Raw genomic sequence first — 57671 nt, 5'->3', positions numbered from 1 at the left:
AGTCCAGACCGCTGACCCGCTCGCTGGCGGCGTTAATCGCATTGACCCGCACTCGTTGCAACTGATTCGGATCGATGGCGGCATTCCCCGGATTGCGGTCGATGCGCGCCAGGGTCGACTGGCAGTTGGCCGACTTGATGTCCTGGGTGCCGTTGCGGCATTCGTTCTCTTGCTGCAACAGGCGGTTTTCGTCGACGGTAGTCAGCAGATCGTCGATCTCTACACGCCAGAAATCGGTGGAGAAATCGAAGTTGCGCGAGGGCGACCAGACAAAACCATAGGTCCAGGATTTGCCGCGTTCGGACTCAAGATCCGGGGTGCCGCTCTGGGTGTAGTCGACCCGCCCGCGATCACACGCACCCTGCACGCCCTGGCTGCAACCGTAGTAGTCGATCTGCGCCGGGTAGTAACCGTTGCTGTCGGACTGGTAGATGTAGTTCAGGTCCGGCGCGCGGAAACTGGTGCCGTAACTGCCGCGCAGCAAAAGACTGGTGATCGGGCGCCATTCGAGGCCGAGGTTATAGGTTTTCTGCTGCTCGCTGCGGCCGCTGAATTTGTATTGGTCCCAACGCCCGGCGGCGGTGGCCAGCACGGTGTCGGTGACCGGAATACTGAACTCGCCGCCCGCCGCGTAGCGCTTGCGCGAACCGCCGGAGCTTTGCGCCGGGCTCACGCCATAAAAGGTGCCGTTATTCAGAGCGTCATCCGGGTCGACGCGATATTCCTGCTTGCCCGCTTCCAGCACGCCGGCGAATCCGACCGGGCCGGCCGGCAGGTCAAACAAGTCGCCATTGATCGAGGCGTTGTAGCTGGTGGAAACCGACTTGCTGCGCTGGGTCAGGTTGCTGCGAAACTGCTCCCACTCTTGTGGCGTCAGCGGGCGATCGAGGCGCGAGGCGTCCGGGGCGAACACCGGATAACCGCCACTCACGCCCAATTGCGGGCCGAGGTAGAAATCCTGAATCGATGACAGCGGCGTGTAGCGCGTGGTTCTGACGCTGCGATATTCCGAACGGTTGGCCGCCAGATCGTAGCTCCAGCCGGTGTCGGCGATCTTGTCCGAGAGGCCGAGGGTGCCGGTCCATGAAGTGTCGGTCCACTTGCTGTTGTTGCTGGTGCGACCACCGATTTCCTCTTCACCGTAACGGCGATACCAGCGCTCGAGATTGCCGCTGTTCTGGTTGATGAAGTCCGGCGAAGTAAAAGTCGGGCCACGGGTGTTGTTCTGGATGTGATCGAGGCCATACATCAAGTCGGCAAACACCTGACCGCTGTCGCTGAAGTGCCAGGTGCCGCGGGTGTAGCCGTCGTAGTTTTCCTTTTGCGTCTGGATCGTCCAGTAATCGTTGTACATCTGATCGGTGCGGCAACGACCCGCGTTGTTCAACAGCTTGTTGTCGAAGGTGCCTTGATAGGCGCCGCAACCGGGGCCGAGGTAGCGGTTGTTGCTCAGGTCGCGACGGTAACCGACATCCGCCAGCGGGCCGCTCTGCATGAAGCCGCGATCATCGGCCCAGATCGGATCGCGGTTGGTCAGCTCCAGGCCGAACAAGCCGTCGAAGTCGCCCCAGCTGCCACCGCCGCTGATTTGCAGACGCTGATTGTCGCCACCGCCGCGCTCGCTGGTGCCGCCCTTGAGATTGACGTCGATGCCATTGATCTGCTTCTTGAGGATGATGTTGACCACCCCGGCAATCGCGTCCGAACCGTAGATCGCCGAGGCGCCGCTGCTGAGAATTTCGATACGGTCGATGACTGCCGAGGGAATATTCGCCAGGTTGGTGAAGTTGACCTTGCCATCGTATGGCGTCGGGTAATCGGCGACGCGCCGGCCGTTGATCAGCACCAGCGTGTGATTGGGGCCGAGGCCACGCAGGTTGATTGCGCTGGCTGCTGGCTGCCAGGTGTTGCCGTAGTCCTCGCCCTGGGTCATGCCGGTGTTTTGCGTCTGCGTTGCCAAGGCGTCGTAGACGTTCTTGTAGCCGCGCGCTTCCATTTCTTCATGGGTGATGACGTTGACCGGGGTCGCGCCATCACTCTGCGCACGGGCGATTCGCGAGCCGGTGACGGTGACTTTTTCCATGCGGTAATCGGCGCTGGTGGCTGGGGCCACAGCGCTGACTTTGGCCGCCACCGGCGTACTCGCCGCGCCTTCACGCACGCTCAGGCCCTGGGCACTTTGCTCGACGTGCAAGCCGCTGCCGCGCAATGCCTTCTCGACGGCCTGACGCCCGCCCAACGCACCGCGTACCGCACTGCTGCGCTTGCCTTGCACCAGATTCTGGCTGAAGGAAATCGGTACGCCGGTCTGGCGTGAGATGTCCAGCAAGACCTCATCCAACGGGCCGCTGGCGATGTCGAAGGTGTAGACCTGGGCCGCAGAATCCTGCGCATACACCGCGATCGGCCCCAGCCCCATCGCCAGTGCGGCGGCGAGGGTCAGGCGCGGTAATTGTTGTTTGAATGAAATCATCAAGGGCTTCCCTGTTGAAGGCGTCTGCAGGGAATGAGCAGCGGGCCGGCGCTTTTTATAGGGCGGCGATTAGGCCAAGAAGTTATGACGCTATAACCGCGCGCCGATGCTGACCCAATAGGGGTTGTGCCAGGTGACGCGGATCGGCAGCGAGCGCTCCAGCAGTTGCAGGGTGCGGTCGCTATCGTCCAGCGGATAGAGGCCGCTCAGGCGCAGATCGGCCACCTCGGGACTCAGGTGCAGAATGCCCCGGCGATAGCGGCGCAGGCTGTCGATCACTTCACTCAGCGGCCGGTCGCGCACTTCCAGACGACCTTGCACCCAGGCACTTTCCTGGCCGGTGCTGCGCTCCAGAGCGAGAATGTCCTGAGCGTTGAACAGCAGGCTCTCCCCCGCCTCCACCACTTGCCGCGCACCACCAGCGGTGACCACTTCGACCTGCGAATGCAGCATCACCAGCCGCGTAGAATCGTCGCCCTGTTGCACCAGAAATTTCGTCCCTAGCGCCCGCATCCGCCCATGTTCGGTCTCGACCACGAACGGCCGCGCGGGATCCTTGGCGACGTCCACCAGCAACTCACCCGAGCGCAACGCCAGCAAGCGTTGAGTCGCATCGAATCGCGCCACCACCCGCGTCCGCGCATTCAGGCTCAGCGCACTGCCATCCTCCAGGGTGAAATCGCGCCGCTCGCCGGTGCCGGTCGCCAACTCCCCCACTTCCGGCAGCCAGCCATAGCGGCGCCCGAGCAGACCGGCCAGCACCGCGATGCCGAGCACGCTCAAGCTGCCACTGACAAAGCGCCGCCGGCTCGACGGCGCATTCAGGCTGTGCAGCAGACTGTTGCGCGGCAGCCCGCGCAAGGTCGGATTACGCAGCAGGTTAAGGCCGCCGCCCATTTGCTCGATGATCCGCTGGTGCCTCGGGTCAGCCGCGCGCCACGCTTCGAACGCCGCACGCTCGCCAGCGCTGGCCTCGCCGGACTGCAACAGCGCCATCCACTGCGCCGCCTCGTCGATCACCGCTTCGTCCGGCCTCATGCCTGCATCGCCTGATAGCAACGCTTGAAGGCCTCGACCATGTACTGCTGCACCCGGCTGGTGGAAACCCCCAGCCGTTCGCCGATTTCGCTGTAGGTCAAACCGTCGAGCTGATGGTAGAGAAACGCGGCTTTGGCCTTGGCCGACAAGCCATTGAGCAAGCGATCGACCGCCAGCAGCGCCTCGATCACCAGTGCGCGTTCTTCCGGTGATGGATGCACCGGTTCCGGCGCCAGCGCCAGGCTTTCCAGATAGGCGCGTTCCAGGTCCTGGCGGCGCCAGCCTTCATAGACCAGCCGCCGGGCGATGGTGGTCAGCAGCGCCCGCGGCTCGCGAATGGCGCTCGGGTCCGGCAAGGCCAGCACCCGTAAAAAGGTTTCCGAGGCGATGTCCTGTGCGCTGTGCGGGCAACCCAGCGTGCGGCCAACGGCGGCGCACAGCCAGCGATAGTCCTTTTGGAACATGTGCCCAATCATCCGGTAATGCGGGTTCTGAACATCACCCATGCCTTGCTCCCTGAAACGGGTCCCACCCGCTGCGAAAAACCATCGTTCTGCCGGGATCGTCCGGCTCTTGATCAGGCGCGACTGTGCAATAGCGTTGCGGACATTTGAAGTAATTAAAAATCAGGATAAGCAAACCTTTGAGAATAAGGCGCTCCGTCGCCGCAGAAATATTGACTGACACAACGTTGACCCTGATCAGTTGCCAGCGCGCAGCCACTCTCTAATCTGCGCGCTTCATCGAACGCCAAGGACGGCTCACCGGGAGCCCGCGGCTATCCCTTCAAGGAAGAAAACCATGCGATCACTGAAGATTATTCTGCTGTCATCGGCCTTCAACGGCCTGACCCAACGTGCCTGGCTGGAACTGCGTCAGGCCGGGCACTCGCCCAGCGTCGTGGTGTTCACCGACGAGGCGTCGGTGTGCGAACAGATCGAACACAGCGGCGCCGATCTGGTGATCTGCCCGTTCCTCAAGGACCGCGTACCGCAGGCGTTGTGGAGCAATGCGCGGCGCCCGGTGGTGATCATCCACCCGGGCATCGTCGGCGATCGTGGTGCCAGCGCGCTGGACTGGGCGATCACCAACGAACTCACACGCTGGGGCGTGACCGCGCTGCAAGCGGTGGAAGAAATGGACGCCGGCCCGGTCTGGGCCACCTGCGAATTCAATCTGCCGTCGGGCTTGCGCAAGTCCGAGCTGTACAACGGGCGGGTCAGCGATGCGGCGATTCGCTGCATTCGCGAAGTGGTCGAGAAGTTCATCGACGGCTTCGTTCCGGTCGCACTGGATTACACCGACCCAAAAGTCCGGGGGCGCTTGCAGCCAAACATGAAGCAGGACGACCGCACCTTCAGCTGGCACGACTGCTCGCGCTTCATCAAACGCTGCATCGACGCCGCTGACGGCCAGCCCGGGGTCTTGGCAAGCCTGGCCGGCGGGCAGTATTACGTGTACGACGCGCACCTCGATCAGCGCACCGGCATTCCCGGCAAGATCCTCGCGGTGCATGACGACGCGGTGCTGGTCGCCACCGGCGATCACAGCCTGTGGATCGGCTCGTTGCGACGCAAACCACTGCCCGGCGAAGAGACCTTCAAGCAACCGGCGCGGCATGTGCTGGCCGGGCAACTGGACGGCGTGCCGACCCTCGACTGGTCGATCGCCAGCGAGCCGTTCAACGACGAGGCCTATCAGCCGATCCGCTACCGCGAATCCGGGCATGTCGGCGAGCTGACTTTCGAGTTCTACAACGGTGCGATGAGCACCGAACAGTGCCAGCGCATGGTTGAAGCGCTGCGCTGGGCCAAGTCTCGGGACACTCGCGTGCTGTTGATCAAGGGCGGGCGCGGCAGCTTCTCCAACGGTGTGCACCTGAACGTGATCCAGGCGGCGCAGGACCCGGGCGCTGAAGCCTGGGCGAATATTCAGGCAATCGACGATGTCTGCGCCGAACTGCTCAGCGCGCGGCAACTGGTGGTCAGCGGCGTGACCGGCAATGCCGGGGCTGGCGGCGTGATGCTCGCACTGGCTGCTGACATCGTGTTTGCCCGCGCGGACATCGTGCTCAATCCGCATTACAAGAGCATGGGCCTGTATGGCTCGGAATACTGGACCTACAGCCTGCCCCGCGCCGTCGGCCCGGCGATGGCCGAGCAACTGACCCAGGCCTGCCTGCCGGTCAGTGCCACGCAGGCGCTGCAACTGGGCATGGTCCAGGAAATCGGCCCGCGCTGCCCGGATGAGTTTTCCTTGTGGTTGTTGCAACGGGCCAACGCGGCACTGACCGACCCGACCTACGCTGCCGTGCGCGAGCGCAAGTTGCGCGTGGATCAGGTGCTGATCCAGCAATGTCGGGAAAGCGAACTGCAAGAGATGCAGGAAGACATGCTCTATAACCGCAACCAGTTTGCCGAGAAGTGCAGTAACTTCGTCTACAAGCGCAAGGCCTGCGGCACGCCGGCGCGATTGGTCGAGGAATGGGCGCGGGTGCGCAAGGTTGAGTTGGCGGGTTGAGCTTCACCGCCACTACGGCCTCATCGCTGGCAAGCCAGACTCCCACAGGTTACTGCGGCGCTCACAGAACTTGTGAGCGACATAAAACCTGTGGGAGCTGGCTTGCCAGCGATGGCGGTGGGTCAGGCAATGCTGGTTTGGCAGCCAGACACCATTCGCGAGCAGGCTCGCTCCCACAGGATTTCGGGTCGTTCGCGAAATCGATGGGCCAGCGCAGGACCCTGTGGGAGTGAGCCCGCTCGCGATGAACGATGACGCGGTGGCGAGCCGGCACTTACAATGCCCGCACCTCAGACACCGGCCCGCCCATGGACATCGACCTCGCCCGCACCTTTCTGGAAATCGTCCGTCACGGCAGCCTCGCGGCGGCGGCGCAGAAGCTGTTCGTCACGCAGACGGCGATCACCGCCCGGGTGCAGAAACTCGAAAGTCAGCTGGGCAGTACGCTGTTCGTGCGCAACCGCGCCGGGGCGAAACTGACCGCAAACGGTGAGGCCTTCGTGGTCTACGCCAATCAACTGGTGCAGACCTGGGAAGCCGCGCGGCGCGACCTGCCACTGCTGGACGGCTATCACAACGTGCTGCACATCGGCGGCGAAGTCAGCCTGTGCAACCCGTTGATGCTCAGCTGGGCCGCCGAACTGCGCGAGAAGATTCCCGGCCACGCCCTGCGCATGGAAATCCGCGACGGCGAAAACCTGTTGCGCCAACTTGAACTCGGCGTGCTCGATGCCGCGCTGGTCTATCAGCCGGAGTACTGGCCCGGCCTGCAGGTCGAGCAGGTGCTGGAAGAAAAACTGATTCTGGTGCGTGCGCCGAACCGCCCGGATCCCTACGTCTACATCGACTGGGGGCCGGATTTTCGGCGCCAGCACGACGCTGCCCTGCCGGACAAGGCCAAAGCCGCGCTGAGTTTCAACCTCGGCCCGCTGGCCCTGCAATACATCCTCGAACATGGCGGCAGTGGCTACTTCCGTACCCGTGTGGTGCGCAGCTATCTGGAAACCGGCGCCCTGGAAGCGGTCACCAAAGCCCCGGAATTCGGCTATCCAACCTATCTGGTGTATGCACGCGAGCGCGACTCGGCGACGCTGCAACAGGCGTTCGATCTGCTGCGCCAGGTAATCGCCACCGATGACGACTGGTCGCAACGCTGGAACCCGCTGAGCTGAGTCGGCCGCTTTACACCGGAGCATGGCGCAACTGACCTCAAGGTGCGGCCTGCACAAACGGCCGGATCGGCTAATCTGCCGGGTATAACAACAATACCCACAGGTGAACGCAGTGAGGCAGACCACCGAGGCATTTCGCAGCCGCTATCGTGCGGCCATTCATCCGTTGTACAACCCGTGGCTGCACGGCGCCTTCGTGCTTCTGTTCGGCGTGCTGGCGATCGGCGCTTTCTGGAGCAGCGCGCATCAGGTGCAGCCGCTGGAATGGCTGAGCGTGCCGCTGACCCTGCTGCTGTTCAACTTTGGCGTGTACACGGTTCATCGCCATCTCGGTCACCACAAAAAGACTTTTGCCAAGCTGTTCTATGCCCGACATGCCGGCGACCATCACAGCTTTTTCACCCCCGGCCACATGACTTACGACAGCGCCCGCGACTGGCGGGTGATTCTGTTTCCAGCCTGGCTGATCGTCGTGCATACGCTGGTTTTCACCCTGCCGCTGTGGTGGCTGGTCGCGCAGTTCAACACCAATGTCGCCGGGCTGTTCGGCGGCTGCATGGTGCTGGGTTATCTGACCTACGAAGTGTTTCACGCCTGCGAGCATCTACCGCCGAATAATCCGCTGACCCGCCTGCCGTGGATCCGCCAGATGCGGCATCTGCACGAATTGCATCACCGCCGCGAGCGCATGCAGGAGCGCAATTTCAATATCGTTTTCCCCCTGATGGATTACCTGTTCGGCACCCTGTACTGGGAGCCGCAACCCGCCCCGTTGCGCTATTCGAGATCGCCCATGACCCGCATGCAGCACCACATCGATATCGCCGGCGAACCGATCGCCGTGCTCCGCTACGCCGCCAGCGTCAACCACTGGCCCGAGTGGCACCCGTCGTCGCTGAAAATCGACGGACCGCAAGGCCCGCTGCATGCCGGCGCGCGTTTCGAAGAAGACATTCATGCCGGCGGGCGCGCCGGCCATTTGCGCTGGGAGGTCACCGAATACCTGCCCGGTCGCCGTTGGTGCGCTCAGGCGCGGGGCGATCATGGCTTGTCGCTGTTGCTGACTTACGAGTGTGCTGCGCAAGGCGACGGCACACGGTTCGTGCGCACCCTGGATTACCGGTTCGATGGCCTTGGCATGCGCCTGGCCAATCTGCTGCTGCTCAAGCGCCGCATCGAACGTGAATCGGCGACCTCGATGCAGGCCCTGCGCGACATGGCGCTCAGGCACCTGACGCTGACGGGGCACCTTTCATGAAGCGTCTGCTGTTTTTGCTGGTGATCCTCGTCATCGCGTTTCTGCTGCTGATGCCGACCAAGGTGCAGCCGGTGGCGTGGAAACCGCCAGCGGCGCCGTCACTGAACGAAGGGGTCTACGCGGAAAACCAGCGGCTCAAGGCCGTCGAACAGGTTGGCCCGAGCGACATCGACGGCCCCGAAGCACTGCTGCTGGAGGGCGATTACCTGATCACTGGCCTGCATGACGGGCGACTGATCCGCACGAGCCTCGATGGCAAGGAGCGCAAGGTGCTGAGCGACACTGGCGGCCGGCCGCTGGGCTTGGCGCGGCATCCCAATGGTTTGCTGGTGATTGCCGACGGGGTCAAGGGTCTGCTGTCGCTCGACGCCCAGGGTCAGTTGATTCCTCTGACCACCGAGGCCAATGGCCTGCCTTTCGGTTTTACCGACGACGTGGCGATCGACAAGTCCGGGCACTACGCCTATTTCAGCGATGCCAGCAGCCGCTGGGGCTACGGCCATGACGGTGAGGCGATCATTGAACATGGCGGTGACGGGCGCCTGCTGCGCTATGACTTTCAGACCGGCAAGACCAGCGTGCTGCTGGACAAACTGCAGTTTGCCAACGGCGTGACCCTCGGCCCGGATGACGCTTATGTGCTGGTCAACGAAACCGGCGCCTACCGCATCAGTCGTTACTGGCTGACGGGACCCAAGGCCGGCACCCATGACCTGTTCATCGACAACCTGCCCGGCCTGCCGGACAACCTCGCGTTCAATGGCAGCAACCGCTTCTGGGTCGCGCTGTACGCGCCGCGCAGTGCCTTGCTCGATGGGACCGCCGGGCATCCGCGGGTGCGCAAGATGATCGTGCGCGCGCTGACGGTGCTGCCAAAACCGGTGGAGAAACGCGGGTTCGTCCTGGGGCTGGATCTTGAGGGCAAGGTCATCGCCAATCTGCAGGACGCCAGCAGCGGCAATTACTCGCCGATTACCACTGCGCGGGAGTATGGGGACTGGGTGTATCTGGGGTCGCTGAAGGCTACGCACATGGCGCGGTTGCCGTTGGCGGATGCGTTGAAGTGAGCCTGCTGGTTTTATGTTAGATCAACTGACGTCATCGCGAGCAGGCTCACTCCTACAGTTGATAGCATTCCAACTGTAGGAGTGAGCCTGCTCGCGATAGCGGACTGTCAGTTACCGGATCTGTCGAACTTGTCCGGATCTTCGTCTTCAGGAAGATCTTCGTCCGGCTCTTCGGGAAAAGTGGTGGTGTGCGCCGGGCTGTTGGGCTCAGGGTGAGTGGGAACCGGGTCGAAACCGCCCTGCTCTTCACTGGGGAATCTGGGTGTGTTCATGTGGCACCTCGCAGAGAGTCGCTGAATGAAGACTCTGAACATTCGAGGTGCCGAGGGTGGTTGTCGTTCCAATCAATCCGCAACCGTGGGTCGGCGGATCATCCAGGAATCAGGACGGTGCCTGTAAATGGCTGACAATTTCGTCCTTGACCTTCAGACGCTTCTCTTTGAGTTTTTTCAATGCGTCGTCGCTGGGGGCGTCCGAGGTGGCCGTTTCGGCCTTGACCACGTCGGCGTCAGCCTGGGAATACTTGTTGATCAGTGAATCCAGTCGTGGATCCTGGGTGCGTTTTTGCTGGATCTCTTCCTTCGTGCAGCTCAAGTCCTGAAACAGGTCATGGGGAACCGGCATGGAACACCTCCGTCAGTTGATCGGCAGCCGACGCGACCGATGCGTCAGCCCCTATCAGAATGGCCTTGGTTGAGAGGTTCTGTCGACCACCTGTCAGACCAGCGGTTGCCGTTCGTCGCCCTGTCGGAAACGCGATCAAACCTTTTTCCGCTGTGCTCCCTCCATTGCATAACGTCAACAAAAACCTGTGTGGAGATACATCAATGGACGGATTCAACCTGCGTCATCTCGTTCTGGCTGTCGCTCTGAGCAGCGGCATGGGCAGTGCCTTCGCCGCCACTTCCAATGACTTCGTCGACAACGCCGCCGCGGGTGGCATCGCGGAGATCGAGACCAGTCGCCTCGCCCTGGAAAAAAGTCAGTCGGCCGACATCAAGGCGTTCGCCAACATGATGATCACCGACCACAGCAAGGCCAACGACGAACTGGCCAGCATTGCCAAGGCCAATGACATCGAAGTCCCGGACACCACGACTCTGGTCAAGCAGGCCAAGGAAAAGATCCTCGACATGCGCGATGAGTCCTTCGACGCGGCCTACGCCAACAACCAGGTCAAGGCCCACGAAGAAACCATCGAATTGTTCAAGAAAGAAGCCAACACCGTCACCGACGATAAGACCAAAGGCGCTACCGAGCTGAAAGCCTTTGCGCAGAAAATGCTCCCGGCATTGGAAAAACACCTGACCGCCGCCAAAGAGTTGCAAGCCAAGCACCCGAGCAAGTAACCCGGGCGCTGTACAGCAAAAGGCCGCATTGATTAATGCGGCCTTTTTTTGTTTCAGCGAGATCAACCGCCGTCAGTATCGATGTCGGCATCGGTTTCTTCACCGGGCTTCGGACGATCGGGCTCAGGTTCGAAACCGGGGCTGAATTCGTTGTCGTTGTCGGTGTGTCTGTTCTTCTGGTCCACCACCGGATCGGCGCTCTGCGCCTGCTCGGCGCCACCCGAGGGTTGCGTTGGCGGGTTCTGCCCCGGCACTTGCGGATCGATGGCCGGGTCGTTGCGATTGATCGGTTCGGCGTCCGGTTTCTGCTGCTGTTGCGATTGCTCGTTCATAGCCACCTCGTTTTTCAATGCTGGCGCGACTCAGACCCGTCGGCCTTGTATATTCGAAGCCGCTACGGTGCCAACGTTCAAAACATCGCTGGTTTGAAGGGCGCCGACTAGAGTTACCGGGGCATTTCTTGCGCCGGATCAAAAATATCCCTGAGCAACCGAACAACTATTTTGAACGGCAAAGGTCACTGACTTCGCACCGGTCACTTTTTACAGAACCGGCCCCAATACGCTACGGAGCAACAGGCACATGGCAGCACTGCAGAACAGCACATTCGATGCGATGAAAAACAAACAACCACAACTGCTGAGCGAATGGATCAACGGCCTGGAAGCCAGCGGCGCCACCCGCAACCTCAAAGACCATGACCTGCAACAACAGACCAGCGAATTCCTGCAATTGGTGATCAATGGCCTGCAGGATGACAACGGCACCAACATCAATGCGCCGGGTTGGGAAGCCACCCGCCAGTTCCTCGAAAAGCTCTCCCACAGCCGCGCCCAGCTCGGTCAGGATTCGCAACAGACCGCCAGTTTCATCTTCGCCCTGAAGGGCCCGCTGTTTGCCCTGCTGCAAGCGCACTACAAAGAACAGCCAGCGCTGCTCGCCGAACAACTCTGGGAAATTTCCGAACTGTTCGACGCCTTCGGCATGCACACCATCCGCACCTTCCAGAAGTCCCGTGAAGCGGTGATCAAACGCCAACAGGAAGAACTGCTGGAGCTCTCCACGCCGGTGGTCAAGCTGTGGGACGGCGTCCTGGCGCTGCCGATGATCGGCACCCTCGACTCGCAACGCACTCAAGTGGTGATGGAGTCCTTGCTGCAACGCATCGTCGACACCGGTTCGGAAATCGCCATCATCGACATCACCGGCGTCCCCACCGTCGACACCTTGGTCGCGCAGCACCTGCTGAAAACCGTGACCGCGATTCGTCTGATGGGTGCTGACTGCATCATCAGCGGCGTGCGTCCGCAGATCGCCCAGACCATCGTCCACCTGGGCCTCGACCTGCAAGGCGTGGTGACCAAGGCCAACCTGGCCGACGCACTGAAGCTCGCCCTCTCCCGCCTGGGCATCAGCCTCGGCAAAGCGGTCTGAGCCGATGGAACGTATCCCGATTCTTCAAATGGGCAAGTTTCTGCTGGTGACCATTCAGGTCGACATGCATGACCAACTCGCCCTCACCTTGCAGGACGACTTGTCCGAGCGCATCAGCAAGACCTCGGCGCGTGGTGTGCTGATCGACATCTCGGCGCTGGACATGGTCGACTCGTTCATTGGCCGGATGATCAGCACGATCTCCGGGCTGTCGAAAATCATGGACGCCGAAACCATGCTGGTCGGCATGCAGCCGGCCGTGGCGATCACCCTGGTCGAACTCGGCCTGACCCTGCCCGGCGTCAGCACCGCACTGAATGTCGAGCGCGGGATGAAACTGCTGCAGGAACGAGTAGACCGGCAATGACCGTACGCAGCAGCGGTACTCAACCCATCCATATCGAGCAGGATGTCGTGCTCGCACGCCAGACCGCCCGCAAACTCGCCACCGAATGCGGGATGCGCCTGATCGACCTGACCAAAATGGTCACGGCGGTCAGCGAACTGGCGCGCAACACCATGGTGTACGGTGGCGGCGGCGACATGGACTGGCAGATTCTCGATGAAGATCACAAGGTCGGTCTGCGCTTGACGTTCCGTGACGAAGGCCCCGGTATTGCCGATATCAAACTGGCGATGACCGACGGCTGGACCTCCGGCAGCGGCATGGGCCTGGGCCTCACCGGCGCCAAACGGCTGGTCGAGGAGTTCGAACTGGACACCGAGCCGGGCAAGGGCACGCGAATAACGATCACCCGATGGACATGAATATCGCTGGGTCGCTGACCCAGGTACTGCTGATCGAAGACAGCAGCCAGATCGGCCATGCCCGGCGCACCGCGCAACGGCTCGCCGAGCAACACGGTTTTGATGCGACCGATGCCGGACGGGTAGCACTAGTCGCCACCGAACTGGCCAGCAACGTGCTCAAGCACGCCAGCCGCGGCGAGCTTCATCTGCGGTTGTTGCCGCGCCCCGGCGGATTCGGCATCGAGATGCTCGCGGTCGATCGCGCACAGGGCTTTGACCTCGACGCGTGCCTGACCGATGGCTTTTCCACCGGCGGCACCCAAGGCATCGGACTGGGCGCCGTGGCCCGTCAGACCGAAGTCTTCGACGTGCACGCCGACGCCCGTGGGGCGGTGCTGCTGGCGCGTCTGTATCCGCGCGGCGACCGTCAACCGGACTTGCGCTACGGCGTCAGCCAGCACTCGTTGCACAACGACCCGGCGTGCGGCGATACCTGGCACCTGGCGTACAACGGCGCGAATGTCAGTGCGCTGGTGATCGACGGCCTCGGCCACGGTGAGGATGCCGAACGCGCGGCCAAGGCCGGCGAGCGGGTGTTCGCCGAGACGCCGTTCGCCAGTCCGGTGCTGCTGATGGAGGATATGCACCGCGACATGATCGGCAGCCGTGGCGGCGCAGCCGCGTTCGCCCAGTTCAATGCCGCCCGCGACGGCCTGACCTTTACTGGCGTGGGCAACATCGGCGCCAGCCTGATCACCGCCGACAAGTCGCGGGGCCTGGCCTCGCACCCGGGCATCGTCGGCGGCCAATACCGGAAAGCCCAGCCTTTTGACTATGCTCACGTGAACGGACATCTATTGATCATGTACAGCGACGGCTTGCAGTCCCGTTGGAATCTTCAAGACTACCCCGGTCTGGTGCACCGCCATCCCGCCGTGATAGCCAGCGTCCTGCACCGCGACTTCTGTCGCGGGCGCGACGACGTCACGGTACTGGTCGTTGCCCTGGAGGCCGCCCATGGCTGAGTCGCCAATCCTGAATGCCGCCGAACAGGCTGCGCTGATCGCCCGATTGCAGAGCGAGACCGCCGCCCTGCGCGCAGAACTCGACGAGACCAACCAGGGCGTGCTGGCGCTCTACGCCGAACTCGACACCCAGGCGGAAGAACTGAGGCAGGCCTCGGACCTGAAAAGCCGCTTTCTGTCGTACATGAGCCATGAGTTCCGCACCCCGCTCGGCTCGATCCTCAGCATCAACAGCCTGCTGGCTGACGAACTCGACGGCCCGCTCAGCCCCGAGCAGCACAAGCAGGTAGCGTTCGTCAGCAGCGCCGCGCGTGAACTCAGCGACATGGTCGATGACTTGCTCGATCTGGCGAAGATCGAAGCCGGGCGGATCACTATTTCCCCGGCATGGTTCGACATGTTCGACCTGTTCTCCGCCCTGCGCGGGATGTTCCGGCCGATCGTCGATGCGTCGGCGGTGGACCTGATTTTCGAAGAGCCGGTCGGCCTGCCACGCCTGTACACCGACGACAAAAAACTCGGGCAGATTCTGCGCAACTTCATTTCCAACTCGCTGAAATTCACCACCCGCGGTGAAGTGCGGGTTTCGGCGCGCTTGGAAGGCTCGGACAAAGTACGTTTCGCCGTCAGCGACACCGGTATCGGTATCGCGCCGGAGCTGCACGGTGCATTGTTCGAGGACTTCTCCCAGGTCGACTCGCCGCTGCAGAAACGTCTGCGCGGCACCGGCCTCGGCTTGTCCTTGTGCAAGCGCTTCGCTGCCCTGCTCGGCGGCGAGGTCGGGATGGACAGCACACCGGGGGTCGGCTCGACCTTTTTCGTGATCATTCCGCTGGCGCTCGCCTTGGAGAACGTCGATGAAACGTGACATCCGTCTATTGATCGTCGACGACAACGCCGCCACCCGCTACGCCTTGCGCCGGCGCCTGGAGCGCCATGACTACGAGGTGCTGGAGGCCGGCACCGGCAGCGAAGGCCTGGCACTGATCGCGAGCGAGCCACTCGATGCGCTGATCCTCGACGTCAACCTGCCGGACATGAGCGGCTTCGACATCGTGCGCATCTTGCGTGCTGATGCACGCACCGCGCTGCTGCCGGTGATCCACGTGTCTGCGGCGTCGATCCAGACCGGCGACATCATCACCGGCCTGAACGCCGGGGCGGATGCTTACCTGATTCACCCGGTAGACCCGGACGTGCTATTGGCGACCCTGCGCACTCTGCTGCGGGTACGCGATACCGAAAACGCGCTGCGTGAGAGCGAGGCCCGGTTTCGCGAGATTTTCGTCAACGTCTCGGCGCCGATTGCCGTGCTCGATGCCAACCTGAAAGTGCATGAATGCAACCACGCCTTCACGCAGATGATTCAAGACAACCGCAACCCGGAAACGCTCAGCGAGTGCTTTGACCAAGACCAGGGCGCGATCCTCAACGAGTTGCGCCTGCGGCTGGTCGATGGCGAGCGCTGGAAAGGCACGTTGAACATGCGCGTACAGGGCGAGGTCCGCGAAACCGAGTGGCAGATTTCGCCATACCGCACACCGCAGCTGAGCCTGGTATTCGTCGAAGACGTCACCGAGCATCGCCACCGCGAGCGCTCGCACCTGGCACAGCTGGACGACACCACCACACAACTGGCCAAGGAAGTTGCCGAGCGGGTGCGCGCCGAATCGCAGTTGCTGCAAGTGCAGAAGATGGACGCACTGGGCAAGCTCACCGGGGGTATCGCCCACGACTTCAACAACCTGCTGACCGGGATCATCACCAGCCTCGAACTGATCCAGAAACGCATGGCCGATGCACGGCCGGACAAGGTGCAGTTCTACGCCGAAGCCGCACTGAATTCAGCGATGAGTGCGGCGTCCCTCACTCATCGTCTGCTGGCCTTCGCCCGCCAACAGCCACTGGATACCCGACCGGTGGACATCAATGAGCAGGTGCGCTCGCTGGAAGAATTGCTGATGCGCACCATCGGCGAACGCATCACCCTCAAGCTTGAACTGACCAACAAACCGGCGATTGCCCTGGTCGATCCTGTGCAGCTGGAAAGCGCGGTGCTGAATCTGGTCATCAACGCCCGGGATGCGCTGCCCCGAGGCGGCAATATCTGGGTCAACACCTATGCCGCGTATTCCCACGGCGACCCGAACATGGCCGATGGTGCGTATGTCGCGCTGTCGGTGCGCGATGACGGCACCGGTATCGAGCACAGTGTGATCGACAAGGTGTTCGATCCGTTCTTCACCACCAAACCGCTGGGCCAGGGTACTGGTCTGGGGTTGTCGACGATCTACGGTTTCGCCCGCCAGTCCGGTGGCGATGCGCACATCCGCAGCGTGGCACGGCGTGGCACCGAAGTGACCATCATGCTGCCGGCGACGAACGACCCGACCGGCGCCGACATCCCGGCGCCGAAGGTGGATCCGCAGGGTGCCGGCGAGCATGTCCTGATTGTCGAAGACATGCCGGCAGTGCGTATGTTCGTCACCGAAGTGCTGGAAGACGCAGGTTATCGCTGCACGCAGGCGGCGGATATCGAAACCGCGCTGGAGCGTTTGCAGAATGATCCGACGATCGACCTGCTGCTGAGCGACGTCGGCCTGCCGCGCATGAGCGGCCGGGAACTGGCGGACGTGGCGCGGGGCTGGCGTGAAAGCCTGCCGATTCTGTTCATGACCGGTTATGCCGAGACCGCGATCAATCGCCAGGTGTTCCTGGGCAGTGGTATGGAAATGCTGGTCAAGCCGTTCCAGATCAGCGAACTGCTGGACAAGGTCCGCCGCACGCTTGATGGTGCCTGATACACCGCCATCAGGTTGCTCGGTTGAGAACACAGACCCTGTAGGAGTGAGCCTGCTCGCGATGGCGTCAGGTCAGTCAATTCATTTCTGGCTGACACTCCGCTATCGCGAGCAGGCTCACTCCTACAAGGGATTGCGGTGTGACATCTTCCGAGTACACCGCAGCCCCCTGTGGGGCCAGTAGGAACGGCGTCGCTATCGGCTCAAGGCCCGGGCCAGAAACGGTGCGGTTCGGCTCTTCTTGCTCGCGGCAACTTTCTGCGGCGTGCCGGCGGCGACGATTTTGCCGCCCTGATCCCCGGCCCCCGGGCCGATGTCGATCACCCAGTCACTCTGCGCCACCACGCGCATTTCATGTTCGACCACGATCACCGTGTGTCCTGCCGTGACCAGCGTATCCAGTTGCTCCAACAACCGATCAACGTCCCGCGGATGCAGCCCGGTGGTCGGTTCATCCAGCACATACAGGGTCGCGCCGCGCTGATTGCGCTGCAGCTCAGTGGCCAGTTTGATTCGTTGCGCCTCGCCGCCCGACAACTCGGTGGCCGGTTGCCCAAGCCGCAGATAACCGAGGCCGATGTCACGCAGTACCTCCAGCGAACGACGAATCCCCGGCTGCCCGCTGAATACCTCTACCGCCTCTTCCACGGTCAGTTGCAGCACCTGCGCAATGCTCAAGCCTTGCCACTGAATCGCCAGAGTCTGCGGGTTGTAGCGCGCGCCATGACAGGTCGGGCACGGCGCATACACGCTCGGCATGAACAGCAACTCGACGCTGACAAAACCTTCACCCTCGCAGGTCGGGCAACGCCCCTTGGCGACGTTGAAGGAAAACTGCCCGGCGTCATACCCCGCCGCCCGTGCCTCGGGCGTGGCGGCGAACAGTTTGCGCACGTTGTCAAACAGCCCGGTGTAGGTCGCCAGATTCGAACGTGGCGTGCGGCCGATGGGCTTTTGATCGACCTGCACCAGGCGCTTGATCGACTCCAACCCCGCAGTCACCTGACCAGTGCTGGCCTGCGGCGCATCGTCTTCGAGGCTGAGCTCTTCCGGCTCGTCCTCAACCAGCGGCCGCCCGAGTTGCGCACCGACCAGTTCGAGCAACGACTGACTGACCAGACTCGACTTGCCCGAACCGGACACCCCGGTGACCGAGGTGAAGCAGCCCAAGGGAAATTCAGCGCTGAGGTTGTGCAGGTTATTGCGGCTGATGCCATCGAGTTTCAGCCAACCGCTCGGCTTGCGCGCGGTGCGGGTCTGCCGCTGGCTCTCGGCAAACAGGTAGGCGCGGGTCTGCGATTCGTCGATCTCGGCCAGCCCGGCCGGAGGGCCGCTGTACAACACCCGCCCACCCTTCTCTCCCGCCGCCGGGCCGACATCGATCAGCCAGTCGGCGCGGCGCATGGTTTCCAGATCGTGCTCGACCACAAACAGCGTATTGCCATCGGTCTTCAAGCGCTGCAAGGCTTCGAACAGCGCCTCGCCATCGGCCGGATGCAGACCGGCGGACGGCTCGTCGAGCACATAGATCACGCCGAACAGTTGCGAGCCCAATTGCGTCGCCAGGCGCAGGCGCTGCAACTCGCCGGACGACAGTGTCGGCGTGCTGCGCTCCAGCGCCAGATAACCGAGGCCCAGATCGGTCAGGGTGCTGACCCGCTCCAGCAAGTCCTCGGCAATCCGCTGCGCTGCCAGGCGTTTTTCCAGCGACAGGTTTGGCGTGTGGCGTACGTCCGGCGCACTGGCGTGGCCGCTGGCACCGTGGGCCACGCGCTGCTGGCGCGCCTCGCGGGTTTGCGCATGGCTGAGGGTTTCGCCGCTTTCTTCGGCCTGCTGCAGATAGGTCGCCGCAGCCACGGGTTTCAATACTTCGGCCACTTGCAGCAGTGGCATCTGCGACAGTTCACCGATGTCGTAACCGGCAAAGGTCACCGACAACGCTTCACGCTTCAGGCGCTTGCCGTCGCACAACGGGCACGGGCTGCCGAGCATGAATTGCGAAACGCGCTTCTTCATCAGCGCACTTTGCGAATGAGTGAAGGTGTGCAGGATGTAGCGGCGGGCACCGGTGAAGGTGCCCTGATAACTCGGTTCCATCTTGCGCTTGAGGGCGACCCGGGTTTCCTCCGGGGTCAGCCCGGCGTACACCGGCACGGTCGGGGTTTCTTCGGTGAACAGAATCCAGTCACGCTGCTTTTTCGGCAGTTTCTTCCAGGGGATATCGACGTCGATGCCCATGGTCACGAGGATGTCGCGCAGGTTCTGCCCCTGCCACGCCAGCGGCCAGGAGGCCACGGCGCGTTGGCGGATGGTCAGGTTCGGATCGGGCACCATCAGCGCCTCAGTCACCTCGTAGACCCGGCCCAGACCGTGGCACTCCGGGCACGCGCCTTGCGGGGTGTTCGGCGAAAAATCCTCGGCATAGAGCATCGGCTGCCCCGGCGGATAACTGCCGGCGCGGGAATAGAGCATGCGGATCAGGCTCGACAAGGTGGTCACGCTGCCCACCGACGACCGCGTGCTCGGCGTACCGCGCTGCTGTTGCAGGGCCACGGCGGGCGGCAGGCCTTCGATGGAATCGACATCCGGCACCCCGACCTGATCGATCAGCCGCCGCGCATACGGCGCCACAGATTCGAAATAACGCCGCTGGGCTTCAGCGTACAACGTTGAAAACGCCAGCGACGACTTGCCCGAACCGGAAACGCCAGTAAACACCACCAGCGCATCGCGGGGGATGTCGACGTCGACGTTCTTCAGATTGTGTTCGCGGGCGCCACGCACCCGGACCATGCCGGTAGGTGCTTTGGAATTACGCTTGGAAGTCATTGGCTGTCCCTGCAGAAAAATGGGGTCGAAGCTGAACCCTGTGATGAGGGGATTTATCCCCGATCGGCGGCGCAGCCGGCGCAGTTACTGCAAATTCCATATAGCTGGGAAAATGCTGGGGAGTGCTGGGGAGGGCTGCGCACTCCATCGGGGATGAATCCCCTCGCCACAGGGAATCAGGCACTCAGCACCGAGCGAATCATCTGCAACAACGCCTCCGGGCCATACGGTTTGCCGAGCAAGTGCGTGTCCGGGCTCAACTGGTGGTTGCGTGAAATGATGTCGCGGGTGTGGCCGGAGGTGAACAGCACCGCCACCGGTGGTGTCTGCACCTTGGCCCACGCCGCCAGATCGGAGCTTTTGATCAGCCCCGGCATCACCACGTCGGTGAAAATCAGATCCACTTGCGCGCCGTCCAGCAGCAACTGCATTGCCACGTCGCCATTGCTCGCAGTCAGTACGCGGTAGCCTTCCTCGCGCAGCAACTCCACGGCCGAAGCACGCACTGCGTCGTTATCCTCGACCACCAGAATGGTCTCGTGGCCGCCGCTCTGCTGCGGGTCGACGCTCGGCGTCTCATCGAGAACCGGACGCAGGCTGCGCGGAAAGTACAGTTGCACCCGCGTGCCTTCGCCCACGGTGCTGTCGATCTCGACGTGGCCACCACTCTGTTTGACGAAGCCGAACACCATGCTCAGACCGAGCCCGGTGCCCTGGCCGTCAGCCTTGGTGGTGAAGAATGGCTCGAACACCTGCTCGAGCATTTGCGGCGCAATGCCGACGCCGGTATCGCTGACCACCACCCGCACGAAATCGCCGGCGACGATGCCTTTGCCCGCGCAAAAAGTGCTGTCCAGCCGAGTATTAATGGCACTGAGGACAATCGTACCCTCGCCTTTCATCGCATCGCGGGCGTTGATCGCCAGATTGAGAATGGCGTTTTCCAGTTGATTGCGGTCGACGTTGATGTGCCACGGGTCCTGCGGCAATTGCACGTCGATCTGAATGGTTTCGCCCAATGCGCGCTGCAGCAATTCACCGACGCCGTCGAAGATCTGCCGCGGATCGCACACCGCCGGCGACAACGGTTGGCGCCGGGCAAAGGCGAGCAGTTGCGACGACAGCTTGGCGCCGCGCTCGACCGCTGCCAGCGAGGCGCTGACCCGGCGTTGCACGTTGGCATTGTCCGGCTCATGCCGCGCCAGCAGGTGCAGGTTGCCGGCGATCACTTGCAGCAGGTTGTTGAAGTCGTGGGCCACGCCGCCGGTCAGTCCGCCGATGGCTTCAAGCTTCTGCGACTGGCGCAGTTGCTCTTCCGCCGCCAGTCGAGCATCCACTTCGTTGGCCACCCGCTGCTCCAGGTTGCGCGTGAATTTGAGCAGGGATTCTTCGGCAATCTTGCGTTCATGGATGTCGATCAACACCCCGGGAAAACGAAACGGCGCACCGTGTTCGTCGAACTCGCAGGCGCCACTGGCGAGCACCCACAGGTAGCTGCCGTCCGCACGCCGCACGCGGTATTCGGCATTGTACGGCTCACCGGTCTGCAGCGAATGACTGACCCGATCATGCACCCACGCCAGGTCGTCCGGGTGGATCCGCGACTCATTGACGGATTGCGGCAGGTTGCTCAAGTCCTGATCCGGCGGATAGCAAAAGGTCCGGGCGAAACGCTCGTCGGCCGACAGCACATTGTTCTTCACGTCCCAGACGAACGAGCCGAGCAAGGCCCCGGCATTCAGCGCCAGACGCACCCGTTCGTTGTCGGCCCGATAAGCGTCTTCTGCCGCCTGACGCAGGCGCTCGGAACGCACCAACTCGGTGGTCTCGACCACCATCGCCATCACTCCTGAAGGCACGCCGTCATCGTTGGCCACCGGGCTGTAATACAGATCCATCCAGACATCTTCGGGCACGCCATCGCGCAGCAGCACCAGTTCCTTGTTGCGGTAGGACAAGGTGCCGCCCGCCAGACAGGTGTCGACCACATGCCGGTTGAACTCGGCGACTTCCGGCCAGCCCAGCTCCACCGGCACCCCCAACAGATAGGGGTGGCGGCCACCGGCAAACTGCGAGTAAGCGTCGTTGTAGATCATGTAGCCGGCGTGGCCCCAGAGCATGACCATCGGCAAGGGCGAGGCCAGCATCAATTGCACGGTGCTGCACAAGCTGGCAGGCCAGGTGTCGAGCGGGCCGAGTTCGGTGAGGCGCCAGTCGAACGCGCAAATGCGTTCGGCCATCTCGCCTTTCCAGCCGTCACAACCGTGGCTATCGGATAAAAACTGCATCGATTGACTCGGTGTCCTGTGGTGTTTGCCCGATACATCGCGACGGCAGAACGCCGCGACGCCCGTCTGTTTCGAGCCTCATCGGCCGTAATGGTTTCATTAGAGGTATAGCCGATTTCAGACCAGGCCCGGATCAGACCCCGATCAGGTGCTTGAGGGGATGGTAGCCAGTTTTCATCTTCGCCGCGACGTCGAGAATCGCCTTCTCGATGCCGTTCAAATGCGTGCAGGTCAGTTCGATGGCGGCGCTCTGATCGCCCGCCTCGATGTATTCGATCAGGCGCAGATGTTCGTTGTCACGGCAGGCTTCATGGCTGTCATCATCCAGTGCAGCGACATACAGCGAGGCGCGGGAAATCAGCTTCTGGAACCAGTCGAGCAGCACCGGGTTGTTGAGGCTGCGCGCCAGTTTGAGGTGGAACTCGCCGAGCAGGTAAATCAGTTGCTCGTGATCGCCTGCCGCGTGGGCTGCGTCCTCCAGTAGCAGGTGCTCGCGCAAGACCTGCATGGCGGCGGTGTCCTTGCGCCGACAGAGTTCGGTGACCATGCCGATTTCGATCAGCCGCCGGGTTTCGAACAGCGAGCGGATCTCTTCGTTGCTCGGCAGCGACACCGATGCACCTTTATTCGGCTCGGTGGTGACCAGCCCCTCGGCTTCCAGTTGCTTGAGCGCGGCGCGTACCGACGTGCGGCTGACATTGAACAGTTCGGCCAGGGACGCTTCGCCCAGCTTCATCCCCGGACGCAGCGAACGCTTGCTGATCGCCTGGTAAACCCCTTGGTAGACGCGGTCGACCGTGGTTTCCAGTTTCTTCTCGGTCATTCGAACACTCCTTTAGCCTCGGGCAAACACGGTGTTGCAGCGTTATTCGCCGTTTGCGCAGATAAGTGTGGCGCAGGATATCGCCTTCGGCGTCGAGATGCAGGGTCTGGATACGATTGGTCGGCGGGATGATTTCGATTTGCCGACCCGCTCATTGCAAGCGTGGACGGAAGCAGCGGGCGGTGGCGAGCGGTTTTGGCGGTCGCCAAATAAATCGGCTGCGAAACGCCTTCCCCTTGTGGGAGCGGGCTTGCTCGCGAATGCGCCGGGTCAGTAAAACATTTGGCGACTGACCCACCGCATTCGTCGGAACGCCGCCCGGAGCAAGCCCGCTCCCACAGAGGATTTCAGGCGTGCCGGTAATTGTCAGTCAGTACCGTATTTCGGCGAGCGCGGGCCGTACAACAGGCCGGCGTGCTGACCGGCCGACAACAGGCGATTGCTCGCCACGCCGGCAATCGGATACCCGGCGTCGGTCGAACTGTTGATCACCTGCTTCACCGCGGCGGTGATCAGCATGCCGACCAGGCCGCCACCACTGTTATTGCCGCCCTCTTCGCTCGACGCCCGTGCCGAACCGGTCCACAGCGTGGTGCCGGATTTCAGATCGACCAGCTTGGCGGTGGCGGTTACCGCGGTTTCGCTGCTGATCACCATGTAGCGCGTACCGTACTCGGTCACGGTGATGTACAGCGCAGCGTCGGCGCCGAAGATTTCCTTGAGCTTGTTGGCCGGCGCCTGATGAATGTCATCCGGGGTGGTCAGGCCGTTCTGACGGAAGGTTTCGTCCACCAGGGTGATCGGCAGCACGTAGTAACCGGCCTCGGCCAATGGGAACGTCACCTGCGACAGCAAGCTGTAGGAAGCCTTGACGTCCGGCGAGGTGTTCAGCGGTGGCAGCACCAGAATGGTCTTCGGCCGTGCCTGTTTGTACGCCGAGTAATCCACGGTTTTCGGCGCGACGCAGCCACCGAGCACGGTCAAGGCCAATCCGGCGGCCAGCAGTTTCAGGGTGCGCGAAATCATTTGGCGTCTCCGGTCTTGGCGTTTTTAAGCAGAAAATCCATGTATGGGCCGGACTCGGGGAACAGCGCTTTTTCGGTGCGGAACTGCTGCACCATCTGATCGTCCTTGCCCATGCTCAGGTACAGCAGACCCAGGTGCGCGTGGTAACCCGGCGGCACCGCCTTGCCGGTGGAACGGATCTTCTGCAGGTCGCGCTCCAGCACTTCGGCCTGGGCTTCTTTTGGCTCTTCGCCTTTGAAGTATTCGTAAACCTGCGGTTGGTAATCTTCCCACTGGTACAGGGTTTTCGGGCTGCTGCAACCGGCCAGCAAGGCGCTGGCGGCCAGCGTCAGGGCCAGCAGCGACCGCGACAAAGTCAGATTCATGGGTGTTGCTCCTTGCAATGAATAGCGATCAGTTGCCCGGTTTCCAGGCGCCGGCGTTCATGCCATCAACCAGACGATTGATCGCCTCGCGCATGGCCAGATCGAGGACTTTGCCGTTGAGGGTGGAGTCGTACGCGGCGGTGCCGCCGAAGCCGATGATTTCGCGGTTGGACAAGGCGTACTCGCCGGCGCCCTGGGTCGAATACACCACTTCGGAGGTGCTGATGTTGACGATGTTCAGGTTGACCTTGGCGTAGGCGACCTGGGTCTTGCCACGGCCGAGAATACCGAACAGCTGGTGGTCGCCGGTTTCCTTGCGGCCGAACTCGGTGACGTCACCGGTGACCACGTAATCGGCGCCCTTGAGGCGCTGGGCCTGGCCCTTGATCGCCGCTTCCTGCTGGATCTCGCCCATGTTGTCGCGATCCAGTACCGAGAAACGGTTGGTCTGCTGCAAGTGAGTGATCAGGATGGTCTTGGCCTGGCCGCCGAGACGATCAACGCCATCGGAGAAGATCCCGCGCATGTAGCTGGAGCGGTTATCGAACTTGCCCACCGCCATCGGCACGCGAGCACCGGTCCAGACTTGCGTGGCGCTCTCGACCTTGGCCACCGGCAGTGCGCGGGAGCTTTCGGTGGCGCACCCGGCAAGGGAGCTGGCGAGGGTGCCGAGCACGGCAATCGCAACGCCTGAGACCAACATCCGGGAGATCATTCTCACTGTGCATTCCTTCTGAAAAAAAACGGTGTGTCCCGGCACGGCTACGCGGTGGGGAGCGGAAAAGGGGCGGCATTATGACAAAGTGCCACCATTGGTGACAGAGATTTTTGACGCCAATCAATTGGCTTGCTTGGACACACACAAATCCCCCCTGTGGGAGCGGGCTTGCTCCGGGCGGCGTTCCGACGAAAGCGGTGTGTCAGCCACTTATTTGCCAACTGACACACCGTCTTCGCGAGCAAGCCCGCTCCCACAGGGGGGATATGTGGTGTTTTGGAGTTTAGTGAAAGTCGCGGCTCTGCACGCGGATGCCATCCAGCAGCGGACTCAGGTCGCTCAGCCGTCCGGCGATCAAATGCCGTACTTCGCCCTCCCGCTCCCAGCGGCCATCGACCTTGAGCAATTGCGAACCGACCAGCACCTGACGCTGGCGCTCGGCCAGATCGCGCCAGACCACCACGTTGACGTTGCCGAACTCGTCTTCGAGGGTGACGAAGGTCACGCCGCTGGCAGTGCCCGGTCGCTGCCGCCCGGTGACCAGCCCGGCGATGCTCACCGGCCGACCATGCTCGACGTCCAGCAACTCCTGAGAGCTGCGGCAACGCCGGGCCTTGAGTTCGCCACGCAGCAGCGCCAGCGGATGCGGCCCCAGCGTGGTGCCGATAGTCGCGTAATCGGCCTGCAGATCTTCGCCGACACTCGGTTTGGGTAGCAGCACATCGGGTTCTTCCTGACTTGGCAAACCGGCAAACAGGCCCAGCTGTTTCTGCACCCCGGCCACTTCCCAACGCGCACGATGCCGATGGCCGGCCATCCCACGCAACGCCCCCGAATCGGCGAGCAACGCTTGGGCGCGACTGTCGAGCGCGGCCCGCTCGCCCAGATCGGCGACATCGGCAAACGCCCCGCGCGCCCGCGCCGCCTCGATGCGCCGGGCGTCGTCCTCGCGAAAGCCCTTGATCATCCGCAGGCCCATGCGAATCGCCGGTTGCGCGCCGCTGATCGGTTCCAGACTGCAATCCCAGTCGCTGGCGCGCACGTCCACCGGACGGATCTGCAACTGATGGCGGCGCGCGTCCTGCAGAATCTGATCCGGGCTGTAGAAACCCATCGGCCAGCTGTTGATCAACGCGCAGGCGAACGCCGCCGGTTCGTGGCACTTGAGCCAGCAACTGGCGTAGGTCAACAAGGCGAAACTGGCAGCGTGAGATTCGGGAAAGCCATAGCTGCCGAAGCCCTTGATCTGCTCGAAGATCTGCGCGGCGAATTCCTCGGTGTAGCCGTTTTTCTTCATGCCGGCGGCCAGTCGCGCCTTGTGCGGCTCCAAGCCTCCATGGCGTTTCCACGCGGCCATCGAGCGACGCAACTGATCGGCCTCGCCGGGGCTGTAGTCGGCCGCAACGATAGCGATCTGCATCACCTGTTCCTGAAACAGCGGCACGCCGAGGGTGCGTTTGAGCACCACTTCCAGTTCCGGCGAGGGATAGGTTGTCGGCTCTTCCTTGTTGCGACGGCGCAGGTACGGATGAACCATTCCGCCCTGAATCGGCCCCGGGCGGACAATCGCCACTTCGATCACCAGATCGTAGAACTTTGCCGGCTTCAGCCGCGGCAACATCGACATCTGCGCCCGCGATTCGATCTGAAATACACCGATGGTGTCGGCGCGGCTGATCATCTCGTAGGTCGGTTTGTCTTTGTCTGGAATCGTCGCCAGGCTCAGATCGAGATGGCGATGACGACGCAGCAGATCGAAGCAACGGCGGATGGCACTGAGCATGCCGAGGGCGAGGATATCGACCTTGAGCAGCCCGACCGCATCGAGGTCGTCCTTGTCCCATTGAATGATCGTGCGCTCGGCCATGGCGGCATTTTCCACCGGCACCAGCGTGTCCAACGGCTGTTCGGAAATCACGAAACCGCCGGGGTGCTGCGACAGGTGTCGGGGGAAGCCGATCAGTTGCCCGGTCAGGCTCAGCACTCGACGCAGCACCGGGCTGTCGGGGTCGAAGCCGCCTTCTAGCAAGCGCGCCAGCGGCGGTGTTTCGTCGCTCCAGTGGCCGCAGCAATCGGCCAGTGCATTGATCTGATCCGGCGGCAAGCCCAAGGCCTTGGCCACGTCACGTACCGCACCGGCAGCGTGGTAGGTACTGACCACCGCCGTCAGCGCCGCACGCCGCCGGCCATATCGGCGAAACACGTATTGCAGGACTTCTTCGCGGCGTTCGTGCTCGAAGTCGACGTCGATGTCCGGCGGCTCGTTGCGCTCTTTCGACATGAAACGCTCGAACAGCAGCGTGGTGCGATCCGGGTCGATCTCGGTGATACCCAAGGCAAAACACACCGCCGAATTGGCCGCCGAACCGCGGCCCTGACAGAGAATTTGCTGATCGCGGGCGAAACGTACAACGTCGTGCACGGTGAGGAAGTAGCTTTCGTAGCCGAGCTCGGCGATCAGTTTCAGCTCATCGTCGATTTGCTTGAGCACTTTGGCCTGCGGCCCTTTTGGCCAGCGCCAGGCAATGCCTTCTTCGGTCAGTTGGCGCAACCAGGAACTGCCGGTGTGCCCCTGCGGCACCAGCTCCTTCGGATACTCATAGCGCAACTCGCCCAGCTCAAAAGTGCAACGCCGGGCCAGTTGCACCGAGGCGTCGAGCAACGCCGGCGGATAAAGCTCACGCAACACCTCGAGGCTGCGTAGATGGCGCTCGCCGTTGGGGTGCAGGCGCAATCCGGCCTCGGCCACCGGGACGTGATGGCGGATCGCGGTCATGGTGTCCTGCAGGGCGCGCCGGCCACGGGCGTGCATGTGCACATCGCCGCTGGCCACGGCGGCAATCTGCAACTGCCCGGCCAGACTCAGCAGTGCCGCCAGCCGCCGCTGATCGTCCTGCCCGCGATGTAGCTGCACCGCCAGATACAGGCGCTCGCCGAAAGTCTGTTTCAGCCAGCGGCCCTCCTCCACGTCATCGATGCTGTCCGGCACCCACACGGTGAACAACCCCGGCAACGGCTCGCTGAAATCCTCGCGCAGCACCTGGTACTGGCCCTTCTGCGTACGCCGCCGGGCCTGAGTGATCAAGCCGCACAAGGCCTGATAGCCCGCCAGGTTCTCCACCAACAGCAGCAGTTTCGGGCCGTTATCGATGCGGATTTCGCTGCCGATGATCAGCGGCAGCTCCACCGATTTCGCCGCTTGCCAGGCCCGGACGATCCCAGCCAGGGTGCACTCGTCAGTGATCGCCAGCGCCTGATAACCGTGTTTTTTTGCCCGCTGAAACAGCTCAAGGGCACTGGAGGCACCGCGCTGGAAACTGAAATTCGACAGGCAGTGCAGCTCGGCATAGTCGTGGTTCATGCAAACCAGCCCTGCAGCCACAACGGACCGCCCTCGCCCACGGCCCGATAGGCCCAGCCCTGCTGACCGGCGCGGTTCTGGATCAGGTAGTAATCGCGGCGCACATCATCACCGTCCCACCAGCCGGACTCGATGCGCTCCGGGCCCATGAGAATCCGCGCCGAACCTTCCGGCACACTCTGCGGTTCGCCGAGCAGCCAGCCCGGGCGCTGCACGCTCGGCAAACCGCTGCAAAGCTGCTTGTCGACGCCGTTCTGCCACGCACATTCCGGTCGGTGGTCGGCCTGAAAGCGCAGGCCCTGCACCGCGTCATCGCCGAGCCGTGCACGCAGACGTTCGCGCAATTGCTCCCAAGGCAAGGTCTGTTGCGGACGGTCATCGAACAGTTCCTGAAACTGCGGGACGAAACTCGGCAGGTCTTCGGCACGCAGGCGAAAGCCGCGCACCGGGGCCTCGACCTGGACTTGCTCCAGTCGCCCGCGGGCCAGTTCGAAGAGCATCGCCGGATCGCGCTCGGCGCTGAGCAGGCCGACCTTGATCAGCGTGTCCGGCAGCCCGGCGTGCTCCAGATGCAGGTCGAAACGCTGCACGCCGCTGTCACGTCCGCAGAGGAATGCCGACAGGTCAGCGGTCAAGCGGCGTAACGGAAACAGCAGCGCCTGATGGGATTGCACGTCGAAATTCAGTTCGATGCGCACATCGAAACGATCCGGCGGCAGATAGAACGCCAAGGCCAGCGGACGCGCGCCAAACAACGTGTCGAGATGCTTGAGCATCGACGCCTCGAAGCGCCGGGCCAGGGCCTGACGCGGCAGGCTCTGCAGCTGGTTCAGGTTGCGCAGACCCATGCGCGTCAGCGCGGTGGCGACCTGCGGCTCCAGCCCGACACGGTCGACGGGCAACTTTCCGAGGTGATGCTGCAGGGCCTCACCGTCAGGTACCACCAGACCGTCGTAGGCGTTGGCCAGCACCCGCGCCGCCACCGGATTCGGTGCGGCGACGATGCGATGGCGGAAACCCAGCTCGGTCAGCTCCTTGCGCAGCCGCGCTTCGAACTGCGCCCAGGAGCCGAACAGGCCCAGGCTCGACTCGATCTCGAACACCACGGTACGCGGATAATGCACGCTGACCTGCGCGCTGAAACGATAGGCCCACGCGGCGAGAAACTGCTGCCAGTGCTCGACCTCGGCGAGGTCGTAATCGGCGGTGGCAAAGCCTTTGCTTAGGGCCTGCGCGGCGGTCATCGACTGGCCGGCGCGCAAGCCGAGCTGGCGCGCCGCTGCATTCACCGCTTGCAGCACCCGGCGCTGGGCCGGGCCACTGAGCAGCACCAACGGCTCATCGGGATCGGCACGCTGACGCAGCACGGCGTCGAGGGCCAATTGCGGGAACAGAATACACACCCAGCGCATGACGACCTCAGTGCCCGACAGCAAAGGCAATCGGCGCGGTGCGCGCCAGTCCGCCACGGCACTTGAGCACGCGCAACTGGGCCGGTCTGGCGTCGATGGCAATGCGCAACGCGGCCGGCGACGGGTTGATCGCCTCGCTCAGCGGGCGCCAGGCAAACGCCAGGGTCTGGCCGGTTTCTGCCGCTACCTGCAAACGCCGCAACGCACGGTCATCGGCCTTGTGCGGCCAGCACAGCACCGCGCCGCAACTACCCGAACGCAGGCATTGCTCCGCCGCCCACAAGGCATCGCGTTCGCTGGCCTGAATCACCGACAACTGGCGCAGATCGACCCCGGCGTTCGCCCACGCCTGCGGGTACGGCACGAACGGTGGCGCCACCAGCACGATGCGCTCGCCCGCCGCCGACAGCCGCGCCAGGGTCGGCCACACCAGTTGCAGCTCGCCGACCCCGGGCCCGGCCAGGAGGATTTCGCTCAGCGCCGCTTCCGGCCAGCCACCGCTGGGCAGTGCCGCATCCAGCGCGGCATGCCCGGTGGGTTGCGGGCTGGCGGCCGGTGGCACAGGCCGGCCCTTCCAGACCTGGCCGCCATTGAACAGCGTATCGAGTGCAACGACGGCGCCCATCAGCCTTGCCTCACCAGACCGCAGAACACCCCTTCGATGGCCAGATCCTGATCGTCGCGCACGACAATCGGCTGGTACGCCGGGTTGCGCGGCAGCAGGCGCACCGTAGCGCCGACACGTTCGAAGCGTTTGATCGTCACCTCACCGTCGAGTCGTGCCACCACGATCTGGCCGTTGAGCGCCTCGGGATTGCGCTTCACTCCCACCAGATCACCGTCGAGAATGCCGTCCTCGATCATCGAATCGCCCTGCACCCGCAACATGTAGTCGGGCGCACGGGAGAACAGCGCGGGATCAAGCATCAAGCGGTTATGGATGTGGGCATCGGCGCCGATCGGTGCACCGGCAGCCACCCGGCCGAGCACCGGAATGTCCAGCAGCTCCGGCCGCGCGGGTTGCCCGAGCAGGCGAATGCCCCGGGCCTGGTGCGGATTGACCTCGATAAACCCGGCTTCGGTGAGCGCCAGCACGTGCTTGCGCGCCACGCTGCGCGAGGCAAAACCAAAAGCCTCGCTGATTTCAGCGAGGCTTGGGGGCTGACCGTGTTCGGCGATGCGTTCGCGGATAAAGGTCAGGATGGCGGTACGGCGGGGAGTCAGGTTTGTCATGGAGTACATTTGTACTCCTGTGGGATTTTACTGACAAGCACCGCCAGTCGGCCTGGGCCGGCGATCCACAAAAATCAAAAGATCGCAGCCTGCGGCAGCTCCTACAGGGGAACGGTGTCAGTTCAGGCCGCGTTCGGCGAGAAAGGCGGCGATGTAATCGATGAACGCCACCACTTTAGCCGTGGCCCGTCGATGGCTCGGGTACACCGCGAGAATGTGCGGGCCGAAGCTGTCCGGGTCGATTTCATAATCAGCCATGACCCGCACCAGACGCCCGTCGGCAATGTACGGCGCGGCGCTCCACAGCGGTGTGTGCAGCAAGCCGCGTCCGGCCAAAGCACTGGCCAGCAACAGGTCGTAATTGTCGCTGCGCAAGCGCGGCGCCGTCGGCTGTGGCAGGCTCAGCCGCTGCCCGTCGCGCTCGGCCCACCAGAACTCGCGACTGAGCAACGGATGCTGATACAACAGCCATTCATGCTGCTCAAGGGTTTGCGGATTCACCGGCAAACCCTTGCGTGCCAGATAGTCCGGGCTCCCGCACAAGGCCAGCCGATTGCTGCCGACCACCCGGGCGATCAGCCCCGGCAGGTCGTCATGGCCCTCGCGCAAGGCCAGGTCGTAGCCGCTTTCCAGCAGATTGACGAACGCGTCGCACAGATCCACTTGCAGGCTGATCTGCGGGTATTGCTGCAAAAAGCCGTCACACACCTGATCGAGAAACGCCCGCCCGTACGCCAGCGGTGCGGTGATTTTCAGGCTGCCACGCAGACCGTGCTGCAACTGCTCGATTTCCTCGCTGGCCTCCTCCAGCCGCTGCAACACCAGCCGCGCGGTTTCCAGATAAACCCGGCCGATTTCGGTCAGCAGGATCCGCCGCGTGCTGCGTTCGAACAGCCGCGCGCCGAGTTCCGACTCAAGATGATTGACCGCTTTGGTCAGCGCCGACGGGGTCTTGCCCAGTTGCTCCGCCGCGCGGCTGAAACTGCCGAGTTGCGCGGTGACCACGAACATTTTCAGTGCACCCAGCTTGTCCATGCTTTTTCCATTCAGGCAAAAACGTTTTTCGTGAGGGAGGCGTTCTGTCGGCCAGTGTCAGCCACTAATCTGGCCATCAGACGCAATAACAAGGAAATCTTCAATGAAAAGATTCATCCCGAGTCTGCTGGTGAGCGCGATAAGTTTTGCCTCGATGGAAGCCATGGCCGCCACCGATCTGGTGCTGGTCAACGGCAAGATTTTCACCGCCGACCGTTCGCAACCGAAGGAGCAGGCGCTGGCCGTGGAAAACGGCAAGGTGCTGAAAGTCGGCAGCGATGCGCAGATCAAGGCGCTGATCGAACCCGGCACGCAGGTGATCGACCTCGGCGGCAAGACGCTGATGCCAGGCTTGATCGACAGCCATTCCCACGCGATTTTCGGTGGCCTGGAAATGGTCTCGGCCAACATGGAAGACGAAGTCGTCGCCCTCGCCGAACTGGAAAAGCGCCTGCGCGCCTGGCGTGACGACGGCAAGGCCAGACATGGCGATGTGCTGAGCATTGCCGGCATGAGCTCGGCGTACTGGGCGCAGGCCGAAGCGCTGGGCAAGACCTTCAACCACGGCGAGTGGGCTGACGTGCCGGTGGTGTTCACCGGCAGTGACCACCACACCGCGTGGGCCAACAACGTGATGCTCAAGCGCGCCGGCATCGACGCGGCATTGCTCAAGACCCTGCCCGCTGCGGAACAAGACACGATCGGCGCACTGGCCAGCGGCGAGCCCAACGGTTTTCTGGTCGATGCCGGTTGGGACCGGGTCGCCGCGAAAATGCCGGTGCCGAGCCCGGCCGATATGCTCACCGCGGCCAAATCCGCGGTGCGCTTCAACAACAGCCTCGGCATCACCGCGTGGATGGACCCCGCCGCCAACGCCGCACCGGGCGAGGCCGTGTTCGCGCTCAAACCCACCGAGAAAACCGTCGGCGTGCTGCCGGCCTACAAAGCACTGTCGGAAAGCGGCGACATGAGCGTGCACGTCGCCGCGCTGCTGGTCGCCAACCCGAAAAGCCTGCCGGCCGACCTCGACACGCTGGATAAGGTGCGCCAGCAGTTTCAGGGCATCCCCAACCTGACCCTGCCCGGGGTCAAGATCTTCGCCGACGGCGTGATCGAGTACCCGGCGCAGAGCGCGGCGATGATCGACCCGTACAGCAACTCGCACAAACAGGGCGAACTGCTGATCGATCCAAAACATTTCGGCGAGCTGGTCAGCGCCATCGACCAGCGCGGCTGGCTGGTGCACATCCACGCCATCGGCGACCGTGCGGTGCGTGAATCACTCAATGGCATCGAACGTGCGCGCAAGGATCGGCAGAGCGGCATCACTCACTCGATCACGCACCTGCAGATGGTCAACCCGAAAGAGTTCGCCCGCTTCAAGCCGCTGAACGTGATCGCTTCGATGCAACTGCTGTGGGCCAGCGCCGACGACTACACCACCGACATGATCAAGCCCTACGTCAGCGCCCTCGCCTTCCGTTATCAATACCCGGCGCACTCGCTGCTGAAACAGGGCGCGACGATTGCCGGTGCCAGCGACTGGCCGGTGTCGTCGCCCAACCCGTTCAACGCCATGGCCCAGGCCATCACCCGCGTCGGCCCGCTGGGCGTGCTGAATGCCGACGAGCGTCTGGATCGCGAAAGCATGTTTTACGCCTATACCGCCAACGCGGCGCGAACCATAGGCCTGGACCAGCAGATCGGCTCACTGACGCCGGGCAAACAGGCTGACTTCATCGTGGTCGATCGCGACGTGTTCAGCGTCGACGAAAAAGCCCTGCATGACACCCAGGTGCTGCAAACCTGGTTTGGTGGGCGACAGGTCTACACCGCCACCCCATAACAACAGGCCCCCCCTCGCTTTTGTGGGAGGGGGCTTGCTCCCGAAGGCGTCCGGTCAGCAAACATTTCGATACCTGACCCACCGTCTTCGCGAGCAAGCCCGCTCTTACAGGGACTTTCACCCTACCCAAGCATTTCCACTGCATTTTCCAGCCCCTAAAACAATCACAACACCGGGACTTCACATGAAAGCCTTGCCCTTGCTCGCCCTGAGTTCCTTGAGCCTATTGCCCCTCAGCAGCTACGCGATCCCCCTGAACGACGATTTCGCCTTGCTGATCGACCTGACCCTGGCCAGCGACTACCGCACCCGCGGCATCTCGCAAACCCAAAATGACCCGGCCGTGCAGGCCGGTCTGACCCTGGCCCACAGCAGCGGTTTGTACGCGGGTGCCTGGAGTTCCAACGTCGATTTCGGCGGTGGCCTGAAAACCCGGCAGGAAGTCGATTACTACGCCGGCTGGCTGTGGCAGGCCACCGAGGACGTCAGCCTCGATCTGGGTTACCTCAAGTACGCCTACCCCAAGGAAAGCCAGTTCAACCAGAGCGAGGTCTACGGAATTCTCGGCGTCTACGGGGTGAAGCTGGCGGCGTATTACTCCAGCGATGCGCCGGGGATCGACAGCAAGCAGAGCTCGCTCTACACCTATGTTGGTTATGAAACCGAGCTGCCGTTCGATTCCGGGTTGAAACTGCGTTACGGCAACATGGACTTCAAGGACCCGCACCTGTATTCGGCGTCCGGGCATGGCGAGGACAGTTACCGTGAATGGGAGGTCAAGCTGACCCACAACGTGGCCGGGGTGGTGTTGGGCCTCAGCTATATCGATACCGATCTGTCGCAGAGCCAGTGCCTGAGTAACTGGGGGTTCAAGGATGTGTGCACCGCAACGGTGGTCGCCAGCCTGAGCAAATCCTTCTGACCCACCAAAGTACCCATTGTAGGAGTGAGCCTGCTCGCGATAGCGGTGTGTCATTCAACAACGATGTCGGCCGACCAACCGCCTTCGCGAGCAAGCACGCTCCCACAGTTTTAGATTTGCGCCCGAGTTTTGTTACAGGATGTTTACGAAATTTTTACTATTGTTCTTCTACAGTTACGCGCGTTTCCGCGCGTGATCTATTCGAGTAGAGGAATGTCTGTAATGGCTTTGGGCAAAGGACTGCGTTTACCGTCCATCACTTCCACCCGGCTGGTGTTGCTGTTTTCCCTGGCACTGGTGGCGCTGTACAACCTGGCGACCTGGAAGGCGCTGGGTACGCTGATCACCCTGCAAGGTGCACACAAACTGGCGTTTTTCGCCTCGTTCGGGCTGTTCCTGTGGGCGGCGATCACCCTGCTGCTGACCCTCGTTTCGTTTCGCTGGACGCTGAAACCGGCGCTGACTGTGGTCGCCCTGCTCTCGGCCTGTGCTGCGTATTTCATGAACGAATACGGGATCACCATCGACACGGTGATGATCCAGAACGTGTTCGAAACCAATCCCGGCGAAGCCGCTGCGCTGTTCAACGGCAAACTGCTGGCTTACGTGTTGCTGCTCGGCGTGCTGCCGGCGGCGTTGATCTGGCGCTGGCCGGTGCGTTATCGGCCGTTCTTTCGCGGCCTGCTCAACAAGCTGCTGGTGATTGCCGCGTGCGTGCTGGTGATCGGTGCCTCGGTGGGCGCGTTCTATTCGACCTACGCGCCGATCTTCCGTGAAGAAGACAAGCTCACCCATTTCATCAACCCGACCAATTACATCTACGCCATCAGCAAATACACCAAGCAACGCCTGGGCATCAAAAAGCACTTTGTGGTGCAGGCCATCGGTGAAGACGCGGTGATGAGCGCGAAAGCCGCCAGCCGCGAGAAGAAGTCGTTGATGGTGTTTGTGGTCGGCGAAACCGCTCGCGCCGATCACTTTTCGCTGAACGGTTATGCGCGCGAGACCAATCCCGAGCTGAGCAAACTGGACATCCTCAACTTCACTCAGGTGCACTCCTGCGGCACGTCCACGGCAGTGTCGGTGCCGTGCATGTTCTCGATGTTCCCGCGTGAGGACTACAGCGACAAGAAAGGCAAAACCTACGAAGGCCTGCTGGATATCCTGCAACGCGCCGGCGTGCAAGTGCTGTGGCTGGACAACAACAGCGACTGCAAAGGCACCTGCCTGCGCGTGCCGCACCGCGACATCGCGAAGAACCAGCCGGGGCCGTTCTGCGACGGCAACAACTGCCTGGATGAAGCGCTGCTGGCCGATCTGCAGAGCTACATCGACAGCCTCAAGGGCCACGCGATCATCGTGTTGCACGCCGACGGCAGCCACGGCCCGGAATACTACGAGCGCTACCCGAAAAGCATGGAGCGCTTCACCCCGATCTGCCACACCAACCAGTTGGGCAGTTGCAGCCGTGATGAACTGGTCAACGTGTACGACAACACCATCCTCTACACCGACCACTTCCTCGCCAAGGTCATCGAATTGCTCAAGCGTAATCAGGACACGCTGGATACCTCGATGCTGTATGTCTCCGACCATGGCGAATCGCTGGGTGAAAACGGTTTGTACCTGCATGCGGCGCCGTATGCATTGGCGCCGGAAGCGCAGACGCATGTGCCGATGGTGATGTGGTTTGGCAGCAACACTCTGGCGCAACTGGGGATTGATCGCGATTGCCTGCAAGGCAAGACCGGGCAGCCGGACCTGAGCCATGACAACCTGTTCCATTCGGTGCTGGGCTTGTTCGAGGTGAAGACCGCGCTGTATCAGCCGGGGCTGGATGTGTTTCGCGGGTGCCGGCCAGCCATGACGGCTGCGCAGTAACCCGGAGTTGCACCTATACCCTTGTAGGAGTGAGCCTGCTCGCGATAGCGGTGTGTCATTCAACAATGATGTCGGCTGATACACCGCTATCGCGAGCAGGCTCACTCCTACAAGGGGCTGTGGCACATCAAGAATCGAGCTGTGCCAAATAGTCCCAAGGGTAGATCCCGCGTTGATGGCCGTCGCTGAACACCAGTTGCACGCCGTAGCCCTGCGGGTTGATCTCAATCAGGCGAACACGCTCATCCACCAGCGGAGTCAGACCTTTCAGGCGAAACGCGCGGCACTGCGAGCACGGGCACTGGCGGCGCAGTTCGGCGTGATTGAACAGCGATTCGCGGCCGTCCGGCCAGCTCAGGCGCAGCGTCCGCTGGCTCTGCGAATTGCCGACTGACAGCGGGTTCATTGCAACTGACTCAAGGCAATCCGCACCGCTTTGCGCACTTCCGGATCACCGTCATCCTGCGCCGCCTGCAACGCCACCACCGCGCCGCGATCATGCAACTCACCGAGGGCCAGCGCAGCTTCCTTGCGCAGGTTGCTGATGCGATGGCCGAGGGTCTCGATCAAGGCGTCCAGCGCCGGTGCAAAACGCAAGCGACCGAGGCTGCGGGTAGCACGCAGACGCACTTGCCAGTAGTCATCGCCGAGGGCTGCGATCAACGCCGGACCAGCGTCGCTGTGGCCGACCTTGCCCAGCGTCGTGGCCGCCTCTTCACGCACTTGCCAGGCATCGTCCTGCAGCGCTTGACGCAGGGCTGGCAGCACGTCGGCGCCGGATGCCAGACCGAGGGCACCGGTGGCGGCGCGGCGCACTTCGGTGTCCGGGTCGGCACTGGCCAGACGCGCCAGAGCCGGCAGTGCGTCGAGCTGCTTGAGCCAGCCGAGCACACCGACGGCTTCGCGGCGCACATTGGCATCGGCATCGCTCAATGCGGTGATAGCCGCTGGTGCGGCGTCGGCAAAACGCAACTCGCGCAGAGCCCGAAACGCGGCGATTCGCACACTGACCTCAGCATGATCGGTCCACGGCAGAATCACCCGGCCTGCCGCCTCACTCTTGAGCAGGCTCAGACTTTGCGCGGCGGCGGCCTGCACTGCCGCAGACGGATCGGTCAGCGCCTGGCACAGCGCAGCAACGACCGGTTCGTCCTCCCACGCTTCCAGCAGCCGCGCAGCTTCGGCGCGGACTTCTTCGGCGGGATCTTCGCTCAGTCTTTCGACCAGCCACAGCAGGCCATCCGGTTCTTCCAGATCCGCCAAATCAATCAGGGCAATGCGGCGCACACCGGCATCGTCAGCGGTCAGACGCGGTTGCAGGGCGAGGATGTCGTCGTTATCGGTCACAGCAAAAAATGAGGTCATAGGGCAAATCGCGGCAAGGGGTTTTCGGGAGGCAGGCCGAGCGGATTGAGGCGCGGCAGCGGTCGGTCGTTGTCGTGGCGCAGCAGGTCGAGACAATGGCGCTTGAGGCGGGAGAATTCGGCGCTGGTCACCAGTTCACTGGTGCGCGGACGCGGAAAGTCCAGGCGCAGGTCTTCGATGATTCGCCCCGGACGTGCGCTCATCACCAGCAAGCGGTCGGCGAGAAACAGCGCCTCGTCGATATCGTGAGTAACGAACACCACGGTGGTGCGAATCCGCGTCCAGATGTCCAGCAGCAGTTCCTGCATGTTCAGGCGGGTCAAGGCATCCAGCGCGCCGAACGGCTCGTCCATCAGCAGCAGCCGTGGACGGTTGACAAGCACCCGGGCGATTTCCACCCGTTGCTGCATGCCGCCGGATAGCTGATCGGGCCAGCGCTCGGCGAAGCCGTCGAGGCCCACCAGTTTGAGCATTTCATCGGCCTCACGCTGGCGCTCGGCTTTGCCGATGCCGCGCATCTTCAGGCCGAAAGCCACGTTATCGCGCACCGTGCGCCACGGAAACAGCGTGTGATGCTGGAACACCATGCCGCGTTGTGGCGACGGCCCGGACACCTCGCCGCCATCGACTTTGAGGCTGCCGGTATGGGCGCTCAAGTGTCCGGCGAGTGCGCCGAGCAAGGTCGACTTGCCGCAACCGGACGGGCCGAGAATGCACACGAACTGGCCCGGTTCGATCTGGCAATCCAGCCCCTGCACGGCTTCGAAGGCTTGCTGCCCCTCACCGAGAACGATCGACAACTGGCGAATATCGATTCGCCCTTCCGGGGTTTGCATTGCGCTCATCAGGCTTTTCCTCGTGGTCGATGCCAGGGCGTGAACAGCCCGCCCAGGCGCTTGATCAGCAGACTGCTGCCCATGCCCAGCACACCGATCAGCAGCATGCCAACGACAATGTCGGCGTAGTTCTGAATGGTGTAGGACTCCCAGGTGTAGTAGCCGATGCCGAACTGGCCGGAGATCATCTCGGCGGTCACCAGACAGAACCACGAGGTGCCCATGCCGATGGCGAGGCCGGTGATGATGCTCGGCGCAGCACCCGGCAAAATCACTTCCAGCAGAATCGCCCGGCGCCCTGCCCCGAGGCTTTTCGCCGAGGCGATCAGCCGTGGATCAACGCCTTCGACGCCGTGCACGGTGTTGAGCAGGATCGGGAACAGCGCACCGGTGAAGGTGATGAACACCATCGACAGCTCCGACGACGGGAACATCAGGATCGCCAACGGAATCCACGCCACCGCCGGGATCGGCCGCAGCACTTCCAGCGGTGGCAGCAACAGGTCTTCGGCCCATTTCGAGCGGCCGATGGCCAAGCCCAGGGCAATGCCGATGATCAATGCCGCGAGATAGCCAGCGAACACGCGGCCGAGGCTCGCGCTCAGGTGCTGCAGCAGCTTGCCGGAGTCGCCCAGGCCCAACGCCGCTTCGATCACCGACAACGGGGTTGGCACGTTGGCGAAAGTGACCAGACCGAGATTCCAGTGGTGGCTCGCGGCGAGTTGCCAGAACAGCAGGCAGAGCAGCAAAGAAGCAGCCCTTGGAACCCAGCGTAAATAAGATCGGTACACAATTTTTCCTCTCAACCCAAATCCCCTGTGGGAGGGGGCTTGCTCCCGAATGCGGTGTACCAGAAAAAAATATTTGCCTGACACACCGCATTCGGGAGCAAGCCCCCTCCTACAGTGACCGAGGTGTTCTGCGGGTTAGCGGGCAGCCACGGCCTGGGTCGTGGCGTCGGTAAAGTCGAAGACCTTGCCACCCTGCGCCGCCGCATATCGCTGGGCCTGGCCCTTGAGCAGAAACGCGCTCAAGCGGCCCTTGGCATCGCTGGCGAACCACGCCTGATCGGCGAGCAATTTGATCCCGCTGTCACTGGCCTGGGCATACACCGCGCGGATGTTTTTGCCTTCCTGTTTCAGAGCGGCCAACGCGGTGAAGGCCGATTCGGCGGAGGCGTACTGGCGTACTTTGCCTTCGCCCCGCACCCAGATTTCGGCGACGTGGCTGAAGTCGGTGATGGCTTTGCCGGTCACCGCATCCAGCGCTTTCAACGGCGTTTGCGCGTAGTTGGCGAGTTGCGCGGTGTAGTCCAGATTCGAGGCCTTGAAGGCGGCGCGGATGTACTGATCATCGATGAAGGTGTTGAGGTCGAGGCCACGATCGGCCTTCTTCAGCAGCTTCAGGGTGTCGATCGCGGTGCCCACCGCCTGACGGTATTCCGGCTTCCAGCTCAGGTCGCGGGTCTGCACGCCAAGCGGGCCGTGGAACAGGTAGTTGACCTCGGCATCGACGCCGGTGACTTTGGCGATCAGCTCGCTGTACTTCTCAGGCTCAGCAGCCAGCAACTGATTGGCCTCGATGCTCGCCCGCAGGTAGGCGACGACGATTTCCGGGTACTGTTTCGCGTAGGCCTGATCCACCAGTGCACCGTGGAAAGTCGGCGCGTTGGCCTGGGCGCCGTCGTAAATCTTGCGGGCGAAACCACGGCTGGGGAACAGCTCGGCGAACGGCACGAAATCGGCGTGGGCGTCGATCTTGCCGGCCTGCAACGCGGAGCCGGCGACTTCCGGCGGCTGGGCGATGATGTTGACGTCTTTGAGTGGGTCCCAACCCTGCTCCGCCACCGCGCGCAGCAACATGCCGTGGGCGGTCGAAGCGAATGGCACCGAGATGGTTTTGCCCTTGAGCTCACTCAGCGCCTGCACCCCGGACGCGCTCGGCACCACGATGCCGTTGCCACTGCCCTTGATGCTGCCCGACAGCACGCTGATGAACAGGCTGTGCTTGCCGGCCGTTTCGAACGCCACCCCGTTGAACGCGCCGGGGAAATCGGCCATGGCGCCGAAGTCGAGTTTGCCGGCGACCATCTCATTGGTCAGCGGCGCGCCGCTGGTGAAGTTCTTCCACTGCACGTCGTATTTCGCGTCTTTGTAGGCGCCGTCGTGCGGCAGGTATTTGTCGAGCAGACCGAGTTCACGAATCAACAGGCCGCCGGCGGCGCAATTGATGGTGGTGTCCTGGGTGCCGATGGCGATGCGGATGGTTTCGGCCGAGGCCGACAGGGTGAATGAAGCCAGTACCAGACCGGCGATTGCTGCACGCAACATGGTGTGTTTCCCCTCGAATCATTTATTGGATGTTCGTCTCCGCCGCGATCAGGGCGCGGTGGGAAACGAGGGGTTTTCGGTTATTCCAGCGTCCGGGGTTTCCGGATGGCTTTGGGTTGTCTGGGCGGGCCTCATCGCTGGCAAGCCAGCTCCCACAGGTTTCTCGGGTGTTCGCGAAATCCATCTCTCACTACAAATCCTTGTGGGAGCTGGCTTGCCAGCGATGGCGTGAGCCCAGTCAGCGCAGGAGATAAGGGATGTCGACTTTGACGGCGCCAGTCGGGCAGTCCTTTTCACACGGCATGCAGTACCAGCATTCATCGAACGCCATGTAGGCCTTTTGCGTGGCCGGATTGATCGCCAGCAGGTCCATCGGGCAGACGTCGACGCACACGGTGCAGCCCTTCTCGGCGATGCATTTGTCCTCGTCCACGGTGACCGGGGCATTGGAGCGGAAGAAGATTTCCTGGGCTTGATAGGCCATGGTTCGGACTCTCTCTGGTGATGCATCAAGCGGCGAACGCGCCCACCCGCAAGCGGTCGTAAGCCTGCATTTCTTCGGCATCGAGCGGGACGATGTACGGCTCGACGGGTTTCTTGAAACTGGTCATGTGGCCGTCTTCACCCTTCTTCAGATGGCAATGGCAGAACCACTCGCTGTCGTTGCGCTGCGGGTGATCGACGCGGTAGTGGTACAGGCCCCAGCGGCTCTCGGCGCGGAACAGCGAGGCGCGCGCGGCCATTTCGGCGCAGTCGCGGATCACACTGGTTTCCATCGCACGCATCAGTTCGTGGGCGTTGTTGGCCTTCATCTGATCGAGGTCGCGCTCGATGTCGCTGAAACGCTGCAAACCGATCTGCATTTTTTTGGTCACTTTCGGCGGTTGCAGGTAGTCGTTGACGAAGCGCCGCAGCTTGTACTCGACCTGCGCCGGCGGTAGCCCTTGTTCACGATCCAGCGGCGCGTAGACCCGCGCTTTCTCTGCTTCGATCTGCGCGGCATCCAGCGTCGAGAACTCGCGCCCGGCGACAAAATCCGCGGCGTTGTGCCCGGCGAACCAGCCGTAGGTGAACGCGCCGAGCATGTAGTTGTGCGGCACGGCGGCCATGTCCCCTGCCGAGTACAAGCCTTTGACCGAGGTCTCGGCCCGCTCGTTGACCCACACCCCGGACGCCGAATGGCCGCTGCAAAAGCCGATCTCGGAGATGTGCATCTCGACCATTTGCGTGCGGTAATCGGTACCGCGATTGGCGTGGAACTGGCCGCGACTTGGACGCTCGTTGCTGTGCAGGATTTCCTCGATGTTCTGGATGGTTTCCTCGGCCAGGTGATCGAGTTTGAGAAACACCGGGCCATTGCCGCTTTCCAGTTCCTGGTGGAACTCCCACATCATCTGCCCGCTCCAGTAGTCGCACTCGATGAAGCGTTCGCCCTTGTTGTTGGCGGTGTAGCCGCCCAGCGGGCCGGTCACATAGGCGCACGCCGGGCCGTTGTAGTCCTTGATCAACGGGTTGATCTGGAAGCATTCGAGGTTCGCCAGCTCGGCCCCGGCGTGATAGGCCATGGCGTAACCGTCGCCGGCATTGGTCGGATTTTCGTAGGTGCCCATCAGGTAACCCGAGGACGGCAGACCGAGGCGACCGGCCGCACCGCACGCAAGAATCACCGCTTTGGCCTTGATCACATGGAAGTCAGCGCTGCGGCAATCGAAGCCCATCACACCGTTGACCGCGCCCTCCTCGTCGGTGAGCAAACGGGTGCAGACGAGCCGGTTGGTAATGCTCACCCGCGCCCGTTTCAACTGGCGGTAAAGGACCTTTTTGATGTCGTGCCCTTCCGGCATCGGCAGCACGTAGGCGCCCATGTGGTGGACTTTTTTCACCGCGTAATCGCCGGTTTCGTCCTTCTCGAACTTCACGCCCCAGCGATCCAGTTGCTCGATGGTCTCGAAGCTATGAGTGGCATAGGCGTACACCGCCGCCTGATTGACGATGCCGTCGTTGGCGATGGTGATTTCCTTGGTGTACTGCTCCGGCGTCGAGTGCCCGGGGATGATCGCGTTGTTCAGGCCGTCCATGCCCATGCTGATCGCGCCGCTGCGTTTGACGTTGGCCTTGTCCACCAGCAGCACGCGCAAGTCGCGGTTCTTCTCTTTGGCCTTGATCGCCGCCATCGGGCCGGCAGTGCCGCCGCCGATCACGACGATGTCGTATTCCTGTTCCAAGGTCTTGCGGGTCATGTCACGCCCCTTTTTGCCGGTCGATCCGCAGGCGGTACTGGAACGCATCGCCACGGTAGTAAAGGTGTTCGAAGTCCAGCGGCTGGCCGTTGGCGTCGTGGGTCAGACGTTCGATGCGCATGATCGGCGAGCCGGCCTCGACGTTCAGCGCCTGGGTCAAATCGCTGTCGGCCAGTACCGCGTCAATCGCCAGATCGGCGTGGCCGAGGGCGATGCCGCAGTCGTTTTCCAGAATCAGGAAGATGTCACGAGTCACCAGATCGGCCTTCTCCAGCCGTTCGCCGACGGCTTTGGGCAGGTAGGTGATTTCCAGCGAGATCGGTTCGCGGTTGATCAGCCGAACGCGTTTGATCTGCGCCACGGTCTCGCCTTCGGCGACTTGCAGGCGCTCGGCGACACGTTTGTCGGCGGGGATGAATTTGAAACTGCGCAGGCGGTTGATCACCTCGTAGCCGCGCCCGGTCATGGACTCGGCGAGGCCTTGCAGGCTGCTGACGTTCTGAAAGGTTTTCGGCTTGGCGACGAAGGTGCCCTTGCCGTGGATCTTGAAGATCAGCCCTTCTTTCTGCAGATCGCCCAGCGCCTGGCGCACGGTGATGCGGCTGACTTTGAACAGCGTGCCGAGTTCGCTTTCGGACGGCATCTGGCTGTCTTGCGGGTATTCGCCGTCGAGAATGCGTGCGCGCAGGACGTCGCGCAGTTGGGTGTGCAGCGGGACGCTGCTCAGGGAAAGTACGTTATCGGTCATCAGGGATCACTTGTTATAACGAGTTATGACGTGATCTTAGAGACGTTATGACAAGCTTGAGAAATATTGTTTGGGCATAACCTTAGACACAGGTTGACCGGGACTTTTGTGGCGAGGGGATTTATCCCCGATGGGTTGCGAAGCAACCCTGAACCCGGCTTATGCAATCTACCTGACGGATCGAGGCGCATGGTTTTACGACTGCTGCGCAGCCGATCGGGGATAAATCCCCTCACCACAAGGGTTTGTTTACAGAGGAAAATTCAGGGACGTTTGAGGATCTGGTCCATCACCCAATCGGTTTTGAGGGCATGTTCGGCGACGGCCGGATGCTGCGAATCGCCACGAATATGCGCATTCATGCCCAGCACGTGATGCCACTGAATGTGCTCGTGATGGGGGATCTCCAGGCTGATCTGCTCATCGGCGAACAGCTGCACCGGATGCTCGTCAAACACGGAGAACGCGATCCGACCCTGACTGCCGATGATCTCCACCCGGTCCTCGCGCCGATCCGCGACAAAGCTCCAGCAACCCATGCCCAGTGCCCCGGAGGCGAAGCGCCAACTGGCGCTGACCGCATCTTCCGCCGCATACAACCCGGCCTGGCGCGCAGTAAAACCGGCGACTTCGACGATGTCGCCGAGCAGGTACTGGAACAGGTCGAAACCATGGCTGGCCAGATCGGCAAAGTAGCCGCCGCCGGCCACGCTCGGGTCGGTGCGCCAGTTGGCGCTGCCGTGCAGATCCGCCGCCGACGGGGCCTTGGTCAGCGTCCAGCTCAGGTGCCGCACCTCACCGATGCGGCCCTGCGCCAGCCATTGCCGCACCTGGGCAAAGCGCGGCAACGAACGGCGGTAGTAGGAAACGAACAGGTGCAGACCAGCATCAGCAAACGCCTGCTGCATCTCGCGGCTTTGCCCGGCATTGAGCGCCATCGGTTTCTCGACGCAGCAATGCTTGCCGGAGGCAGCAACTTTCAGGCTGTAAGCGTGGTGGCTGTCGGGGGGCGTGGCGATGTACACCGCGTCCACCTCGGGGTCGTTGATCAGCGCATCGACATCGGTGTAGACTCGGGCGATGCCATGGCGCGCGGCGTAATCGGTCACCGCTTCAAGGCGCCGGCCCATCACCGCCACCAACGCCGAGCCGGGGGCCTTGTAAAAGGCCGGCCCGCTCTTGCGTTCAGTGACGCTGCCGCAACCGATCATGCCCCAACGCACCACATCCATGCTCAACTCCCTGTGTTTGAAACACTCAGCCGATGCGCAACGCGCGCAGATCGAGGTGGCCGTCCTTCAGCGGCGGGCACCAGTAGTAGCCGCCGGTGATCGGTCGGCTGATGCGGTACAGACCGTCGGTGATGCCGTCTTCCAGACCGCTCATGCGCCGCAGTTGGGCCTCGAAGGCGTCCAGCGAAAAACCGAAGGCGAGGAACATCAGGCCGGCGCGATCACCGTCGATCCACGGCATCGAACGGCGCACGACGAAGGCTTCGGGGGCGAAGCTTTCCTGGGCGGTACGTTTGACGTGGGCGGAGACTGGCGCGTCGTCGATCTCTTCGTTGTCGCTCAAGCGACGGCCCATGATGTTGTCCTTGTCTTCGGCAGACAATTTATGGAAACCCTTGAGGTCGTGCTGCCACTGCTGGATCGCGGCGAAGCTGCCACCGACCAGACCATCAGCGCCCTCGCCCAGCAACGCGGCGGCAATCGCGGCGTCATCGTGCGGATTCTCGGTGCCGTCTTCGTAGCCGGTCAGATCATGGCCGTCCTTGTGGCGGAAGGCTTCCTGCATGTCTACCAGGCGCAGCGCCGGGGCCAGCGCGGCTTCGAAGGCGTGGCAGCGATTGAGCAATTCGCCACGATCGACACCGTGCAGCCAGACCCACAGCGCGTGCTGGGTCGACGGGTTTTCCACGCCGACGCCGCTCATGGCCGGAAAGCTGCGCAGACCGTCGATTTGCACGTTCAGGGCTTTGGTCAGGGATTCACCGAAACCGATCACCGCCGACTTGCCGTCCACCAGATTCATCAGGTTGTCGATCGCCTGCGGCAGTGCTTCAACCGACTTGAGAGCGAAGAACAGATGACGTGCTTGCGCAGGAACAGGGGTGGCGAGAATGCCCGGCTGGTAGTAACTCATGTGAACTCCTTGGGAAAGTGCGCGGGAGTTTACCTGTGGCCGGAGGGTTTGTGGGGTTGAGACGCCAATATCGGAGTTCACAGAGTCCTGTGGTGAGGGGATTCATCCCCGATGGGCAGCGAAGCGGCCCCAACCCTGCAATATCGGACTAATGAAATACCGAGCTTTCAGAATTCGCGACGGCTGCGCCGCCGATCGGGGATAAATCCCCTCGCCACAGTGTTCGTGTTCACGCAGGAGATGTGTCATGCCGCCACGCACTCGGGCTCATCCCGGTCCAGCGCTTGAACGCCCGGCGAAAGCTGCGCACATCGCTGTAGCCGACTTCTTCGGTAATCCGCTCGATCGGCATGTCCGGATTGGCCAGCAGACTCATCGTGCGCGCCTGACGCACCTGTTCCAGCAGCGCTTCGAAGGTCAGCGCGTGCTCGGTCAAACGGCGGCGCAGGGTGCGGCTGCTCATGTTCAGGTCGCCGGCGATTTTTTCGATATGGCTGCCTCTGCTCAAGTCCCGGGCAATCGCCCGCTCCACTGCTTGAATCAGATCGAGTTTCTGATGCACCTGCGCCGCTTCCAGCTCCAGCAACGCAACCGCCTGACGCAGCGCCAGCGAATGGTGATTGGGCAGGTTGACGTCCAGCCACCGGGCATCGATCAGCATGCGATTGTGCAGACAGCCGAAGCGCACGTCCGGCCCGAGCAGGCGGTGATATTCGCTCAGGTAATCCGGCGCGGCATGCACGAACTCCACGGCGATCGGCTTGAAATCAACTCCGGCCAAGGCCCGGCCATACACCAGCAGGCTGGCGAAAAACTCTTCGACCGCGAACACCTGCACATCGGCAAACGGCAAGCGACATTCGGCATCGAGGTGCACCTGATCACCGACCATGTCGACGCTGGACACCACGATTCCGCCGGAGGTGTGCTGATGGCGAATGCCGAGGGCAAAGGCATCGCGCAAGGTCTTGCACAGCGACAGCACATGCCCGAGCAGCCCCAGCGTACCCAACACATTCTGCGCGCCGACCCACAACCCCAGGCCCTGATTGGGCAACACTTTGAGCGCCCGTTGAATCATCGCCACGGCCTGGCGGTAGGAAATCCGCTGCGCCGGATCCTGCAGATCTTCGAGGCTGAAGCCCAGGCCACGACACAGGCTTTCAGGGTCGATGCCTTTGTTGTGTACGACTTCGGCGAGGGTTTGCAGGAGGAACGGCGAAACCAGCGCCAATTCAAAAGTGGGGTCTTGGACTTTTACGTTCATGGGGGCTGACATTCCGGATCACGCTTGATTGTTATTTTTGTAACCGGTTATGTCGAAGGAAGTTAGCACAGGGTTGGCCGACTGTCCGCAGAAGTCCCCCTAACTGTCCGCCAATACCCTGCCCCAGCGGGCGCCAAGCGCTTATTTCTATGGTGCCGGACGTTCTGCGTACCGGCGCCACGTCCCACCACAATAATAATGAGGACAGCCATGAGCCCGAACCGCGCCACTTTCCCCTTGCGTCTGGCACTGACTTTGTTCGGATGCACCGCGTGCCTGCCGGCCCTGGCCACCGAAGCCGGCGTCGACAACATCGGCCCCGGCACCGACGGATTTTTCATGCTGCCGCTGGAAGTCGACAGCCTTCCGCAGAACATGGTCGCGTTCAACCTCTACTACAACCATTACAAGTCGACCAAGCTCAACATCAGTTCGTTGGGCGGCAAGGTGCCGAATGTCGAAATCGAATCCACGGCGGTGATCCCGCGTATTGATTACCTGAGCCCGGTGCGCGTGTTCGGCGGACGTCTGGCCGGCTACATCGCCCAGCCCTGGCTCAAGCAGGAAGTCTCGGTATTCGGCCTCAGCGATACCCGCGAAGGCATGGGCGACACCACCATCGCGCCGATCATCCTGTGGGACATGGGCAAGAACCTGACCCTCGGCGCCGCCGTGGAAATCACCGTGCCCACCGGTGAATACAGCGTCGATCGGCTGGCCAACACCAGCAACAATTTCTACACCTACAAGCCGCTGTTCTCCTTCACCTGGCTGCCGACCGACAAGACCGAAGTGTCGATGAAGACCACTTACAGCTTCAACGAGAAGAACAAGGACACCGACTACAAGTCCGGGCAGATCTTCCACTTCGATTACTCGGCCAGCTACAAGATCACCGACGATGTGATGCTCGGCCTTAACGGCTATTACCTCAAGCAGACCACCGACGACAAACAGTACGGCCACACCGTGCAATTCGCCGGCGAAGACGTGAACGACGGCGTGCGCGGCAAAGTCTTCGCGATTGGCCCAGCGCTGCACCTGACCTTCCTCAAATACGCCAGTGCGGAGATTCGCTGGGCCAAGGAGTTTGATGTGGAGAACCGGCCAGAGGGGGAAATGTTGTGGGCGAAGGTGAGTATTCCGTATGCGTTCTGAGTGCATTTGTAGGAAGGTGCGCGCGGATTTGTAGGCTGGAAACCTGAAAAACAGAGTGGAGGAATAGGCCTACAACGGCGGTCGAGATTGCCGGACAACGGACGGAAACGTCCGGCAGATTGCAAAGGGGCGCTTGCAGATACTGGGCTTCGTTATCCCATGGTTCTTCGAGAGCTCTTGGGGTACATCGTCTGCCAGTGACGACAATGGGCCATTCCCCCTTAAACTGCTGAGATTGATCACGGAGATCACTATGAGCTTATTACTTTCCCCGTTTTACTCTGACTTCGAATCCGAAGAAGAGGCAGAGAGCTACGATCGCTGGTTTCGTGCCAAGGTGCAGGAGGCACTCGATGACCCCAGCCCTGGCATTCCCCATGATGAAGCTATGGCAATGCTTGACCAGATGCTGGAAGAGATGCGCAGGAAGCGCCGCGCTGCTGCTTGAATGGAGCGATCAAGCTCTGAACGATCTGGCTGACATTATCGATTACGTTGAACAATACAACTCCAACGCTTCCGTGGCTCTACAGCACAAGGTTGGTGCAGCAACGCAAAGGCTTTCATCAATCCCCTATGGTTACCGGGCCGGTCGAGTGCCAGGCACTCGGGAAATGGTGGTCAATCCGAACTATCTGCTGGTCTATCGAGTGAACGGGCGCATCAAAATACTGACGTTAGTCCACACCCGACGACAATACCCACGAACCTCATCAACATAAAAAAAGGGCGGCCAAAAGGCCGCCCGAAGCGTACTACACGAGAGTCTTTTACAACGTCAGCTGCCCGCGCTCCTCCTCGGTCAACTGCTGCTTGGCCTGTTCATCCAGCGCCCCCGCACCCAGCACCTGCACCGGGCTGTTCGGGTTATACCCCGGCGTAGGCGCACGACTGGCACCATCACGGCTCGGCGCCAGTTGTTCGTTGCCGAAACTCAGCACCTGCACGGTGAACACCGACGCCTGGTTCTGCCGCGCCGCTGCCTGCTGCTGACGGGCCACGTCCTCAGCGGCCTGGGTTGCCGAAGACGCCGCCGAACTGGCCGAGGTGATCGCCCCGGTGTTCACCGCCGCCACTACCGGTACGCCACTGGTTTTGCCTTGCACGGCGATGTTGGCCGCGTTGACCACGGTCAGCGCGGCGATGTTGACGTTGCCCGAGACGCGAATGCCCGCCTCGCCCGCATCGATGGTGCCCAGCGGCGCGATCAGGTCGATGTCGCCGGGTGCGACTTCGGCAATCGGGTTGAGTGTGGCGATACCCGCACCGGTGCTCGGCACCGAAGGCGACAGGGTTACATTGCCCCAAGTGTCGTAAACCCGTTTCGGCGGGGTGTAGACCACAGTGGTTTTCGAGCCGCGACCGGCGTTGATGTCGCCCTCGGCCGACCAGCCGAGGATCGAGCCGCCGAAGGTGGTCATTATCCGGCTCTGCCCCAGCAGAATGCTGCCCTGCGAGTAGAGGTGAATGTTGCCCGAACCCTGAGTGATGATCCCGGCGGTGGAAGGTGGTGCTGCGCCTTCTATGCCGAACACCTGACCACCACCGGGCGTGAGCATCTGGATATCGCCGCCGAACAGCGTCTTGACCCCGGCACCACCGTAGAGCGTGATGTCGCCGTCGTAACGGAGTGGATTGCCCGCCACATCGGTGCTCGGGAACAGTGCGGCGATGGCGTTGCGACCGCGCAGATAACTGCCCTTGCGCGGGCCGTCGGCGTCGTTGTACTCCAGCCCGCCGGCGCGCAGTTCGGCGAAGTACACCTGCCGCGCAAAGATCGCCTGCTCGGCACTTGGCAGCGCGGCATAGAACGCCTGTGCCTGCTCTGCGTTGCCGCTGAAGCCGTAACCGAGGGTCAGCCAGCTCTGCAACTCGTCGAGGTAGGTCTTGACCACTTTGCCCGGCTGGCCGTTGAGAGAGGCATTCGGGTCAGCAAGGTTCTGCGGATTCAGGTAACGGGCGATGAACTTTGTGTAATCCGGCCCCTGCGCGCCTGCGCCCGCCTGCAATACCACGCTGGCACCAGGCCGCAGATCCCCGGCCACTATCGAGCCGAGACTGGTGATGCTGGCGCGGTTTTCCATCAGGATGTTGCGCCCGGCATTGATATCCAGCGTTCCAGGTCCGGCGATATCGAAGCTGCTGTAGAGAATGTCGCGGCCCGCCGAGACGCGCGATACATCTCGCAGGTCATTGTGGACGAACAGGTTGCCGGTGGAAAAAATGTCCTCCTTGCCGCTACTCATTTCCACTGTCGGCACGGCCGCAGGCTGCCCCAGGGCAGTGCCAGAGGCAACGATGTCGCGTCCGGCGATCATCCACACAGGCCCCGCCGCTTCGTACCAGGTGCGTCTGGAAGTGGAAAAGCTCAACGTTTCGCCACTGCGAATGCCCACCAGGTCCCCCGTCAGCGCATAGAATCGCGCCGGCCCCTGTACGTCGTTCGATCCCGAGTAGCTGTTGGGACCATAGGCAAACAGCGGATATCGCACGTTGCCATCTGCCGCCACGCCATCGTCGCTGTAGTTGGTGCGCAGCGGTTTTCCGGCGTTGCTGTTGGTGTAAGCATTGAATGCCGGGTTGAACGGGGTAGCCACGGCCATCGGGCTGGCCCCCGACTGGTTGATCGCATAGCCACCGGCGTAGATAGAGTCACCTGCCAGCAGTTCAAGCTGCCCCGACTTCGACGGCGCCAGAAGCAGTGAGTAACCTTGCAGCGGGTAGTTGTTTACGCCAATGAATGTCGCGGATGGCCCTGCATAAACGGACCCTTGGCCCGCCACCGCGCGCAGAATCGATGGGTAGACAAATCGGCCGTCGGTAGGCGAGGTATTGCGGCCCGTGATCAGGCCGTTGGATGTACTGAATTCTGCTATCTGTGTGCCCGGCGTCAGGTTCCCGCCAGCCGAGAACAGATCGATTGCCGTGTGGTCAGTCCACAATGAAAAGCCACTGAGGATACCGCCCTGCTCAACGCTTGCGTCGGCCGCCATGATCGGGCTGGCGTTCATCAGACTCACTCGCCCAGGATCCGCGGCACCGCCCAACACCAGATCACCGCGGCTGCTCAGGCTCATGCCCGAGTCACCCGGAATCAGCACCACGCCTCCGGAAGCACTACCGGTGGTCGAGGTAAACGGATCAAGTGCGCGGGTTTCCCGAAGATCATTGAACACGGCGCCGGCGCCGTACTGCAGGTTGATGCCGCCGAGTGCTCCACCCGTCATGTGTGCCGCGCCGCGCAGGTTGATCAGCGCGCCCTGCAGATCATGATTCGGTTGGCCGAAGCCGGTTTCTCCGGCCCGCGCTTGCAGCGAAGGGTTGAGCGTGCCGCCGATACGAATGTCCATGTCACCACCACCGGTCATCTGCACACTGCCATCGCTGGCGACTCGACCGGTGCTGCCTACCGCGACGATCAGCCCCTGACCTCGCGGGTAGTTAACGGCATCGCCTACCGGTTTGAGCATGCCGGCATCACCACCAGCCCGCAGGCTGATATTGCCACCGCCCAAGGTACCGAAACCGGTGAAACCCACCAGGTAGGGTTCAGTGTTGATCACCCGATCTGAGTTCATTTGGGTGGAATAACTGCCGAAGTTGATCCACCAGGCTGTGGGCACATCCGGGTTTCCCGTGCCTTGACGCCACAGCCAGTTGCCCACTGCCACACTGGCCATCTGCTCGCGGAACCCGCTCGCTGTCGATTGGGCTTTCGTCCCGACCGAATCACCGGAAACCGAGCGACCGGCATTGATTGTCAGGTTGCCCCCCATCTGCGGATACCAGGCCTGATAGAGGCTGTCGCTGCCGCCGTCGACCCATTTTTCATAAGCGGCACCGGCCGTACCCAACACCGAATCGTTATCCGAAAGATGCCCGCGCGGCTGGTTATAGAGCGGGTCGATATTCGCTGATTGGGTGCCGGCGGTGTATACGCCGAACGGTGAATCCATGCTCAGATTGCCGGCGGCGATCAGATCGAGATCACCCGTGCCGGTGCGCAGAACACTGAACATCTGCATATGGGCCTTGGCCGTTTTCCCGGGATTGTTGCCGATGCACAGTTCCGGCTGCAGATCACAAATGAATTGGGCCTCCTCGGGAACCGGTTCGTAGTCCGGCCCCATTCCACTGCCTGGCGCCCAGACCCAACGGGCCATGGGTACGCACAAGTCGGCAATCTGCTGGCAGTACTCGAGCATGTCATCAGGGACCGGCTCGTAGGGCGTAAAGAAGGGATTATCCGGAGCCCAGACCAGCTTGCCCGCCGCCGTGGTGATGTTGACGCCGTAATGACTGTCCGCCAGCCGCAGATTGCCTTCCGGGGTCAGCGGTTTGACCGCACGACTATCGGCCGCAGCCAGATCTGCACCGGCGACCACGCGCATCGACCACGACGCACTGCCCGATGGCAGCATGCTGGCCAGCGCCCAGTTCTTGCCCTGTTGTGTGCCGGTGAACGGGCGCAACTCGATCAGCGAAGTGCCTTCGGCGAGCTTCACATCGGTCATCGACGGAATCAGCGAACCGCGCAGCAAGGCCAGTTCGCCCTTTAACTTCACTCCGGAGAACGTAGTCAGGTCTGCATCGTAAACGCCGGGCAACGGCACCCCCTTGGGCCAGTTCATCGCGTGCAGGGCGGTGGCCTTGTTCAAGCGAATGCCGGCCCCCAGGCGTGTGTCGGCAGGCAACGTCACGCTGTCGCTGAGCAGCGTACCGGCGGCGTACAGCAGATGACCGTTGCTGTCGTGGATCGCCCCCGCCAGCACGGTGCCGGCGCTGAAGGTATACGCCTCGTTCAGCACAGCTTGAGTCGGCAGCAACGTGCCACTGGCCAGAACCGCTGGTTGAATCATCACGTCGTAATTGAGTGTCGCCCCCAGCGAAAACTGCGTGCCCTCGGCCAGCGTCACTCCACTGCCCGGCACGATCAGATCGCCGCCGAACGGCTGCACACCGGCAATCAGTTTCCACCCGGCGTCATCCTGGGTTTCCGGTGGCGGCGCGAACCCGTCGTTGATGCTGCCGTAAATATCGAGGTTGCCACCGGCACGAATCACCAGGCTGCCCGCTTCCCCGGAACCATATACGGAGGGGTTCAACTGCGTGTGCGGATTGAGACTGGCGTAGCGATAACCGGACAAATCCAGATCGCCCTCCACCACCAGATCACCGTCGGCAGTCTTGCTGGCGATCTCCACACCGGGCCGCAAATGGAACGCATCGGCATACGTGGCGTTGTTCAACCCGGCGAGCTTGCGTTGCAGCAGATCGTTGTTGCCCAGTGCAGCGTTGATAAAGTTGCTGCTGTCGCCGTGAATGCGTTCGAGCATGGCTTGATCGATGACTTGATACGCTCGGCCACTGACCGCCGGATCGACGCCATCGCGGGCATCGGTATAGCGGCACAAACCGTTGAGACCGATGGATCGTGCGCCCTGAATAGTCAACGCACCGCTGGCGTCGATGGCGATGTCATTGCTGCCCAGGCGTGGCGCGTTCAGCTCCAGCGTGCCGCGCAGCATTCCATCGTGTTGCCCGGCGAGGAAACCGGGCACGGCATCAGTGCCGTGGCGCAGGTCGATCCGCGCGCCGTTGCCCAGCGTGAGCAAACCATCGCCGGAACTCAGTTCAACCGTGGCACGGTTCGGCGCATCGATGATCTCGCCGTAGCTGTCGACCCGCAGCACGCGACCATGGGCATCAAGCACGCTATTGCCAGCCAGCGTCAGGCCATTTTTCGCCGACAGACGAATGCTGCCGACACGCTCGCCGCTGGCATCGATCAGACCAGCCACCGTCAGGCTGCCATTGTCCACCGAGACATTGATTTCGCCGGCCTTGAGACCGTCGCCGATCACCAGATTGCCTTGTTTGAGTTGCAGGCTGCGGCTGCCGTAAACCTGCCCGGCATTCAAGCGCTGGTTGAGCGCGGCAAACTGCTCAGTGGCGTCACCGCCCAGGCGTTGCGCGCGAATGTCCACGCCACCGGCCTTGTACGGCACCAACGTGCCCCCGGCGTCGTAGTAACCGCTGCTGCCGCCGACAATCTCGCCTTGCAGATCGACCATCCCGGCCGCATCGGCCAGAGCGACGACGCTGAGGTTACCGGCCTGATTGTTCTTCGCCGACAGGTCGATCCGCGAGCCCGCAGCCTGACGGATATTGCCGTTGGCGCTGTACAGCGATACGTCGCCGCCCCAGCTGTATTTGCTGACATCGTTGAACGGCAAGGTACGTCCGGCCAAGTCCAGCACGGAATTGCCACCGAGGGTCAAATCGCCTTCGGATTTCACCGTCAGCTTGCCGCTGGCCAAGGCGATTCGGCTGTCCAGCACGATATCGCGGGCTTCAAGATTCAACTCTGCACCCAAGGCATTCGCCAACCCGACAGTCCTGGCGCCGCTGAGCGTCAGGCTGTTGCCGGCCTTCAGCAGACTGACCGATGCCGCCTCGCCAGTGAGCAACGGCGTACGCAGATTCAGATTGCCGCCGCTGTAGCGGTAACCCGTGAGCGGATCGTAGGCGCCCTGCTCCTGATACACCGCCAGGCTGCCCTTGTGATTGGCGGTGATGCGCTCGCTGGCGCTGAGGTTGACGTTGGCAAAACCCAGCGCCAGACGATTGTTCTGATCCAGGCCGCTGGCCTGGGGCATCGGTCCGTAACCCAGCTCGATCCGCTGAGCCTGAATGTCCAGCGTGCCGCTGCCGGTGCCCGCACCACCCGTGATGACAGCGCCAGGGCTCTGGGTCGCGCCGTTCCAGATCAGGTTGGCCGTGCGGATGCTCGCCACATCGTTGGCATCGCCCAGACCGTAGATCGCCGGGGTGACCAGCACCAGGTTCTGCAGTTTGCTCTGACCGGTCTGTGGATCGATCGTGTCGAGGCTCACGCTGCCGTAGAAATTGAAGGCGTCGCGAGTGGTCAGGCTCAGGGTTTCCAGGGCCGGCGCGGCAAACTGCGTATCACCGCGCAGCAAGCGGTCGAGTACGTTCTGATTGAGCGTGAGGCCGGCGGGCACGCGGCTGCCCACCGCTGCAAGTGCTTCGGCGCTGCCGGTATTGACCGAGCCGACCGACAGTGCGAGATGACGGGTGCCGAAACGCACCGCTTCACCGAGTTCGAACTGGTTATCCGTAGCGGCCGTGATACTGCCGTTCGAATACAGCAGGGCCGGATTGTTGCACGCACTCGCTGCGCAAGTGCCGATCCGGATGCTGCCCGCGCCGCTGATGCCGCTGGCCGCTTCCGGCGCCAGCACATTGGTCCAGCCGTTGGAAACGACCAACAGGCTGGAACCTTTCGGCTCATAAACGTAACCGGCCGTCGAGTCGTATGCCACGTTGCCACGCCCCAGCGTATTGATCCCGCCTCCCGCCTCGACCGTGATGCCGCCAAGCGTTGACGTGGTACGCAGCAAAACCTGCGGCGCAGACAGAATCGCCCCTTCACGCAAGACAATACTTTCACTCGCGCCCAGGAAGCCGATGATGTTAGCGGTCGTGTTGTACAAGACATTCGGCATCGCACCGATGGTCAGCCGCCCCGCGTTGAGGCTGTTGAGCGTGTCGGCGTACAGCGACACACCGTTGAAACCCGGTGTCGATGCACGGCCCGCACCCAGTATCTCGAAGCTGCTCCCGGCGTTGCCGCCACGTACCACCGCTGTGCCGGCCATGCCGCCCTCGGCAGCCTCGAACAGCGTGCGCCCGTTGAACTGCAAAGCGATGTCTTGCTTGCCGCCGGAGGCCAGGCGCAGATCCAGTGTCTTGCCGTCCATGGGTGCCAGCGCACGCGGCACACCGCGCCGGGCGGCGTCGCTCTGGATGAATTGAGAGAAACCGGTTTCGTTGTACTGCGAGTAACGACGCAACACATCGGCTGACGTGAGAATCAACTGACTGGCCAGGCTGTCACGCAGGCCGGTATTGGCAATCGACATCTGCCCGCTGCTGGTCCATGAACCATTGCGCAGTGGCAACGCCCCCGTTGTCACGCCGGGTGCTGCCTGACCGTTTACCTCAACCCGGAACGCACCAGGCATCAGGGCAAACGTTGACGGCAACAGTGTGTAAGTACCCGCCGCCAACCCCGGCACACCGGCGCCAATAGTGACCTGCTGGCCGATGCGCGGATCGACTGCACCGGCCTCGGCCAGCATCGGCGCATAGCTGCTCTGGTTGCCGGGCACGATGGCGTAGACCGGATTGGTCGCCAGCCCCGGCAGGCTGAAGGTGCCGTCAGTCGCATTGCGCACCAGCGGGTTGAAACGTGCATCGGTAGAACCCCCGCGACCGGACACGAAACCGGCGCCACGCAGATCGCCACCGCCGGACAGGTCGATGACCGCACCGCTTTGCACATCGGCGAACTGCGTGCCGATCGACACGTCTGATGTTTCGCCGGAGATGCCGTTGAGCACCACGGATTTGCCGTTATAGCGATAGTCGATACCGTCCGTGGTGCCACCGTACGGCATGACCAGACCGGCACCGCTGACCGAAGTCAGACTGCCCGGCAGAAGACGAACCTCGTGAGTGGTGCCGAGCAAATCGTCACCCAATACGATCTTGCCCAGCGGTGCACGCAAGACACCGCCCTGTTCGATGTACGCGGCGGAAAAAATCAGCTTTCCGAATGCCGAGTACGGCACTGCAGCCGGTGCCGCGCCGTGGCCGCTGATCCGCAAGGTGTGTTCGGAAACCGGGACGGCGCCCTGATAACCGGCACGCACCTCAGCCTGAATGCCGGTGGCGGGATAGATCTGCGCCGCACCGAGGTTCAAGTCGCCCGGCGTCCACAGCCTGGTTTTCTCCGCACCATCATTCGGCGCGAGGAAGCGCAGGTCGCCGCTGCTGTCGAGGCTCACCAGACCGAAAGCCCGACGGCTGTATTCAACGGCCGGCGCCTGCCGTTGCAGGATCGAACCCTGAGTCCCGAAGGACAGGCCAT

The 57671-nt window shown here is 62.4% G+C and carries 46 protein-coding genes and 1 pseudogene (2 of these 47 running past the window's edge); 18 read left to right on the top strand and 29 right to left on the bottom strand.

Annotation, left to right across the window (positions count from 1 at the left end; genetic code table 11):
- The 3 genes from QRN61_RS12410 to QRN61_RS12400 all read right to left on the bottom strand — a co-directional run.
- A protein-coding gene (locus tag QRN61_RS12410; RefSeq protein ID WP_285373896.1) for a TonB-dependent receptor crosses the window boundary here: on the bottom strand, window positions 1-2473 show its 5' portion. It extends 449 nt beyond the left edge of the window; only the first 2473 of its 2922 coding nucleotides appear in the window; its start codon is at window positions 2471-2473; its stop codon lies off the left edge, out of view.
- Window positions 2474-2563: 90 nt separating this feature from the next.
- On the bottom strand, window positions 2564-3511 hold the full coding sequence (locus QRN61_RS12405; RefSeq protein ID WP_285373895.1) for a FecR domain-containing protein: 948 nt from the start codon (window positions 3509-3511) through the stop codon (window positions 2564-2566).
- Window positions 3508-4017, bottom strand: a complete 510-nt coding sequence (locus QRN61_RS12400; RefSeq protein WP_027613691.1) for a sigma-70 family RNA polymerase sigma factor — start codon at window positions 4015-4017, stop codon at window positions 3508-3510. Before QRN61_RS12400 ends, QRN61_RS12405 begins: the two co-directional genes overlap by 4 nt.
- A gap of 295 nt (window positions 4018-4312) precedes the next feature.
- Between QRN61_RS12400 and QRN61_RS12395 the strand changes: the two genes are divergently transcribed.
- From QRN61_RS12395 to QRN61_RS12380, 4 genes are all read left to right on the top strand, one after another.
- A complete protein-coding gene (locus QRN61_RS12395) occupies window positions 4313-6031 on the top strand; it encodes a hydrogenase maturation protein (RefSeq protein ID WP_285373894.1) in 1719 nt (572 codons plus the stop codon).
- Between the two features lie 308 nt (window positions 6032-6339).
- Window positions 6340-7203, top strand: a complete 864-nt coding sequence (locus QRN61_RS12390; protein ID WP_045122483.1) for a LysR family transcriptional regulator — start codon at window positions 6340-6342, stop codon at window positions 7201-7203.
- Between the two features lie 112 nt (window positions 7204-7315).
- On the top strand, window positions 7316-8461 hold the full coding sequence (locus QRN61_RS12385; protein ID WP_285373893.1) for a sterol desaturase/SRPBCC family protein: 1146 nt from the start codon (window positions 7316-7318) through the stop codon (window positions 8459-8461).
- The gene (locus QRN61_RS12380) at window positions 8458-9528 is read left to right on the top strand and encodes an SMP-30/gluconolactonase/LRE family protein (RefSeq protein ID WP_285373892.1); all 1071 of its coding nucleotides are present in this window, start codon (window positions 8458-8460) and stop codon (window positions 9526-9528) included. The genes QRN61_RS12385 and QRN61_RS12380 overlap by 4 nt, the downstream gene beginning before the upstream one ends.
- A gap of 107 nt (window positions 9529-9635) precedes the next feature.
- On the opposite strand, the gene QRN61_RS12375 is transcribed toward QRN61_RS12380, so the two are convergent.
- Both QRN61_RS12375 and QRN61_RS12370 read right to left on the bottom strand, forming a co-directional pair.
- Window positions 9636-9800 (bottom strand): hypothetical protein, encoded by a 165-nt coding sequence (locus tag QRN61_RS12375; protein WP_166495921.1) that lies wholly within the window; start codon window positions 9798-9800, stop codon window positions 9636-9638.
- 109 nt (window positions 9801-9909) lie between these two features.
- A complete protein-coding gene (locus QRN61_RS12370) occupies window positions 9910-10152 on the bottom strand; it encodes a DUF465 domain-containing protein (protein ID WP_042559423.1) in 243 nt (80 codons plus the stop codon).
- Between the two features lie 203 nt (window positions 10153-10355).
- Here QRN61_RS12370 and QRN61_RS12365 point away from each other — a divergent pair, with 203 nt between their 5' ends.
- Window positions 10356-10877: a DUF4142 domain-containing protein gene (locus QRN61_RS12365; protein ID WP_027613685.1), complete on the top strand. Its 522-nt coding sequence runs from the start codon at window positions 10356-10358 to the stop codon at window positions 10875-10877.
- A gap of 62 nt (window positions 10878-10939) precedes the next feature.
- On the opposite strand, the gene QRN61_RS12360 is transcribed toward QRN61_RS12365, so the two are convergent.
- Window positions 10940-11209: a hypothetical protein gene (locus QRN61_RS12360; protein ID WP_115989649.1), complete on the bottom strand. Its 270-nt coding sequence runs from the start codon at window positions 11207-11209 to the stop codon at window positions 10940-10942.
- Between the two features lie 250 nt (window positions 11210-11459).
- Here QRN61_RS12360 and QRN61_RS12355 point away from each other — a divergent pair, with 250 nt between their 5' ends.
- From QRN61_RS12355 to QRN61_RS12330, 6 genes are read left to right on the top strand one after another with little or no spacing between them, the layout of a single operon-like run.
- The gene (locus QRN61_RS12355; RefSeq protein ID WP_096796830.1) at window positions 11460-12311 is read left to right on the top strand and encodes an STAS domain-containing protein; all 852 of its coding nucleotides are present in this window, start codon (window positions 11460-11462) and stop codon (window positions 12309-12311) included.
- Window positions 12312-12315: 4 nt separating this feature from the next.
- The gene (locus QRN61_RS12350; RefSeq protein ID WP_007912539.1) at window positions 12316-12678 is read left to right on the top strand and encodes an STAS domain-containing protein; all 363 of its coding nucleotides are present in this window, start codon (window positions 12316-12318) and stop codon (window positions 12676-12678) included.
- Window positions 12675-13079, top strand: a complete 405-nt coding sequence (locus QRN61_RS12345) for an anti-sigma regulatory factor (RefSeq protein WP_003225570.1) — start codon at window positions 12675-12677, stop codon at window positions 13077-13079. Before QRN61_RS12350 ends, QRN61_RS12345 begins: the two co-directional genes overlap by 4 nt.
- Window positions 13076-14086, top strand: a complete 1011-nt coding sequence (locus QRN61_RS12340) for an ATP-binding protein (RefSeq protein ID WP_285373913.1) — start codon at window positions 13076-13078, stop codon at window positions 14084-14086. Before QRN61_RS12345 ends, QRN61_RS12340 begins: the two co-directional genes overlap by 4 nt.
- Window positions 14079-14954: a sensor histidine kinase gene (locus QRN61_RS12335; protein ID WP_103367863.1), complete on the top strand. Its 876-nt coding sequence runs from the start codon at window positions 14079-14081 to the stop codon at window positions 14952-14954. Before QRN61_RS12340 ends, QRN61_RS12335 begins: the two co-directional genes overlap by 8 nt.
- The gene (locus QRN61_RS12330; RefSeq protein ID WP_285373891.1) at window positions 14944-16887 is read left to right on the top strand and encodes a PAS domain-containing hybrid sensor histidine kinase/response regulator; all 1944 of its coding nucleotides are present in this window, start codon (window positions 14944-14946) and stop codon (window positions 16885-16887) included. Before QRN61_RS12335 ends, QRN61_RS12330 begins: the two co-directional genes overlap by 11 nt.
- Window positions 16888-17082: 195 nt before the next feature.
- Here the strand turns inward: QRN61_RS12330 and QRN61_RS12325 are convergent, their stop codons facing one another.
- The 3 genes from QRN61_RS12325 to QRN61_RS12315 all read right to left on the bottom strand — a co-directional run bounded on the left by QRN61_RS12325 (window position 17083) and on the right by QRN61_RS12315 (window position 22827).
- Entirely contained in the window at window positions 17083-19716 is a 2634-nt protein-coding gene (locus QRN61_RS12325; RefSeq protein ID WP_285373890.1) for an excinuclease ABC subunit UvrA, read from the bottom strand.
- Between the two features lie 176 nt (window positions 19717-19892).
- Window positions 19893-22004, bottom strand: a complete 2112-nt coding sequence (locus QRN61_RS12320) for a hybrid sensor histidine kinase/response regulator (RefSeq protein ID WP_285373889.1) — start codon at window positions 22002-22004, stop codon at window positions 19893-19895.
- 133 nt (window positions 22005-22137) lie between these two features.
- Window positions 22138-22827, bottom strand: coding sequence for a GntR family transcriptional regulator (locus QRN61_RS12315; protein ID WP_027613675.1), 690 nt, complete (start codon window positions 22825-22827; stop codon window positions 22138-22140).
- A gap of 91 nt (window positions 22828-22918) precedes the next feature.
- Between QRN61_RS12315 and QRN61_RS12310 the strand changes: the two are divergent.
- A pseudogene (locus QRN61_RS12310) lies at window positions 22919-23026 on the top strand (flavin reductase family protein); the annotation flags it as partial.
- Between the two features lie 167 nt (window positions 23027-23193).
- Here QRN61_RS12310 and QRN61_RS12305 read toward each other — a convergent pair.
- From QRN61_RS12305 to QRN61_RS12270, 8 genes are all read right to left on the bottom strand, one after another.
- Window positions 23194-23853, bottom strand: a complete 660-nt coding sequence (locus QRN61_RS12305; protein ID WP_027613674.1) for a DUF799 domain-containing protein — start codon at window positions 23851-23853, stop codon at window positions 23194-23196.
- Window positions 23850-24218, bottom strand: a complete 369-nt coding sequence (locus QRN61_RS12300) for a DUF4810 domain-containing protein (protein ID WP_003225593.1) — start codon at window positions 24216-24218, stop codon at window positions 23850-23852. The genes QRN61_RS12305 and QRN61_RS12300 overlap by 4 nt, the downstream gene beginning before the upstream one ends.
- 28 nt (window positions 24219-24246) lie before the next feature.
- Window positions 24247-24933, bottom strand: coding sequence for a CsgG/HfaB family protein (locus tag QRN61_RS12295; RefSeq protein WP_177439976.1), 687 nt, complete (start codon window positions 24931-24933; stop codon window positions 24247-24249).
- 286 nt (window positions 24934-25219) lie between these two features.
- Window positions 25220-28297 (bottom strand): error-prone DNA polymerase, encoded by a 3078-nt coding sequence (locus QRN61_RS12290; protein WP_285373888.1) that lies wholly within the window; start codon window positions 28295-28297, stop codon window positions 25220-25222.
- Window positions 28294-29709, bottom strand: a complete 1416-nt coding sequence (locus tag QRN61_RS12285) for a Y-family DNA polymerase (RefSeq protein ID WP_285373887.1) — start codon at window positions 29707-29709, stop codon at window positions 28294-28296. The genes QRN61_RS12290 and QRN61_RS12285 overlap by 4 nt, the downstream gene beginning before the upstream one ends.
- Window positions 29710-29716: 7 nt before the next feature.
- The gene (gene imuA / locus QRN61_RS12280; protein ID WP_285373886.1) at window positions 29717-30334 is read right to left on the bottom strand and encodes a translesion DNA synthesis-associated protein ImuA; all 618 of its coding nucleotides are present in this window, start codon (window positions 30332-30334) and stop codon (window positions 29717-29719) included.
- Window positions 30334-30951, bottom strand: coding sequence for a transcriptional repressor LexA (gene lexA, locus QRN61_RS12275; RefSeq protein ID WP_285373885.1), 618 nt, complete (start codon window positions 30949-30951; stop codon window positions 30334-30336). The genes imuA and lexA overlap by 1 nt, the downstream gene beginning before the upstream one ends.
- A 108-nt stretch (window positions 30952-31059) precedes the next feature.
- Window positions 31060-31977, bottom strand: a complete 918-nt coding sequence (locus QRN61_RS12270) for a LysR family transcriptional regulator (RefSeq protein WP_096796823.1) — start codon at window positions 31975-31977, stop codon at window positions 31060-31062.
- Between the two features lie 103 nt (window positions 31978-32080).
- Between QRN61_RS12270 and QRN61_RS12265 the strand changes: the two genes are divergently transcribed.
- The 3 genes from QRN61_RS12265 to QRN61_RS12255 all read left to right on the top strand — a co-directional run bounded on the left by QRN61_RS12265 (window position 32081) and on the right by QRN61_RS12255 (window position 36626).
- A complete protein-coding gene (locus tag QRN61_RS12265) occupies window positions 32081-33823 on the top strand; it encodes an amidohydrolase (protein WP_285373884.1) in 1743 nt (580 codons plus the stop codon).
- A 184-nt stretch (window positions 33824-34007) separates the two neighbouring features.
- Window positions 34008-34745, top strand: coding sequence for a TorF family putative porin (locus QRN61_RS12260; protein WP_285373883.1), 738 nt, complete (start codon window positions 34008-34010; stop codon window positions 34743-34745).
- Window positions 34746-34967: 222 nt separating this feature from the next.
- The gene (locus QRN61_RS12255; RefSeq protein ID WP_285373882.1) at window positions 34968-36626 is read left to right on the top strand and encodes a phosphoethanolamine transferase; all 1659 of its coding nucleotides are present in this window, start codon (window positions 34968-34970) and stop codon (window positions 36624-36626) included.
- Window positions 36627-36753: 127 nt separating this feature from the next.
- Here the strand turns inward: QRN61_RS12255 and QRN61_RS12250 are convergent, their stop codons facing one another.
- From QRN61_RS12250 to QRN61_RS12200, 11 genes are all read right to left on the bottom strand, one after another.
- Entirely contained in the window at window positions 36754-37032 is a 279-nt protein-coding gene (locus tag QRN61_RS12250; protein WP_096796819.1) for a DUF971 domain-containing protein, read from the bottom strand.
- The gene (locus QRN61_RS12245) at window positions 37029-37991 is read right to left on the bottom strand and encodes a HEAT repeat domain-containing protein (RefSeq protein ID WP_285373881.1); all 963 of its coding nucleotides are present in this window, start codon (window positions 37989-37991) and stop codon (window positions 37029-37031) included. Before QRN61_RS12245 ends, QRN61_RS12250 begins: the two co-directional genes overlap by 4 nt.
- On the bottom strand, window positions 37988-38836 hold the full coding sequence (locus QRN61_RS12240) for an ABC transporter ATP-binding protein (RefSeq protein WP_285373880.1): 849 nt from the start codon (window positions 38834-38836) through the stop codon (window positions 37988-37990). Before QRN61_RS12240 ends, QRN61_RS12245 begins: the two co-directional genes overlap by 4 nt.
- Window positions 38836-39618, bottom strand: coding sequence for an ABC transporter permease (locus tag QRN61_RS12235; RefSeq protein ID WP_285373879.1), 783 nt, complete (start codon window positions 39616-39618; stop codon window positions 38836-38838). The genes QRN61_RS12240 and QRN61_RS12235 overlap by 1 nt, the downstream gene beginning before the upstream one ends.
- 135 nt (window positions 39619-39753) lie before the next feature.
- A complete protein-coding gene (locus QRN61_RS12230; protein ID WP_285373878.1) occupies window positions 39754-41157 on the bottom strand; it encodes an ABC transporter substrate-binding protein in 1404 nt (467 codons plus the stop codon).
- A gap of 238 nt (window positions 41158-41395) precedes the next feature.
- Window positions 41396-41641: a 4Fe-4S dicluster domain-containing protein gene (locus QRN61_RS12225; protein WP_003225615.1), complete on the bottom strand. Its 246-nt coding sequence runs from the start codon at window positions 41639-41641 to the stop codon at window positions 41396-41398.
- A 25-nt stretch (window positions 41642-41666) separates the two neighbouring features.
- Window positions 41667-43397, bottom strand: a complete 1731-nt coding sequence (locus tag QRN61_RS12220; RefSeq protein WP_285373876.1) for a fumarate reductase/succinate dehydrogenase flavoprotein subunit — start codon at window positions 43395-43397, stop codon at window positions 41667-41669.
- A gap of 1 nt (window position 43398) precedes the next feature.
- Entirely contained in the window at window positions 43399-44145 is a 747-nt protein-coding gene (locus QRN61_RS12215) for a GntR family transcriptional regulator (protein ID WP_166497284.1), read from the bottom strand.
- Window positions 44146-44408: 263 nt separating this feature from the next.
- On the bottom strand, window positions 44409-45377 hold the full coding sequence (locus tag QRN61_RS12210) for a Gfo/Idh/MocA family protein (protein WP_285373875.1): 969 nt from the start codon (window positions 45375-45377) through the stop codon (window positions 44409-44411).
- A 25-nt stretch (window positions 45378-45402) separates the two neighbouring features.
- Entirely contained in the window at window positions 45403-46290 is an 888-nt protein-coding gene (locus QRN61_RS12205) for a Dyp-type peroxidase (protein ID WP_285373874.1), read from the bottom strand.
- 229 nt (window positions 46291-46519) lie between these two features.
- On the bottom strand, window positions 46520-47557 hold the full coding sequence (locus QRN61_RS12200) for an AraC family transcriptional regulator (protein ID WP_285373873.1): 1038 nt from the start codon (window positions 47555-47557) through the stop codon (window positions 46520-46522).
- Between the two features lie 210 nt (window positions 47558-47767).
- On the opposite strand from QRN61_RS12200, the gene QRN61_RS12195 reads away from it, so the two are divergent.
- The 3 genes from QRN61_RS12195 to QRN61_RS12185 all read left to right on the top strand — a co-directional run bounded on the left by QRN61_RS12195 (window position 47768) and on the right by QRN61_RS12185 (window position 49437).
- Window positions 47768-48715 (top strand): SphA family protein, encoded by a 948-nt coding sequence (locus QRN61_RS12195; RefSeq protein ID WP_285373872.1) that lies wholly within the window; start codon window positions 47768-47770, stop codon window positions 48713-48715.
- Between the two features lie 253 nt (window positions 48716-48968).
- Complete coding sequence (gene relB, locus QRN61_RS12190) at window positions 48969-49163, top strand: type II toxin-antitoxin system RelB family antitoxin (protein ID WP_095136765.1); 195 nt, start codon at window positions 48969-48971, stop codon at window positions 49161-49163.
- The gene (locus QRN61_RS12185; RefSeq protein WP_315975172.1) at window positions 49069-49437 is read left to right on the top strand and encodes a type II toxin-antitoxin system RelE/ParE family toxin; all 369 of its coding nucleotides are present in this window, start codon (window positions 49069-49071) and stop codon (window positions 49435-49437) included. The genes relB and QRN61_RS12185 overlap by 95 nt, the downstream gene beginning before the upstream one ends.
- Before the next feature lie 48 nt (window positions 49438-49485).
- Here the strand turns inward: QRN61_RS12185 and QRN61_RS12180 are convergent, their stop codons facing one another.
- Window positions 49486-57671: the 3' portion of a filamentous hemagglutinin family protein gene (locus QRN61_RS12180; RefSeq protein WP_285373871.1), read on the bottom strand. The gene runs 4312 nt beyond the window's last position; 8186 of the gene's 12498 nt are visible here — the last part of the coding sequence; its start codon lies off the right edge, out of view; its stop codon occupies window positions 49486-49488.

The organism is Pseudomonas sp. lyk4-TYG-107 (genome assembly GCF_030209055.1).
Lineage (GTDB): Bacteria > Pseudomonadota > Gammaproteobacteria > Pseudomonadales > Pseudomonadaceae > Aquipseudomonas > Aquipseudomonas putida_A.
Note: the sequence above shows the minus strand (reverse complement) of the source record. Positions and strands in the feature narration are given on the sequence as shown.

Coding starts and splice junctions, on each gene's coding strand:
- QRN61_RS12405 (WP_285373895.1), bottom strand. CDS start 3,511: ATGAGGCCGGACGAAGCGGTGATCGACGAGGCGGCGCAGTGGATGGCG.
- QRN61_RS12400 (WP_027613691.1), bottom strand. CDS start 4,017: ATGGGTGATGTTCAGAACCCGCATTACCGGATGATTGGGCACATGTTC.
- QRN61_RS12395 (WP_285373894.1), top strand. CDS start 4,313: ATGCGATCACTGAAGATTATTCTGCTGTCATCGGCCTTCAACGGCCTG.
- QRN61_RS12390 (WP_045122483.1), top strand. CDS start 6,340: ATGGACATCGACCTCGCCCGCACCTTTCTGGAAATCGTCCGTCACGGC.
- QRN61_RS12380 (WP_285373892.1), top strand. CDS start 8,458: ATGAAGCGTCTGCTGTTTTTGCTGGTGATCCTCGTCATCGCGTTTCTG.
- QRN61_RS12375 (WP_166495921.1), bottom strand. CDS start 9,800: ATGAACACACCCAGATTCCCCAGTGAAGAGCAGGGCGGTTTCGACCCG.
- QRN61_RS12370 (WP_042559423.1), bottom strand. CDS start 10,152: ATGCCGGTTCCCCATGACCTGTTTCAGGACTTGAGCTGCACGAAGGAA.
- QRN61_RS12365 (WP_027613685.1), top strand. CDS start 10,356: ATGGACGGATTCAACCTGCGTCATCTCGTTCTGGCTGTCGCTCTGAGC.
- QRN61_RS12360 (WP_115989649.1), bottom strand. CDS start 11,209: ATGAACGAGCAATCGCAACAGCAGCAGAAACCGGACGCCGAACCGATC.
- QRN61_RS12355 (WP_096796830.1), top strand. CDS start 11,460: ATGGCAGCACTGCAGAACAGCACATTCGATGCGATGAAAAACAAACAA.
- QRN61_RS12350 (WP_007912539.1), top strand. CDS start 12,316: ATGGAACGTATCCCGATTCTTCAAATGGGCAAGTTTCTGCTGGTGACC.
- QRN61_RS12345 (WP_003225570.1), top strand. CDS start 12,675: ATGACCGTACGCAGCAGCGGTACTCAACCCATCCATATCGAGCAGGAT.
- QRN61_RS12340 (WP_285373913.1), top strand. CDS start 13,076: ATGAATATCGCTGGGTCGCTGACCCAGGTACTGCTGATCGAAGACAGC.
- QRN61_RS12335 (WP_103367863.1), top strand. CDS start 14,079: ATGGCTGAGTCGCCAATCCTGAATGCCGCCGAACAGGCTGCGCTGATC.
- QRN61_RS12330 (WP_285373891.1), top strand. CDS start 14,944: ATGAAACGTGACATCCGTCTATTGATCGTCGACGACAACGCCGCCACC.
- QRN61_RS12325 (WP_285373890.1), bottom strand. CDS start 19,716: ATGACTTCCAAGCGTAATTCCAAAGCACCTACCGGCATGGTCCGGGTG.
- QRN61_RS12320 (WP_285373889.1), bottom strand. CDS start 22,004: ATGCAGTTTTTATCCGATAGCCACGGTTGTGACGGCTGGAAAGGCGAG.
- QRN61_RS12315 (WP_027613675.1), bottom strand. CDS start 22,827: ATGACCGAGAAGAAACTGGAAACCACGGTCGACCGCGTCTACCAAGGG.
- QRN61_RS12305 (WP_027613674.1), bottom strand. CDS start 23,853: ATGATTTCGCGCACCCTGAAACTGCTGGCCGCCGGATTGGCCTTGACC.
- QRN61_RS12300 (WP_003225593.1), bottom strand. CDS start 24,218: ATGAATCTGACTTTGTCGCGGTCGCTGCTGGCCCTGACGCTGGCCGCC.
- QRN61_RS12295 (WP_177439976.1), bottom strand. CDS start 24,933: ATGATCTCCCGGATGTTGGTCTCAGGCGTTGCGATTGCCGTGCTCGGC.
- QRN61_RS12290 (WP_285373888.1), bottom strand. CDS start 28,297: ATGAACCACGACTATGCCGAGCTGCACTGCCTGTCGAATTTCAGTTTC.
- QRN61_RS12285 (WP_285373887.1), bottom strand. CDS start 29,709: ATGCGCTGGGTGTGTATTCTGTTCCCGCAATTGGCCCTCGACGCCGTG.
- imuA (WP_285373886.1), bottom strand. CDS start 30,334: ATGGGCGCCGTCGTTGCACTCGATACGCTGTTCAATGGCGGCCAGGTC.
- lexA (WP_285373885.1), bottom strand. CDS start 30,951: ATGTACTCCATGACAAACCTGACTCCCCGCCGTACCGCCATCCTGACC.
- QRN61_RS12270 (WP_096796823.1), bottom strand. CDS start 31,977: ATGGACAAGCTGGGTGCACTGAAAATGTTCGTGGTCACCGCGCAACTC.
- QRN61_RS12265 (WP_285373884.1), top strand. CDS start 32,081: ATGAAAAGATTCATCCCGAGTCTGCTGGTGAGCGCGATAAGTTTTGCC.
- QRN61_RS12260 (WP_285373883.1), top strand. CDS start 34,008: ATGAAAGCCTTGCCCTTGCTCGCCCTGAGTTCCTTGAGCCTATTGCCC.
- QRN61_RS12255 (WP_285373882.1), top strand. CDS start 34,968: ATGGCTTTGGGCAAAGGACTGCGTTTACCGTCCATCACTTCCACCCGG.
- QRN61_RS12250 (WP_096796819.1), bottom strand. CDS start 37,032: ATGAACCCGCTGTCAGTCGGCAATTCGCAGAGCCAGCGGACGCTGCGC.
- QRN61_RS12245 (WP_285373881.1), bottom strand. CDS start 37,991: ATGACCTCATTTTTTGCTGTGACCGATAACGACGACATCCTCGCCCTG.
- QRN61_RS12240 (WP_285373880.1), bottom strand. CDS start 38,836: ATGAGCGCAATGCAAACCCCGGAAGGGCGAATCGATATTCGCCAGTTG.
- QRN61_RS12230 (WP_285373878.1), bottom strand. CDS start 41,157: ATGTTGCGTGCAGCAATCGCCGGTCTGGTACTGGCTTCATTCACCCTG.
- QRN61_RS12225 (WP_003225615.1), bottom strand. CDS start 41,641: ATGGCCTATCAAGCCCAGGAAATCTTCTTCCGCTCCAATGCCCCGGTC.
- QRN61_RS12220 (WP_285373876.1), bottom strand. CDS start 43,397: ATGACCCGCAAGACCTTGGAACAGGAATACGACATCGTCGTGATCGGC.
- QRN61_RS12215 (WP_166497284.1), bottom strand. CDS start 44,145: ATGACCGATAACGTACTTTCCCTGAGCAGCGTCCCGCTGCACACCCAA.
- QRN61_RS12210 (WP_285373875.1), bottom strand. CDS start 45,377: ATGGATGTGGTGCGTTGGGGCATGATCGGTTGCGGCAGCGTCACTGAA.
- QRN61_RS12205 (WP_285373874.1), bottom strand. CDS start 46,290: ATGAGTTACTACCAGCCGGGCATTCTCGCCACCCCTGTTCCTGCGCAA.
- QRN61_RS12200 (WP_285373873.1), bottom strand. CDS start 47,557: ATGAACGTAAAAGTCCAAGACCCCACTTTTGAATTGGCGCTGGTTTCG.
- QRN61_RS12195 (WP_285373872.1), top strand. CDS start 47,768: ATGAGCCCGAACCGCGCCACTTTCCCCTTGCGTCTGGCACTGACTTTG.
- relB (WP_095136765.1), top strand. CDS start 48,969: ATGAGCTTATTACTTTCCCCGTTTTACTCTGACTTCGAATCCGAAGAA.
- QRN61_RS12185 (WP_315975172.1), top strand. CDS start 49,069: ATGACCCCAGCCCTGGCATTCCCCATGATGAAGCTATGGCAATGCTTG.